At 61.3% G+C, this 57,671-nt stretch carries 49 protein-coding genes and 1 pseudogene (1 of these 50 cut by a window edge); 28 read left to right on the forward strand and 22 right to left on the reverse strand.

Features of this window, described 5'->3' with window-relative positions:
• The first annotated feature begins 21 nt into the window (after positions 1–21).
• Positions 22–1,551, forward strand: a complete 1,530-nt coding sequence (gene pdxR / locus AC57B1_RS30280) for a MocR-like pyridoxine biosynthesis transcription factor PdxR (RefSeq protein WP_496419538.1) — start codon at positions 22–24, stop codon at positions 1,549–1,551.
• A gap of 194 nt (positions 1,552–1,745) precedes the next feature.
• Here the strand turns inward: pdxR and AC57B1_RS30285 are convergent, their stop codons facing one another.
• Complete coding sequence (locus AC57B1_RS30285; protein WP_408350504.1) at positions 1,746–2,315, reverse strand: GNAT family N-acetyltransferase; 570 nt, start codon at positions 2,313–2,315, stop codon at positions 1,746–1,748.
• Positions 2,316–2,507: 192 nt separating this feature from the next.
• Positions 2,508–3,146 carry a dihydrofolate reductase family protein gene (locus AC57B1_RS30290; protein WP_496419539.1) on the reverse strand — a complete coding sequence of 213 codons (639 nt, stop codon included), beginning with the start codon at positions 3,144–3,146 and terminating at the stop codon, positions 2,508–2,510.
• A gap of 358 nt (positions 3,147–3,504) precedes the next feature.
• Between AC57B1_RS30290 and AC57B1_RS30295 the strand changes: the two genes are divergently transcribed.
• The 9 genes from AC57B1_RS30295 to dhaK all read left to right on the forward strand — a co-directional run bounded on the left by AC57B1_RS30295 (position 3,505) and on the right by dhaK (position 11,923).
• Positions 3,505–4,524: a LacI family DNA-binding transcriptional regulator gene (locus AC57B1_RS30295; protein ID WP_408295092.1), complete on the forward strand. Its 1,020-nt coding sequence runs from the start codon at positions 3,505–3,507 to the stop codon at positions 4,522–4,524.
• Positions 4,525–4,637: 113 nt separating this feature from the next.
• A complete protein-coding gene (locus AC57B1_RS30300; protein WP_091805878.1) occupies positions 4,638–5,966 on the forward strand; it encodes an ABC transporter substrate-binding protein in 1,329 nt (442 codons plus the stop codon).
• Between the two features lie 74 nt (positions 5,967–6,040).
• Positions 6,041–6,997, forward strand: a complete 957-nt coding sequence (locus AC57B1_RS30305; RefSeq protein ID WP_091805880.1) for a carbohydrate ABC transporter permease — start codon at positions 6,041–6,043, stop codon at positions 6,995–6,997.
• Positions 6,994–7,947, forward strand: coding sequence for a carbohydrate ABC transporter permease (locus AC57B1_RS30310; RefSeq protein WP_408350495.1), 954 nt, complete (start codon positions 6,994–6,996; stop codon positions 7,945–7,947). The genes AC57B1_RS30305 and AC57B1_RS30310 overlap by 4 nt, the downstream gene beginning before the upstream one ends.
• Positions 7,944–8,138: a hypothetical protein gene (locus tag AC57B1_RS30315; RefSeq protein WP_408350492.1), complete on the forward strand. Its 195-nt coding sequence runs from the start codon at positions 7,944–7,946 to the stop codon at positions 8,136–8,138. The genes AC57B1_RS30310 and AC57B1_RS30315 overlap by 4 nt, the downstream gene beginning before the upstream one ends.
• A 3-nt stretch (positions 8,139–8,141) precedes the next feature.
• The gene (locus AC57B1_RS30320) at positions 8,142–9,245 is read left to right on the forward strand and encodes an ABC transporter ATP-binding protein (RefSeq protein WP_496419540.1); all 1,104 of its coding nucleotides are present in this window, start codon (positions 8,142–8,144) and stop codon (positions 9,243–9,245) included.
• Positions 9,238–10,284, forward strand: coding sequence for an ABC transporter ATP-binding protein (locus AC57B1_RS30325; protein WP_496419541.1), 1,047 nt, complete (start codon positions 9,238–9,240; stop codon positions 10,282–10,284). The genes AC57B1_RS30320 and AC57B1_RS30325 overlap by 8 nt, the downstream gene beginning before the upstream one ends.
• On the forward strand, positions 10,281–10,919 hold the full coding sequence (gene dhaL / locus AC57B1_RS30330; RefSeq protein WP_408350483.1) for a dihydroxyacetone kinase subunit DhaL: 639 nt from the start codon (positions 10,281–10,283) through the stop codon (positions 10,917–10,919). Before AC57B1_RS30325 ends, dhaL begins: the two co-directional genes overlap by 4 nt.
• A gap of 14 nt (positions 10,920–10,933) precedes the next feature.
• Complete coding sequence (gene dhaK, locus AC57B1_RS30335) at positions 10,934–11,923, forward strand: dihydroxyacetone kinase subunit DhaK (RefSeq protein ID WP_091805898.1); 990 nt, start codon at positions 10,934–10,936, stop codon at positions 11,921–11,923.
• Positions 11,924–11,960: 37 nt separating this feature from the next.
• Here the strand turns inward: dhaK and AC57B1_RS30340 are convergent, their stop codons facing one another.
• Positions 11,961–13,295, reverse strand: coding sequence for an MFS transporter (locus tag AC57B1_RS30340; RefSeq protein WP_496419542.1), 1,335 nt, complete (start codon positions 13,293–13,295; stop codon positions 11,961–11,963).
• Between the two features lie 220 nt (positions 13,296–13,515).
• Positions 13,516–14,136: an isochorismatase family protein gene (locus AC57B1_RS30345; RefSeq protein ID WP_496419543.1), complete on the reverse strand. Its 621-nt coding sequence runs from the start codon at positions 14,134–14,136 to the stop codon at positions 13,516–13,518.
• A 198-nt stretch (positions 14,137–14,334) separates the two neighbouring features.
• Between AC57B1_RS30345 and AC57B1_RS30350 the strand changes: the two genes are divergently transcribed.
• Complete coding sequence (locus AC57B1_RS30350; RefSeq protein ID WP_496419780.1) at positions 14,335–14,868, forward strand: PAS domain-containing protein; 534 nt, start codon at positions 14,335–14,337, stop codon at positions 14,866–14,868.
• Positions 14,869–14,930: 62 nt separating this feature from the next.
• Here AC57B1_RS30350 and AC57B1_RS30355 read toward each other — a convergent pair.
• The 3 genes and pseudogenes from AC57B1_RS30355 to AC57B1_RS30365 form a co-directional block, all read right to left on the reverse strand.
• Positions 14,931–15,134: pseudogene (locus AC57B1_RS30355) on the reverse strand (SRPBCC family protein); the annotation flags it as partial.
• 1 nt (position 15,135) lies between these two features.
• Positions 15,136–15,924, reverse strand: coding sequence for an aldolase (locus AC57B1_RS30360; protein ID WP_408350473.1), 789 nt, complete (start codon positions 15,922–15,924; stop codon positions 15,136–15,138).
• Between the two features lie 18 nt (positions 15,925–15,942).
• A complete protein-coding gene (locus AC57B1_RS30365) occupies positions 15,943–16,647 on the reverse strand; it encodes a haloacid dehalogenase type II (protein WP_408350470.1) in 705 nt (234 codons plus the stop codon).
• A gap of 126 nt (positions 16,648–16,773) precedes the next feature.
• Here AC57B1_RS30365 and AC57B1_RS30370 point away from each other — a divergent pair, with 126 nt between their 5' ends.
• The 3 genes from AC57B1_RS30370 (at position 16,774) to AC57B1_RS30380 (ending at position 19,208) form a co-directional block, all read left to right on the forward strand.
• Positions 16,774–17,625 carry a LysR substrate-binding domain-containing protein gene (locus AC57B1_RS30370; protein WP_408350467.1) on the forward strand — a complete coding sequence of 284 codons (852 nt, stop codon included), beginning with the start codon at positions 16,774–16,776 and terminating at the stop codon, positions 17,623–17,625.
• 301 nt (positions 17,626–17,926) lie between these two features.
• Entirely contained in the window at positions 17,927–18,373 is a 447-nt protein-coding gene (locus AC57B1_RS30375) for a hypothetical protein (protein ID WP_496419544.1), read from the forward strand.
• 184 nt (positions 18,374–18,557) lie between these two features.
• Positions 18,558–19,208 carry a BON domain-containing protein gene (locus tag AC57B1_RS30380; RefSeq protein WP_408350461.1) on the forward strand — a complete coding sequence of 217 codons (651 nt, stop codon included), beginning with the start codon at positions 18,558–18,560 and terminating at the stop codon, positions 19,206–19,208.
• 100 nt (positions 19,209–19,308) lie between these two features.
• Here the strand turns inward: AC57B1_RS30380 and phbB are convergent, their stop codons facing one another.
• The 8 genes from phbB to AC57B1_RS30420 all read right to left on the reverse strand — a co-directional run bounded on the left by phbB (position 19,309) and on the right by AC57B1_RS30420 (position 30,771).
• Positions 19,309–20,031 (reverse strand): acetoacetyl-CoA reductase, encoded by a 723-nt coding sequence (gene phbB, locus AC57B1_RS30385; protein WP_408350458.1) that lies wholly within the window; start codon positions 20,029–20,031, stop codon positions 19,309–19,311.
• Positions 20,032–20,118: 87 nt separating this feature from the next.
• Complete coding sequence (gene fabI / locus AC57B1_RS30390; protein ID WP_408350894.1) at positions 20,119–20,880, reverse strand: enoyl-ACP reductase FabI; 762 nt, start codon at positions 20,878–20,880, stop codon at positions 20,119–20,121.
• An 8-nt stretch (positions 20,881–20,888) separates the two neighbouring features.
• Positions 20,889–22,082, reverse strand: a complete 1,194-nt coding sequence (locus AC57B1_RS30395; protein WP_496419545.1) for an acetate/propionate family kinase — start codon at positions 22,080–22,082, stop codon at positions 20,889–20,891.
• Positions 22,079–23,524 (reverse strand): bifunctional enoyl-CoA hydratase/phosphate acetyltransferase, encoded by a 1,446-nt coding sequence (locus AC57B1_RS30400; protein ID WP_496419546.1) that lies wholly within the window; start codon positions 23,522–23,524, stop codon positions 22,079–22,081. Before AC57B1_RS30400 ends, AC57B1_RS30395 begins: the two co-directional genes overlap by 4 nt.
• Entirely contained in the window at positions 23,493–25,283 is a 1,791-nt protein-coding gene (locus AC57B1_RS30405) for a PHA/PHB synthase family protein (RefSeq protein ID WP_496419547.1), read from the reverse strand. The genes AC57B1_RS30400 and AC57B1_RS30405 overlap by 32 nt, the downstream gene beginning before the upstream one ends.
• Before the next feature lie 479 nt (positions 25,284–25,762).
• Positions 25,763–26,176: an acyl-CoA thioesterase gene (locus AC57B1_RS30410; RefSeq protein WP_496419548.1), complete on the reverse strand. Its 414-nt coding sequence runs from the start codon at positions 26,174–26,176 to the stop codon at positions 25,763–25,765.
• A gap of 66 nt (positions 26,177–26,242) precedes the next feature.
• On the reverse strand, positions 26,243–27,175 hold the full coding sequence (locus AC57B1_RS30415; protein ID WP_496419549.1) for a branched-chain amino acid transaminase: 933 nt from the start codon (positions 27,173–27,175) through the stop codon (positions 26,243–26,245).
• Entirely contained in the window at positions 27,172–30,771 is a 3,600-nt protein-coding gene (locus AC57B1_RS30420) for an indolepyruvate ferredoxin oxidoreductase family protein (RefSeq protein WP_496419550.1), read from the reverse strand. The genes AC57B1_RS30415 and AC57B1_RS30420 overlap by 4 nt, the downstream gene beginning before the upstream one ends.
• A gap of 95 nt (positions 30,772–30,866) precedes the next feature.
• Here AC57B1_RS30420 and AC57B1_RS30425 point away from each other — a divergent pair, with 95 nt between their 5' ends.
• From AC57B1_RS30425 to alr, 12 genes are all read left to right on the forward strand, one after another.
• On the forward strand, positions 30,867–31,772 hold the full coding sequence (locus AC57B1_RS30425; protein ID WP_408187188.1) for a LysR family transcriptional regulator: 906 nt from the start codon (positions 30,867–30,869) through the stop codon (positions 31,770–31,772).
• Between the two features lie 231 nt (positions 31,773–32,003).
• The gene (locus tag AC57B1_RS30430; RefSeq protein ID WP_408187189.1) at positions 32,004–33,086 is read left to right on the forward strand and encodes a LacI family DNA-binding transcriptional regulator; all 1,083 of its coding nucleotides are present in this window, start codon (positions 32,004–32,006) and stop codon (positions 33,084–33,086) included.
• A gap of 193 nt (positions 33,087–33,279) precedes the next feature.
• The gene (locus AC57B1_RS30435) at positions 33,280–33,951 is read left to right on the forward strand and encodes a cysteine hydrolase family protein (RefSeq protein ID WP_408350888.1); all 672 of its coding nucleotides are present in this window, start codon (positions 33,280–33,282) and stop codon (positions 33,949–33,951) included.
• 145 nt (positions 33,952–34,096) lie between these two features.
• Positions 34,097–35,662, forward strand: coding sequence for an ABC transporter substrate-binding protein (locus AC57B1_RS30440; protein WP_496419551.1), 1,566 nt, complete (start codon positions 34,097–34,099; stop codon positions 35,660–35,662).
• Positions 35,663–35,669: 7 nt separating this feature from the next.
• Positions 35,670–36,605 carry an ABC transporter permease gene (locus AC57B1_RS30445; protein ID WP_408295157.1) on the forward strand — a complete coding sequence of 312 codons (936 nt, stop codon included), beginning with the start codon at positions 35,670–35,672 and terminating at the stop codon, positions 36,603–36,605.
• Complete coding sequence (locus tag AC57B1_RS30450) at positions 36,602–37,573, forward strand: ABC transporter permease (RefSeq protein WP_408187192.1); 972 nt, start codon at positions 36,602–36,604, stop codon at positions 37,571–37,573. Before AC57B1_RS30445 ends, AC57B1_RS30450 begins: the two co-directional genes overlap by 4 nt.
• Positions 37,570–38,412, forward strand: coding sequence for an ATP-binding cassette domain-containing protein (locus AC57B1_RS30455; protein WP_496419552.1), 843 nt, complete (start codon positions 37,570–37,572; stop codon positions 38,410–38,412). The genes AC57B1_RS30450 and AC57B1_RS30455 overlap by 4 nt, the downstream gene beginning before the upstream one ends.
• Positions 38,402–39,244 carry an ABC transporter ATP-binding protein gene (locus tag AC57B1_RS30460; RefSeq protein ID WP_496419553.1) on the forward strand — a complete coding sequence of 281 codons (843 nt, stop codon included), beginning with the start codon at positions 38,402–38,404 and terminating at the stop codon, positions 39,242–39,244. The genes AC57B1_RS30455 and AC57B1_RS30460 overlap by 11 nt, the downstream gene beginning before the upstream one ends.
• A gap of 189 nt (positions 39,245–39,433) precedes the next feature.
• Complete coding sequence (locus AC57B1_RS30465) at positions 39,434–40,603, forward strand: porin (protein ID WP_496419554.1); 1,170 nt, start codon at positions 39,434–39,436, stop codon at positions 40,601–40,603.
• Positions 40,604–40,672: 69 nt separating this feature from the next.
• Positions 40,673–42,796 (forward strand): hydantoinase/oxoprolinase family protein, encoded by a 2,124-nt coding sequence (locus AC57B1_RS30470; protein ID WP_496419555.1) that lies wholly within the window; start codon positions 40,673–40,675, stop codon positions 42,794–42,796.
• Positions 42,793–44,643 carry a hydantoinase B/oxoprolinase family protein gene (locus AC57B1_RS30475; RefSeq protein WP_496419556.1) on the forward strand — a complete coding sequence of 617 codons (1,851 nt, stop codon included), beginning with the start codon at positions 42,793–42,795 and terminating at the stop codon, positions 44,641–44,643. Before AC57B1_RS30470 ends, AC57B1_RS30475 begins: the two co-directional genes overlap by 4 nt.
• A gap of 20 nt (positions 44,644–44,663) precedes the next feature.
• Positions 44,664–45,836 carry an alanine racemase gene (gene alr / locus AC57B1_RS30480; protein WP_496419557.1) on the forward strand — a complete coding sequence of 391 codons (1,173 nt, stop codon included), beginning with the start codon at positions 44,664–44,666 and terminating at the stop codon, positions 45,834–45,836.
• A gap of 30 nt (positions 45,837–45,866) precedes the next feature.
• Here alr and AC57B1_RS30485 read toward each other — a convergent pair whose 3' ends face one another.
• The 5 genes from AC57B1_RS30485 to AC57B1_RS30505 form a co-directional block, all read right to left on the reverse strand.
• Positions 45,867–47,015: a porin gene (locus AC57B1_RS30485; protein ID WP_496419558.1), complete on the reverse strand. Its 1,149-nt coding sequence runs from the start codon at positions 47,013–47,015 to the stop codon at positions 45,867–45,869.
• A gap of 426 nt (positions 47,016–47,441) precedes the next feature.
• Positions 47,442–48,293 (reverse strand): 3-hydroxybutyryl-CoA dehydrogenase, encoded by an 852-nt coding sequence (locus AC57B1_RS30490; protein WP_408350410.1) that lies wholly within the window; start codon positions 48,291–48,293, stop codon positions 47,442–47,444.
• A 33-nt stretch (positions 48,294–48,326) separates the two neighbouring features.
• Complete coding sequence (bktB, locus tag AC57B1_RS30495) at positions 48,327–49,514, reverse strand: beta-ketothiolase BktB (protein WP_408295184.1); 1,188 nt, start codon at positions 49,512–49,514, stop codon at positions 48,327–48,329.
• A 60-nt stretch (positions 49,515–49,574) separates the two neighbouring features.
• Complete coding sequence (locus AC57B1_RS30500) at positions 49,575–51,266, reverse strand: electron transfer flavoprotein-ubiquinone oxidoreductase (RefSeq protein ID WP_496419559.1); 1,692 nt, start codon at positions 51,264–51,266, stop codon at positions 49,575–49,577.
• Positions 51,266–53,053, reverse strand: coding sequence for an acyl-CoA dehydrogenase (locus AC57B1_RS30505; RefSeq protein WP_496419560.1), 1,788 nt, complete (start codon positions 53,051–53,053; stop codon positions 51,266–51,268). The genes AC57B1_RS30500 and AC57B1_RS30505 overlap by 1 nt, the downstream gene beginning before the upstream one ends.
• A 387-nt stretch (positions 53,054–53,440) precedes the next feature.
• On the opposite strand from AC57B1_RS30505, the gene AC57B1_RS30510 reads away from it, so the two are divergent.
• Positions 53,441–55,078 carry a 3-(methylthio)propionyl-CoA ligase gene (locus AC57B1_RS30510; protein WP_496419561.1) on the forward strand — a complete coding sequence of 546 codons (1,638 nt, stop codon included), beginning with the start codon at positions 53,441–53,443 and terminating at the stop codon, positions 55,076–55,078.
• Positions 55,079–55,095: 17 nt separating this feature from the next.
• Here AC57B1_RS30510 and AC57B1_RS30515 read toward each other — a convergent pair whose 3' ends face one another.
• Complete coding sequence (locus tag AC57B1_RS30515) at positions 55,096–56,067, reverse strand: AraC family transcriptional regulator (protein ID WP_408355454.1); 972 nt, start codon at positions 56,065–56,067, stop codon at positions 55,096–55,098.
• 193 nt (positions 56,068–56,260) lie between these two features.
• On the reverse strand, positions 56,261–56,716 hold the full coding sequence (locus AC57B1_RS30520) for a BON domain-containing protein (RefSeq protein ID WP_408294404.1): 456 nt from the start codon (positions 56,714–56,716) through the stop codon (positions 56,261–56,263).
• Positions 56,717–57,240: 524 nt separating this feature from the next.
• On the opposite strand from AC57B1_RS30520, the gene hpnI reads away from it, so the two are divergent.
• Positions 57,241–57,671: the 5' portion of a bacteriohopanetetrol glucosamine biosynthesis glycosyltransferase HpnI gene (gene hpnI, locus AC57B1_RS30525; protein ID WP_496419562.1), read on the forward strand. It continues 775 nt past the right edge of the window; the window shows 431 of its 1,206 coding nt (coding positions 1–431); it begins with the start codon at positions 57,241–57,243; its stop codon lies beyond the right edge, outside the window.

Below are 57,671 nucleotides of genomic sequence, written 5' to 3' on the forward strand. Positions count from 1 at the left end.
CCCCTTGCCCGACAAACCGTCATGACCGCGCCGACTCCCGGCTTGACCATAGAAATCGATCGGAAGCAGCAGTTGCCGATCTATCTGCAGATTTGCGAGCGTTTCAGGACTGCGATTGCCGCGGGGCATCTGCGTCCCGGCGATCGCGTGCCGGCGCTGCGCGGCCTCGCCACGCAGTTGAACACGGCGCGCGGCACGGTCGAGCTGGCCTACACCATCCTTGTCGATGAAGGCTACCTGCAGATGCGTGGCGCGGCGGGCACCTTCGTATCGCCGTCGCTGCCGGCGTCGGTGACGCGCCCGCCTCAGGCGCAAGGTGTTCCGGATGCGTACGGCAAGCGGAGTGCCGAAGCAACGGGCGCGCCGCAAACTCCCCTCGAAGCGCTTGATGGTCGGCCGGCGCCTCGTCAGTCGGCGATTGCCGCTGCGATGAGCGGAGAGCCAAGACCGTTGCAACCCGGACTGCCCGCGCTCGACGCGTTTCCGGGCAAGGTATGGAACCGGCTCCTTTCGCGTCGCGCGCGTAGCGGCGAACGGGCGATGTTCGCGTACCCGGATCCGGCTGGTTACCGGCCGCTGCGCGAACATATCGCCACCTATCTCGGGCTGTCGCGCGGCGTGACCTGCCTGCCGGAACAGGTGTTCGTGACCGGCGGTTATCGTGCGACGCTCGAACTCGTGTTGCGCAGTCTCGCCCGCCCAACCGATCGCATGTGGTTCGAGAACCCCGGCTATCTGCTCGCACGCGGTTTTCTGGCCGAGACGGGCGTGCAACTCGTGCCGGTGCCGGTGGACCGCGAAGGGATCGATGTCGAACGCGGCATAGGTCTGGATGCGCACGCGCGCTTCGCACTGGTTACGCCGTCGCATCAGAACCCGCTTGGTCACACGCTGTCACTCACGAGACGCATCGCGCTGCTCGACTGGGCGGAAAAAATGTCGAGCTGGATCATCGAGGACGACTACGACAGCGAGTTCCGCTATCTGGGCCGCCCATTACCAGCTTTGAAAAGCCTCGACCGGCGTGATCGCGTGGTTTATTGCGGCACGTTCAGCAAGGTCATGTTTCCCGGTTTGCGGCTCGCGTATGCGGTCGTGCCGGAGCGGGCCGTCGAGCGGGTCGGGCGGGTGGCACGCAGCATGAATGCCGGGTCGCCGCCGCTATTTCAGGCGACGGCGGCGGACTTCATGGAGCAGGGGCATTTTGCGCGGCATCTGAAGCGGATGCGTGCGCTGTACAGCGAGCGGCGCATGCTGATCATGCATGCGCTGGAGCAGGCCTTTGGAGAGCGACTGATCGTCGACTTGCCACCAGGCGGAATCCAGTTCACGGCGCAATTCGCCCACGGTCCCGACGGCCCGGTCGACGATGTTGCCGTGGCCTCGCGCGCCCGCGATGCGGGGCTCGCGGTGCTGCCGCTGTCGATCTGGTACGCGAACGCCCGCGCGCAACGTACGCCGCGCGGCCTCGTGATGGGCTTCGCAAACATTGTCGATGCGCGTGAAGCGGATCGTCTCGCGCGAATGTTGCGAGCGTGTCTGGTCGAATGAGCCATGCCGCGCACGGGCCGCTGAGCGAGGTCGCTTCGCGGCGGCGGCCGACCTTCGCCGCCGCCGGGACCTGAATCGAAACGACTTCCGTGTATGCCGTGACCGAATCTTTTTCCGGTCTATGTCCCGGCTCCGGACGCCAATCAAGTCTGCCGCGGCTTGTGCAAGCGCTCCTGTCTGCGACGATTCGCAGGTTAGATACCCGGTCCTTCATTGATAATGGACGTAAGGACATGGTCCGTCCAAACTCCGTTGATCTTCAAATACGATCGAGCCAGGCCTTCTCGCTCAAAACCCAGGCGTTGGAGTAAGCGGCCGCTGCGCACATTCTCCGGACGGTAATTCGCCATTACGCGATGTAACCCGAGATTAGCGAATACGTGCGGAATCGCTGCTGCTAAGGCTTCGTGCATCAACCCTTTTCCTTCAAATCGCCTGCCGAGAGAGAAGCCGAGGTGACACGCCTGGAATGGGCCTCGCGCGATGTTTGTAAAGTTGCATTCGCCGACCAATTCGCTGGTTTCGTCCAGGAATAGAAACAGGTGCAACGCATTTCCTGAAGCCGAGTTCGCCTCCATCGACTGAAGCCTCCGATGAATCTCGCTCAAATCGAAAAAGCTATCGGATCTGAAGGGCTCCCAAGGTTGAAGATGCGAACGATTGTCGAGATAGAAGTCGCGCAAGATGCCACCGAACTCATCTCTCGCGGGCACCAATGTTAGCCGTGGCGTCGCGATGCCACGGTCTGAAGTATCGAAGGTCATGGCTGAATTATAAATTTCCGTAGGATACGGAGCAGCGGTCTCGGATGAAGCTTCGTATATCACGGGTACGGTACTGCCTGTCGGTGGCGGCCTCTAGGGCTAATGCGAAGGCTCGACCCAGCGCGTCGCTGCGATATATCCTGAAACATTGCAGCAGCGCGCTGTCCGCTGCAACCAGCTATTTGCCCGTCCTCACTGACGCACATAGCGCAAGTGTGTGGCAGCTGGACCATCCAGAACCCTGTCAATGCGAAACTGCGGCACGGGCTCGCGCAGGTTCTCGAAGAGACGCCGCCCACTGCCGAACAACACGGGCGACAAGGCGATCTCGAGCTCTTCAATGACACCCATGGCCAGATACTGCTGGATCACATCGGCTCCGCCCGCAATACGAATATCCCGACTGCCTGCGGATTCCCGAGCGAGCTCAAGAGCACGCTCCGGCCCGTCATTGATGAAGTAGAAGGTCGTCCCACCCGGGCGCACCCAGGCTTCGCGTTCTTCATGGGTCAGAACGTAAACCGGTGTGTGAAACGGAGCTTCTTCCGGCCACGCGCGCTCGCCCTGGTCGAACATTCGCTTGCCCATAATGTTGGCGCCGATGCGCTCCGTAGTGCTGCGAAGCAGGTCGTTGACCGGGCCGGTCTCTCCCCCCGGTCCGAGCTTGAGGTTCTCGCGGAAGTACTGTTGATTGAGGATCCAGGCCATCAGCGCGCCCCACTTGGCGCCCCAGTTCTTGTACTCAGGATTGTCCCAATTCTCCATGGTCATTCCTTCCGGTGCCATGTAGCCGTCGAGGCTAAGTCCAATGTTGACGAACACTTTACTCATGATTCTCCTCTCGCAGGTTCGGATGTCATCCTAACTTTAATATGGGGTGAAAGTTGTGCACCCCAACTTCCCCCTCAATCTCCTCGCAGTCACCGCTTGCGACGCAGTAAGCGATGACTTCAAACTTCTCTGTCATACCCACCGTTCAGCGGTCACATAGGCGGACAGACGTCCGCTACCGGATTCTATCCTCGGGCTCGCCGCCCACGCCGCTGCACATTGCGAACCCCAATGCGAAGCGTCACTACGCACAGCAAAACAATGACGCGTTTTTCCTGGAGAAAAAGCTTGCATTTTTTCGAGGAAAAACTACCTTCGGTAAACAAAACCGTTCTACGCTCGGCACCGGAGGAGACCCATGCCGGCTACTCGTACGATGATTGCGCGTCGTGCCGGCGTAAGCGTCGCCACGGTCGATCGCGTCTTGCGCGACGATCATGCCGTGCGACCGGAAACCGCCGAGCGTGTCCATCTGGCGCTCGCCAATCTGCGCGACGAGCGGGCAAGCCGTGGCCGTCCAGCAAAGGTCGGTTCATTCCGCGTTGCGTTCGCACTGCCACAAGTCAACTCGCGCTTTCTGGATCACGTCGAACGCAACATTGCGCTGTCCGCCAGTTTCTTTCGCGAACATCGAATCACCCCTTCGTTCTATCGCTGTGACTTCTCCACGCAGCGCGACACCGCTGCGTTCGCCGCCCAAGTGGTCGACTACGACGCACTGGTTCTCGCACCGCTCGACTATCCGTGGGTGGAGCGTTTTATTGAAGAGATGAGCGAGGCCGACGTGCCGGTCGTCACGGTGTTCTCCGATTTACCTGCAAGCCGCCGCGCCGCGTATGTCGGTGTCGACAACCGGATTGCCGGTCGCACCGCAGGATTGCTGATGGGCCGCTTCCTGGGCATGCGGCTCGGCACGGTCGCCGTACTGTCGGGATCGTCCCGCCTGCATGATCAGGTAGAGCGGCGCACCGGATTCTCGCAGGTGCTGGAAGAGGATTTCCGCAACCTGCGCTGGGTTGCCGAGCCGGATTTCGCGGAAGACGACGACGGTGCCGGTCTTGCCGTGCAGGGTTTGCGCGCGCGCCATGCGGATCTCGTCGGCGTCTACGTGACCGGCGGCGGCATCTCCGGCATCGCGGCGGCATTGCAGGAGTCCGGCGACAAGGCCCGTCTGGTCCTGATCGGCCACGAATGCACCGCGGAAACTCGCACTCAATTATCCGAACGCGCGATCGACGTGATCCTGGATCAGGACGTCCGCGGCATCGTTCATTGGGCGGGGCTCGCCGCCATCAACTTTCTAAACGACGTTCGGGGAGCGCTTGCCATCCCCACGCCGGAAACCCGGATTTATCTTCGTGAGAATGCGCATGCCTGACGCTCGCGACACGCGGACCGACTTCTGATCCGCCAGAGCCGAAATACGGCGCCCGGCGCATGGGCGCTGAATGTCATCAGGTTGGAGACCCGAGAAAGACAAGGAGAAGAGACATGTTACGTCTAACGTCAGCGAGGGTAGTGGCGGCAACCCTCATATCGCTGGGGCTCGGCATTGCAACGGGCGCGCACGCACAGGGCAAGCAATTGACACTCTGCTGGGCGGCCTGGGATCCCGCCAATGCACTGGTCGAACTGTCGAAAGATTTCACGGCCAAGACCGGCATCAAGATGAAGTTCGAGTTCGTGCCGTGGACCAGCTATGCCGACCGCTTCATCAATGAACTCAATTCGCACGGCAAGCTGTGCGATCTGATCATTGGGGACAGTCAGTGGATTGGCGGCGCGGCGGTCAATGGGCATTACGTGAAGCTCAACGACTTCTTCACCAAGAACAAGATTTCGATGGACGACTTCGTGCCGGCCACGGTGGTGGGATATTCCGAGTGGCCAAAGAATACGCCGAACTACTGGGCCTTACCTGCGATGGCTGACGCGGTCGGATGGACCTACCGTAAAGACTGGTTTGCCCGCCCGGAGCTGCGCGCGGAATTCAAGCAGAAATACAACCGTGAACTCGCGCCGCCCACGACGCTTGATGAACTCAAACAGACCGCGGAGTTCTTTCAGGGGCGCAAGATCGACGGCAAGACGGTCTACGGCGTGTATATCTTCACCGAGCGTGGATCCGAGGGGATCACGATGGGCGTGACCAACGCCTTGTACAACTTCGGCTTTGAGTATCAGGATCCCAAGAAGCCCTATCACCTCGATGGTTTCGTGAACTCCCCAGGCGCGGTGAAAGGGCTCGAATACTACAAGGCGCTCTATAAGTGTTGCACGGCTCCGGGCATGACCAACGCCTACATGCAGGAAGGACTCGACGCTTTCAAATCAGGCCAGGTGGCGATGCAGATGAACTGGTTCGCGTTCTTTCCAGGGCTTTACAAAGACCCCAACGTCGGCGGCGACAAGATCGGCTTTTTCGTGAATCCACGTGAGGTGAAGCAATACACGCAACTGGGCGGGCAGGGCATCTCAGTCGTCTCGTACTCGGACCATAAGGAAGACGCGCTGGAATATATCAAGTGGTTTGCGCAACCCGACGTGCAAAAGAAATGGTGGCAACTCGGCGGCTATTCGGCGGCTAAATCAGTGGTCGATGCGCCGGACTTTCCGAAGAGCGCGCCGTTCGCACCCGCGTTCCTGAAGTCGATGGCAATCGTCAAAGACTTCTGGGCGGAGCCCGCTTATGCCGAACTGTTGCTCGACATGCAAAAACGCGTGCATGACTACGTCGTAGCCGACAAGGGCACGGCTAAAGAGGCGTTGGATCTGCTGGTGAAAGACTGGAACAAGGTCTTTAAGGAAGAGGGAAAGTAATAGCGTTTAGCTGGACTTGACTGGACCGGTGAGGGCTGAGCAGCCTGTCTCCGGTCCGCTTAAAGGAGTCAGGCATGTTCGCAGACAAGCCTTTTTCTTCCACGCGTCTCGAAGCGGGTGCGCCAATGCGCATTTCGAAACGGCTAAGCGGGCTGTCGGATCGGGCGATCGCGTGGATCTTCATTCTTCCGACCGTTCTGCTGCTGCTTGCGATCAATATCTTCCCTTTGCTCTGGGCGCTTCGACTGTCGTTCACCAACTTCAAGTCGAACATGCCGAGCGTACCGGCGCGTTTTGTCGGTATCGGAAATTACATCGACATTCTGAACGACGAAGATATCTGGTACGCGATGCAGGTGACCGCGCGTTTCGTTTTCTGGTCGGTCGGGCTGGAGGTATTGCTGGGTTTCGGTCTTGCCCTGCTGATCAACCGGCAGTTCCGCGGACATAGCTTCTGGACCACGCTAATCCTGCTGCCGATGATGCTATCGCCCGCAGTTGTGGGCAACTTCTGGACGTTCCTGCTGCAACCGCAGACAGGGCTTTTCAACGATATCGTCAGCTTCTTCACCGGCATCGCGCCGGGATCGTTCCAGATGATCGGTGACGTATCGCTCGCACCGTGGACCATTGTGATGGTCGATACGTGGATGTGGACACCTTACGTCATGCTCATCTGCCTGGCGGGCCTGCGCTCAATTCCCGACTATATCTACGAAGCGGCGGAAGTGGATCGCGCAACGCCGTGGCGACAGTTCTGGTCGATCACGTTGCCCATGACCATGCCGTTCCTGATGCTGGCGGTGCTGTTTCGCGGCATTGAAAACTTCAAGATGTTCGATATGGTGAACCTGCTGACATCCGGCGGTCCAGGTTCTGTGACTGAAACGGTATCGATCACGCTCAAGCGTGCCGCGTTCGAAAAGTGGCAGACGGGTTATTCGTCGGCGCTCGCAATCATCCTGTTCGTGACGGTATTCGGTGCGGCGAATATCTACGTGAAGGCACTTAACAGGATCAAACAGCGATGAGACCGACTACGACTCAACATTCCGTGGTGGCGTCATCTCCGCGAGCCAAGCGCTTCGCGGCGGCGGTCGTTATCACGTACGCGCTGGCGGCTTCGTTGCCGATGATCTGGATTTTCCTGACGAGCTTCAAGACGCAGGAAGATGCGATAGCGTATCCGCCCGTCGTGCTGTTTCAGCCTTCCATGGAAGGCTATGTGAACCTGTTCACGATCCGCTCGCGGCAGACGCCGGAGTTCATTGCAAGCCTGCCGCCTGCGCAGACCTGGTATGAGCGTGAGGTGCGCAAGCGCAACATGGTGATCGCCGGACCTTCGAAGGTTTTGCCGCGCTTCGTGAATTCGCTTGTGATTGGATTCGGCTCGACGTTTCTTGCGGTATTTCTCGGCACGCTGGCGGCATACGCGTTTTCGCGCTTCAAGGTGCCGCTTTCCGACGATTTGCTGTTCTTCATTCTTTCTACACGCATGATGCCGCCCATTGCAGTCGCCATTCCGATCTACCTGATGTATCGCGCGCTGGGCTTGAGCGACAGCTATGTCGGCATGATTGTGCTGTACACGGCGGTGAATGTCTCGCTCGCGGTATGGCTGCTCAAAGGTTTCATGGATGAGATTCCGCGCGAGTATGAGGAGGCCGCGCTGGTAGACGGCTACACACGTTTGCAGGCCTTCGTGAAGGTGGTGCTACCGCAAGCGATGACGGGCATTGCCGCCACGGCGATCTTCTGCCTGATCTTTGCATGGAACGAATACGCATTTGCTTCGCTGCTGACAAGCGGCGATGCGCAGACCATGCCGCCGTTCATTCCATTCATTATCGGGGAGGGCGGTCAGGACTGGCCGGCCGTTGCCGCAGCAACCACATTGTTTGTGCTGCCGATTCTCTTCTTCACCGTTCTGCTGCGCAAGCATCTGTTGCGGGGCATCACCTTCGGAGCCGTGCGCAAATGAAACGCGAATTCATTCCACCGCACCGTTGGCTGTTACGTCGCAGGTACAGCGAGGGTGCGTCGACAGTACTGATTGGCTTAGGTATCGCAATGCTCGTGCAGCCGTTTTCGTTGGCTCTTTTCACCTGGTCGTTTCCGGTCATCCTGGTGGGTGCGCTCGCGTTCGTCGTTACCAGCCATTTCCCTGACTGAATCATGTCCACGATCGTTCTCGCTCATCTCCACAAGCGCTTCGACGATTTTGTCGCGGTGCGCGACACCAGCTTGATCATCGGCGCGGGACGCTTCGTCGTGCTGCTCGGACCATCGGGCTGCGGAAAAACCACAACCCTGCGGATGATAGCGGGTCTCGAGCTGCCGACTTCCGGGCAGATCCTGATCGATGGGGAGGACGTGACGGCGTTGCGCGCGCGTCAACGCGATATTGCCTTCGTGTTCCAGATGTTCGCGTTGTATCCGCATATGACCGTGCGCAACAACATCGCGTTTCCGCTAAAGAACGAACACGTGTCGCGCAGCGAGATTGCAGCCCGCGTCGATGCAGCGGCGCATATGCTGCGCATCGAGAGCATTCTCGATCGCAAGACGGGCGGCCTGTCCGGTGGCGACCGGCAACGCGTGGCGCTCGGCCGCGCGATCGTGCGGCAACCGAAAGCATTCCTGATGGACGAACCGCTCGGCACGCTCGATGCGGACTTTCGTGAACTGATGTGCCTGGAGTTGCGCAAACTGCACAACGCGCTCACCGCCACCACGGTGTACGTCACACATGATCAGAGTGAGGCGATGGCCATGGCGGACGATATTGTGGTGATGAATCAGGGCGAGGTGTTGCAGGCGGGCTCGCCTCACGAGATCTATCATTTTCCCGCCACTGTGTTCGTCGGCAACTTCATCGGCAGTCCACCCATGAATTTCTTGCCGGTCGACGGAGCGGTTATCGCGGGCCAGGAGCAGGTGAGTCTGCATGGCGCAGCGGTCTCCGTACCACGTTGCGATGCGGCTGCCGCGCGCGTGTTGCTGGGAATCAGACCGGAGCACATCATGATTGACGAGCGCGGTCCGCTGCGCGGTCAGGTGATCGCCGACGAGTATCTCGGTTCGCACCAGATATTGGTGGTTGAAACTGCGTTGGGCGTCGTGCGTGTGCGGGCAAGCAAAGACGATGGTGTTGCCGCGGGCACGACCATCGGTCTGTCATTTCGGAAAGAACGCGCGCTGCTGTATGACGCCGCTACTCAGCGCCTGCTGCCGGGCGCTGCTGCCACGCTTTCTGTCAGCGGAGAGGGTCATGGCTGAAATCCAGCTACGCAATGTATCGAAGCGCTTCGGCAACATCGTAGCGGTGGACGACCTGTCGATCGACGTGAAAGACGGCGAATTCGTCGTGCTGCTCGGACCGAGCGGCGCGGGCAAAACCACAACGCTGCGCCTGATCGCGGGACTGGAACGTCCCGATGCCGGCGACGTGCTGATCGACGGCGCGGTCGCCACCGGCGTACATCCATCCGATCGCGATGTTGCGTTTATCTTTCAGCAATACTCGTTGTATCCGCATCTGACCGTGTTCGGCAATCTGGCGTTTCCACTGCGTTCGCCACGTCGTCGCAGCAGCGAGGAACAGGTCCGCTCGCGCGTGCAAGCGGTTGCGAAGATGCTGCATATGGAAGCGAAGCTCGACAACATGGCGACGCATTTGTCGGGCGGCGAGATGCAGCGCGTTGCGATCGGGCGTGCGCTCGTGCGCGAGCCGAAAGTGTTTCTGATGGACGAACCGCTGTCATCGCTCGATGCAAAACTGCGCGAGGAATTGCGCATCGAGCTGAAGCGGCTCCATCGTACGATTGGCGCGACCATTCTCTACGTCACGCATGACCAGGTGGAGGCCACCACACTAGCCGACCGCATCGGCATTCTTGAACACGGCCGATTGGTACAACTCGGCACACCGCGCGACGTCTACGGTAATCCGGCCTCATTGAGCGCGGCGCAGCGCCTCGGCTCGCCGCCGATCAACCTGCTGCCGCCCACCCTGTTCGAATCAGCTGGCGTACCGGCCGGCACCGCGACCGTGGCGATTCGTCCTGAAGACGTGGTGCTGCACGACGGCGACGCGCGTGATGCACCCGGCACAAATCAGGCGCGCGGCGCATTGGACCTGAAGGTGCTCGAATACTCACCGTTGCGTCATCTGCTGATTCTGGATCGCGCCGGAACTTCGGTAGTGGCGACCACCATGGCCGAACGCAACTTCAGCCCCGGGCAGTCGGTGCGGGTGTCGCTGCCCGCTCGCAGCCTCTTATATTTCCGTGCAGACGGCAGGAGGATCCCGACATGAACGGCAAAACGGTCATGGAGTGTATCGACGCCGCATACGCAGCGCTGAAAGAACACTCGGACGAAATCGCCTTACTCGACCAGCAGATCGGCGATGGCGATCACATCTTCAACCTGCTGCGCGGCATGGAGGCATTGCTTGCAATGCGCGCGGACATCGAAGCGGAAACCTTCGGCGTCGCGCTGGAACGGGCGGCGAGCAAGGTGCTGTCGACGGTCGGCGGGTCATCCGGGCCGCTGTTCTTTTCCTTGCTGAGCGGGATGTCGAAAGCCGCCGCGAACAATCCTCTGGACGTTGCGGGTTTTGCGCGTATCTATTCCGCCGGCGTCGATGCGGTCGGGCAGCGGGGCAAGACGGGGGTCGGCAGTAAGACGATGATGGACGTGCTGATTCCGGTCGCAGCGCGCTTTAGCGAGCTGGCCGCCACCGGGGCGCCCAATTTGCGGCAGACGGTGCTCGATACGTTGCCACGGGTGGCTGAAGAGAACATGCTCGCCACCCGCGACATGCTCGCGACCAAAGGGCGTGCATCGTTTCTGGGCGAACGCTCGCGTGGTCATATTGATCCCGGCGCGCGTTCCAGTCAGATCATGATTGCGGCGGTGTGCGCGCACCTCGCGCGAAATCAACCGTGAATGGAGGCCAGACCATGAAAAAATTCATCAACCATGTGGACGATTTCCTTGCCGAAAGCCTGGCGGGATTTGCCGCCGCGCATAGCGACCTGGTCGTGCTCAACAACGAACCCGTGTTCGTGAGGCGCAAGACACTGAAGCCTGGCAAAGTGGGCCTGATATCGGGAGGCGGCTCGGGACATGAACCGCTGCATTCGGGCTTTGTCGGCTACGGGATGCTCGACGCCGCCTGTCCGGGCCAGATATTCACGTCGCCCACACCGGACCAGATGATGGCTGCTGCCGCCGCCGTCGATACCGGGGCCGGGGTACTGTTCATCGTGAAAAATTATTCCGGTGATCTGATGAATTTCGAAATGGCGTCCGAGATGACGGAGGTCCCGAACGCGATGGTGCTGATCAACGACGATGTGGCCGTAGAGAACTCGAGTTATACCACTGGGCGGCGCGGGGTCGCGGGTGCGGTGATAGTGGAGAAGCTGGTTGGCAGTATGGCGGAAAGCGGCGCAGACCTTGAACAGTGCAAGGCATTTGGCGACCGGATCAACAAGCGCACGGCGTCCATGGGCGTCGCTTTCACCAGTTGCACCGTGCCGGCGGCCGGCACCCTGACGTTCAAGATCGGCGACGACGAGATCGAAGTCGGCGTCGGCATTCATGGCGAGCCGGGCCGGCGCCGGGCGCGGTTCGCGGGGGCCGATGCGATTGCGGGAGAGCTGCTCAAGGCGATCGTCGATGACCTCAAGCCCCAGGCCGGAGCTGAATTGCTGGTACTCGTCAACGGCCTGGGTGGAACACCGCTTGGCGAACTTTACCTGCTATTCAATTCAACACGAGCATGGCTCCAGCAACGCGACCTGAAGATCGGCCGGGCCCAGGTGGGCGCACTGACGACTTCGCTGGAGATGGCGGGCGCGTCGATCACATTATGTGTGCTGGACGACGAAATGACGCGCCACTGGGATAGCCCGGTGCATACACCGTCGTTGCGTTGGGGCATGTAGGGCGCGTTGGCTGTGAGAAACGCGCCGACGTGGTGGATCAGAAGCTGAGCGAGGTGGCCGTACGCGCATCCCTCCTCCGCGTTTCCGCAATCAGCAGCAGCGCGGCAACCGAAATGACCGCCGACCCGACCATGAACCAGGCAACCGACGAACCTTTTCCGGTTGCCGACAGCAGTGCTGTCGTGACGATCGGCGTCGCGGCGCTGCCCAACAGTCCGGACAGCATGTAGCTGACTGACAGGCCGGAATACCGGATCTGAGCGCCGAACAGTTCCGCGAGAAACGTGGCGATCGGCCCATAGTTGGCCGCGAAAGCGGTCATCATTAGCAGATATCCGAGCAACGCGAAGGAAAACTCGCGCGTGTCGAGCAGCCAGAAGAGCGGAAATGCGAGCAATGCCTCGGCGACGATTCCACCGACGATCACAGGCTTGCGCCCAATCACATCGGAAAGCCGTCCAAACGCGGGCAACAGCACAATGCAAAGCGCGCAGGCGATGAGCGCAATGGATAGCATCGCATTGCGTGAAAAACCAAGTGTTTGCGTGCCATAGGTCAGTCCAAACGCAACGATCAGGTTGAACGACGTGCCGGTCGACATGGTGGCGATGCCACCCAGCAGCACCTGTTTCCAGTGTTTGCCCAGCAACTCGGCCAACGGCACCTTGAGCTGGGCGTCAGTGTCTCTGATCTTACGAAACGACGGCGTTTCCGACGTGTTCAAGCGAACGTAAAGGCCGACGGCGACCAGCAATACGCTGACGAGAAAAGGAAGACGCCATCCCCATTCAAGCAGCGCGGCGTTGGGCAGCAGTGAACTGCTCAGCAGAAACACGAGGTTGGCGATCAACGTACCTGCCGGCACGCCGATTTGTACCCACGAACCGTAAAGCCCGCGCTTGTTTTCGGGCGCATGTTCGACTGCCATCAACACCGCGCCGCCCCATTCGCCGCCCAGCGCGAGGCCTTGCACGATGCGCAGCGTGAGCAGGAGGAACGGCGCCCAGATGCCGATCGACGCGTAAGAGGGCAGGAGCCCGATACAAAACGTGGCCATGCCCATGATCACCAGCGACACGAGCAGCATCGACTTGCGTCCCAACCGGTCGCCGAAATGGCCAAACAGCGCCGCGCCGACAATACGCGCCAGATACGCCGAGGCAAACGTGCCGAACGCAAGCAAGGTGCCGATCAACGGCACAAAACCCGGGAAAAACACCTTGTTGAACACGAGGGCCGAAGCAGTCGCGAAGACGAACAGGTCGTACCATTCGACGGTCGTGCCAATGACACTTGCGACGGCAATTCTTCTCATGCTGTGCTCGACTTCATCCGGTACGAGAGTGCCGTCGAGAGTGCGTGCGTGAATCATGGGAAACTCCGTGGGAAATTGAGCGCGCGCCGGCCATCCGAGCTGGACACTATTCGGGTCAGGGGCGGAGCGGGAAGTACGGGTTCATTCAGGTCCGCAGAGCCGACCGTCGAGTTGAACGCGCTGAGTCGAGTGGTGCGCCGGTCCGGTGTGCTGACGGACGCCTCGGATAAGCGTGCCGTCCTTGCACAAGCCGATACCGGCTATTGATTGCCGTGCGTTATCTCGTCGACTGTTTGATATACGCAATCACTTCGTCGGCGCTCGACACGTCCGCATATCGTCGGCCGACGTCGCGCAGATTGTCGCGGTGCGGGCCCTCTTCGATATCGCCCACACAGTCTTCCGGAACGATGGTGCGGAAGCCCCATTGGAAGCTGTCTATCGTGGATGCGCGAATACATCCGCTCGTATTGCAGCCCGTGATGATAACTGTCTCAACGCCTTCCCTGATGAAATACGGCACCACCGGCGTCTGGAAGAAAATCGACGGTCCGAACTTGCAAACCACTACGTCGTATTCCTTATCGTAGATGCGCGGGTCCAATTTGGAACTCGGATGGTCAAGCCTGAATTGATCGCGGACAGCGGCGATTTTCCAGTGCGGCATATCACGCTCGGTCTTGTAAGCGGTGAAACATGTCGCAATGGGCACGTCGTGCGCGCGAGCCACCTTCAGAAGACGCGCCGTATTTTCCAGTCCGCGCATGACGAGTGGCGCGCCGCCAAGCGGGTATTTCGACTCGGTAAAAGCCAGTTGATAGTCCACCACGACGATCCCGACCTTACCCTTCATACCAATCTCGACCGCTCCGTACGAGCGATTTTTGTAGTCGTCCATTTTTTCCTCCAATTCAACGGGTTAATTGTCATTGCACGTAGAAGTCTAGGAGTGCAAGATACGTACAACAATACGTATCGGTTACGTATGGAGTCACCCTTACTGTGAGGAGGTCGTATGAAAGGCATGCCGGCTGCCGCGCCCGCGTCTGGTCCGATCGACTATGAACAGGTTTTCAGGCACGTACCGGTCGCGCTGATGGTCACGCGTCAGCGTGTGATATTCGCTTGCAACCTGCAGTTCATGGACATGTTTCGCGCCACGAGCGAGACCCTGATAGGGCAGTCAGTCCGAATGCTTTACCCCAATCAGGTGGCGTTCGAACGGTTCGGGGCACGCGTGATTCCGGCGCTGAAGAAGTTCGGCCGCATCGCGGAACCGCGCGCCATGCAGCGTGCCGACGGCGAACTTTTCTGGGTCAACGTGACGGGTGTCAGTGAACACCGGGACGACCCGTATCGCGAGGCGCTGTGGTTCTTCTCGGAGATGGGTGTCGCAACGAGCCTGTCGGGCGGTGCAAGTTCCGCCAACAAGCTGATTGCGGACGCCAAGAATTCAATGACCAGGCGCGAGCGCGATGTGGCGGCACTGCTGATCCAGAACCAGACCGCGAAGGAGATCGGAATCGCGTTGGGAATCAGTCCTCGCACCGTGGAGGTCTTTCGGGGGAAGCTGTTGAAGAAGTTCGACGCGCCCTCGACAAACGCGCTGGTTAAAACACTGCTTGCCTAACGTATCCGCCGATCGCCGCCGGCCGCGAAACCGCAAGTCGCCACACCAGCCGAGCGAGTCGGCTAATGCTGCGCTGCTTCCAGAAGGCGCTTTAGCTGCGAAACCGCCGTGTCGGATTCCAGTTGAATCCGCGCGCGCAGCACGAGCCAGTTAAGAATCGCGAACCACAACGTAGGCGCGCGATACGTGAATTCACGTTGGAAGCGGGTTCCGCTTCCGCTCGATGTCAGCGAATAGGTGACAGTGCCTGCCGGTCTGCCGTCGATCTTACTTGTCGAACGCAATTCCGTACCTGCGTAGTTCCCGCATACCGCTGTCGAGGTGCGCGCGAGCGCTTTCTTTATCGCCAAGACGCATTTGCTCGTAAGCGCGCTGCGCGACATCATGCGGCACGGGCTTGAGTGCCTGATTGGAGCTCATCGCTTTGAGCTGCACCTCTGCGGCGCGCTCCAGGTAGTACAGGTCGTCCCATGCTTCCGCGATGCTTGCCCCCGCCACCATCACACCGTGATTCTTGAGGAACAGGATGTCGGCCTCGCCCATCGCGGCGGCGATCCGGTCGCCTTCCGAGTCGTCCAGTGCCAGGCCGTTGTACTGCTCATCGACGGCCGTGCGGCCGTAAAACTTCAACGCCGTCTGCCCGAGCCACCGCAGCGGCGGACCCTCCAGCAGACACAGCGCAGTGGCATTCGGCATATGCGTGTGAAACGCAGCCTTCACGCGTGGCATCAATCGGTGTACCCGCGCATGAATATAGAACGCAGTGGCTTCAGGCTTGCCCTCACCGTCGACAACATGCCCGTCGAAATCGCAAACCAGAAGTCGCGACGCGGTGATTTCGGCGAACGCGTAGCCATACGGATTCACGAAAAACAGATCGTCGTGGCCCGGCACAACGGCCGAGAAGTGATTGCAAATCCCTTCCTCCAGGCCATGCCGCGCGGCGAGTTGAAAACAGGCGGCCAGTTCGATACGGGCCTGCATCACCGCGTCTGCATCGAGTCGCACGTTGCGTGACGCCGCCGTGGAGCCGGTGGATAAGAGTGTATGCGCCATGATCGTTGCCCCTGAAATTTACCAACCGAGAGTAGTGAACAGTGTCGGCACCTGATCGAGTGTCGCGAGCGTTGCGTCTGGCGTGTAGTCGGGCAGCAATGAACGCCCCGTTCCGCGATCGATCCACACGCAGCGAAAACCGATATCGCGCGCGGCCGCGTGGTCCAGATGCGGGCTCGCACAAATATGCACGACATCGTCTTTCGTTACACCGAGTTGCTCGTGAGCATAGTCGAACAGTCTTCGCGCCGGCTTGTACGCGCCCGCCTGCTGCGCGGTGATTATTCGGTCGATGTAGCCGCCAAGCTGCGCTACGTTGCCCGAGATGATGTCATCGTCAGTATTCGACACGATGCACAGGCGATAGCCTTCTTCCTTCAGCCGCCGCAGTGTGGCAACCACCTCGTGAAACGGCGGCATCGCGGAAATGCTATCGGTCAGCACGCCGGCGTCGTCCGGCTCGCTGTGCAAACCGAGTTCTTCGAGCGCGAGCCGCAAGCCTTCGCCGGCTACCGTGCGGAACGAGCGATGCGGAGGCGTCTGCTCCAGTGCATGTTCGTGCCGGTCGTAGACTGCGATCAGTCTTGCCGGGTCGACTTCGCTGCCATGCTTGCGCCGGAGAATTTCGCCGACGGCGGCCCGCAGGCCTTCATCCCATTGAATCAATGTACCGTAGCAGTCGAAAGTGAGCCACTGTGGGCGGCTGGTGTTCTGAAGTGACATGATGCGCTCGCAAAAAAACGGGTTCAGGTGTGCATAGGTGCCCAGCTTAGGCATATTGGACGATATTTGAAAATTAAATTAAGCTCTTAGTTTCAGTTGAGTTTCAAATAACAAAGCGAGCCGATCATGCTTGATCTCGATCTGTTGAACACCCTGATTTGCGTCGTGGACGAAGGTAGTTTCACGCGCGCGGGCGAGCGGGTGCACCGAACGCAATCCACGGTCAGCCAGCAGGTGCGCAAACTGGAAGAACTGGTCGGGCGGACTCTGCTGCTGCGCGACCGCACGGGCAATCAGGTGACGGCGACCGAGCACGGCGAGTTGCTCGCGCAATACGCGCGCCGGCTGCTGGCGCTGGCGCAGGAAGCGCAGGACGCGCTAGTCAGTGACGTGGAACTGACGCCGGTTCGCATCGGCGTGCCGGAGGACTTCGACGCACGGCGCATGTCGGCAATGCTGTCGGGCTTCGTCAAGGCGAAGCCCGGCGTGCGGCTGGAGACAGTCGCCGGCATGAGCGTGGACCTGCAACGCAAGCTGGCGAGTGGCGAGATCGAAATCGCGCTGGTCAAGCGCGAGCCGGGCAGTGGCGAGTGCCTCGCGTCCTGGCCGGAAGCGCTGGTTTGGGTTCAAGGCGGCAATGTCGAATTACCGGCGGAGTCGGCGGACGAACCTATCCCGCTGGCGCTATTTCCTCACGGCTGCGTATACCGGCAACGTGCGATTCGCAGCCTCGACCGGGCGCATCGGCGCTGGCGCGTCGCGTTTGGAAGTCAGAGTCTTACCGGCATTCAGGCCGCTGTTTCATCGGGGCTGGGGATTTCAGTGCTGCCGACGTCGGCGGTGCTGCCTGAGCATCGCGTGTGTAACGGGTTGCCGGCGTTGCCTCCGACGGAACTCGCACTCGTGACGTCTGGCTCGGTGCTCAATACGCTTCAATTGGCATTAGTCGAATTTCTCAAGGCGGAAATAAAGGCTTAGGGCCAGTGTGGACGTAGTTGTTCGTAGCAACTCAGGTTGAGCCCTTCGCACGAGCAGTCCTTCGGGGGAGTGGTGCAAACGCCTCCGCTTGCCAATAGTGCGCTCCCCGCGACGCCATGCAGAAGTCGCGCATACAACCGTTCGCTCACCGCTCGGCTCGTTGTTTCGATAATAGGCCGCAGAACGTTCATCCGAACGCCGACGCGCTCTAGTCAGGGATTGATGTACCTCAACTGGAGCAGCGGCTTCGAAAGCTACCCTAAGTTGAGTAGCGCTTCGCGACGAAGCGCCGGAGGGTCCGATGAACTACGCGCTTGAACCTGAACGCCCCCGGCATCGACGGTTGATCCGGTCGTTTCAGTTCGTCGCCTTGAGCGCACTGCTCGCGGTCGCCGTAACGTGGACGGGTTCCGTCTATGACCATCCGCTGGACCCGGCGGTCATGGCCGGCATGGCGGCGCCCGAGTGTGCCGGCGTGCGCAGCGTTGCGGCCGGTTCACTGTTGCCGGCAAGACAGCCGGACGACGATATCTGTCGATCCTTCTTCCTGTATCGAACGACATCGGCCGATGCGACGGATAACACGCGCGCGTACATCACATCGATCGAGCAGGATCGTACCGACGAATTCACGCAGCTGATCGGCTACGTATCCCTTTTGTCGCTGATGGCGGTAGGTGCAGCGCTTGCGTTGACGTTGGGGTTTCGCGCCATGCATGCCCGCTATCGGCATGCTCAACGGCGCTAGAGAAGTGTCATGGTAATGCGCGCGGCTGGATCTCCAGGACGCGGGCCGTATGTCCATTCAAAGGTGGCGTGAGGAGCCTGCTATCCCACCCTTTGAAGGCGACGAACCATGGAAACGAACTATTGCGAGCGGCATCATGAATTGCAAATGGCAGATGAGCACATGGAACTGACAGGAGAGCGCAATGAAAACGGACAGGCAGTTGGAGGCAGAAGTTGCAGACGAGTTGGCGTGGGATCCTGCGGTGTCGCTGGCGGACATCGACGTCGAGGTGAAAGACCGGGTTGTCACGCTGTCCGGCCATCCCACGAGCTATGCGGAAAAGCTGGCTGCCGAGAAGGCGGCAAAACGCGTGGCGGGCGTGAAAGCGGTGACGGTCAGAATGGATATCCGCCTGCCGCACGGCGATGAAAGAACGGACGAGGACATTGCGAACGCTGTCCGGTCGATCCTGAAGTGGACCGTGGGCGTATCGGACGTCCACGTGCAGGTTCAGGTCGACAATGGATGGGTAACATTGCGAGGCAAGCTCGAGCGGGCCTATCAGCGTCATCTCGCCACGCGCATGATCAACCCTATGCGCGGTGTGACAGGGGTTTCGAATCTCATCGATGTGCACGAGAATCCGGCGGGTGACGATATTGCTGACAGCATCCGCAAAGCGCTCGTGCGGCATGTCGAGCGCGAGGCGAATCGCATCGGCGTCAGCGTGAGTGACGGCACGGTCACGCTGACCGGAAAGGTCGGCTCCTATGCCGAGCGATCGATCGCGCGCGGAGCGGCGTGGGCGGCACCCGGCGTGCACGCGGTCAACGACGAATTGACGATCGGATAGCCACGCCGTTTGCAACGAAGGCGAGCGCATCGCGGCGAAGGAGATCCGGCGATGCGCCCGCAGCGGCAGTTATCTTGTCAACGCGACGGCATTGCGACTCTCACGCCATATATTTGCCACCGTTGATCGACAGCGTGGCGCCGTTGATGAACGCAGCGTCATCGGCAACAAGGAAGAGGACGCCGCGCGCGATTTCATCCGGCGTTGCCAGTCGTCCCGCTGGCACGCCGCTGACAATCGTTTTGAGAATGTCATCTGGCACACCGTGCACCATGCCCGTATCGGTATAGCCTGGGGCAATCACGTTAGCGGTGATGCCGCGCGATGCGCCTTCGAGCGCGAGCGACTTGGTGAAACCGATAAGCCCTGCTTTGGCGGCGGCATAGTTCGTCTGGCCGAATTGCCCGGAAAGCGCATTAACAGAACTGATATTCACGATCCGTCCAAAGCGGCGCTCACGCATGCTTTCTATGACGGCCCGGCATGTGTTGAAACAGCCGCCCAGATCCACGTCGATCACACTACGCCATTGCTCCAGCGTCATTTTGTGCAGCGTGCTGTCACGGGTGATGCCGGCATTGTTCACGAGCACGTCGATCGGCCCCGATTGCGCGACGACCTTGGCAATCGCTTGCTGAGTGTCATCGAAGTCGGCCACGTTCCAGCCGAACACGGGAATGCCCGTTTCCTTATAAAACGCATCGGCTTCGGCATCGTTTCCGAAGTAGTTGGCAATCACCGAATAGCCGGCGCTCTTCAACTGTCGCGCGGTTGCCGCGCCGATTCCACTTACTCCGCCGGTAATCAGGGCCGTTCTTGTCATCGCATGCTCCTTTTGGAAAGCTTGTATCTGGTGAGAGGCGTGTGAGGCCCATGATCTGGATGAGCACCGTTTACGGGCTCGATCGGCTCACGCGGTGACATGAAAGCCCGCGTCGGCGTAAATAGTGGATCCGGTCAGCGTCATGCCCGCCTCGCTCGCGAGCACGGCCGCAATCCGGCCGATCTCGTCGATCGTGACGAGATGCTGCGCGGGCGTATGCGTGCGGACGTCGTCGAGCAACGCATCGAAATGGTCGATGCCGGACGCGGCGCGCGTTTTGACCGCGCCGGCTGAAATGGCATGGACGTGGACACGACGCTCCGCCAGTTCGACCGCAAGATAGCGCACGCTCGATTCGAGCGCGGCCTTGACGGGCCCCATCACGTTGTAATGATCGACCGCGCGCTCGGCGCCTAAAAAGCTCACGGTCATCAGGCTGCCGCCATCGGGCATTAATGGGAGCGCGAGCCTCGTCATGCGGATAAACGAATGGCACGACACGTCCATCGCGAGTGCGAAACCCTCCGCCGAACAGTCGACGAGGCTCGCGTGCAGGTCGTCGGCGGGGGCGAAGGCGATTGAATGGAGCACGAAGTCGAGCCGTCCCCACTCTTTCGTGATCCGTTCGAAGACGGCTTCCAATTGGCCCGCAATGCGTACGTCGCATGGCATGACGAGAGAAGAATGAAGCGCCTCGGCAACCGGGCGGACGAACGGTTCGGCCTTGTCGTTCAGATAAGTGACGGCCAGTTCCGCGCCGGCTGCTCGAAACAGCTTCGCGCAGCCGGTGGCGATGCTGTGCTCGTTCGCGATGCCGACAACCAGCCCCCGCTTGCCGGAAAGATCGATGATGGAATTCATGATTTCATTGCCTCGCGATGCAGCACCGCAATAGCCTCGTTGGCGATGATCTGCTCTTCATCGGTCGGCAGCACGAGGACCGTGATCTGGCTGCGGGCGCTGCTGATCACACGCGCATTGCTGTCGTTCGCATCGCGATCGAGTTCGACGCCGAGCCAGGCGAGGCGCTCGCATACGGCAAGCCGAACTGCGGGTTGATGCTCGCCGATCCCGGCTGTGAAGACCAGACTCTCCAGGCCGCCGAGTGTGGTGGCAAGCCGCGCGACCTCGCCCGCAATACGAAAAGCGAACAGATCGAGCGCTTCGCGGGCTTCCGGGCGGTGGCTTGCCTGCAGTTCGCGGCTGTCCGCACTGATGCCGGAAACACCGAGCAGGCCGGACTGCTCATACAGCATATGCTCGACCTCGCTGACGCTGAGACCCTGTTGTTCGAGCAGGTGAAGCACGACGCCGGCGTCGAGCGCACCGCATCGCGTGGCCATGGGAATGCCGTCGAGTGTCGAGAAACCCATGCTCGAATCGCGACTTGCGCCGGCCTCGAATGCGCACAGGCTTGCGCCGCTGCCCAGGTGCGCGGCGATGACCTTGCCGCGTGCGAGTGGCGGGAACTGAAGTTCGAGCTGACCGCGAATGAATTGATATGACAGCCCGTGAAAGCCGTAGCGCTTGATGCCCTTGTCGAAGAGTCCGCGTGGAATCGCGAAACGTTGGACGAGAGCCGTCTGCGTGCGATGAAATGCCGTGTCGAACGACGCGGCCTGCAGCAGATGAGGCCGCAGGTGCCGAATCGCTTTGATCAACCGGACGCTCTGCGGCTGATGCAACGGCGCAAGCGGGACTAGCGCGGTAATGGCCTCCAGCGTTTCGTCTGTAATGGCGACGGGACCGGCGAAGCGATCGCCGCCATGCACGACGCGATGACCGACTGAAACGAGATCGTCGAGCGAAAAGTGCGTGGCGAACCAACCGAGCGTTTCGTCGAGCACGTCGTGCAGATCGTCGGTGACGGCGGATTGCAGTGCGATGTCCGTCGTCTTGCCGTCGTTCACGAGATGCAACTGCAACGGTTGGTGCCGGAAGTCGATCATGCCCTGGCCGATTCTCACGGCTTCACCGGCGACCACGCGGAACAACCCGATCTTGACCGTCGAAGAGCCGGGATTGAATGTGAGGAGCAGTGGGCCGTTCATGATTCGAGCAGATCGCCAAGGCTGCTTTCGGCGACGAGCCTCGCCAGCGCGACCGATGCGAGGCGCACCCGCAGGCTATCGGCGCGGCTCGTCAGGATGATCGGCAGTCGCGCGCCGACAATGAGCCCTGCGGCGTCGGCACCCGCGAAATAGACTAGCTGTTTCGCCAGCATATTGCCCGCCTCGAGATCCGGAACCAGCAGGATGTCCGACTGACCGGCCACCGGCGAGTGAACCCCTTTCGTCTGCGCCGCGGCAAGGCTGATCGCGTTGTCAAAGGCGAGCGGGCCGTCTACAAGCGCACCGGTTATCTGGCCGCGTGCGGCCATCACGGTGAGGGCTGCCGCGTCGAGCGTGGTCGGCATCGCCGGATTGACCGTTTCAACTGCGGCGAGCACGGCGACCCGCGGCTGCTCGACGCCCAGAACATGCAGCAGGTCGATCGCGTTCTGACAGATATCGCGCTTTTGCGCGAGGGTCGGTGAGATGTTGACCGCCGCGTCGGTAACGATCAGCGGCTTGGAGTAAGCGGGGATGTCCATGGCATAGACATGGCTGATCCGTCGGCCGGTCCGCAGGCCCGATCCGGCGGCGACGACCGCGGAGAGCAGTTCATCGGTATGCAGGCTGCCTTTCATCAATGCGGCAACCTTGCCGGCTGCGCCCAACTCGACGGCGCGAGCGGCGGCTGCGTGACTATGCGCCACCGCTTCGATCGTGATGCCGTCGAGACTCACGTTGGCGGCCTCGGCGGCGGCGCGGATCTTCGCTTCGGGTCCGATGAGCAGGGGATCGAGCAAGCCTGCGTCACGCGCCTCAAGGACTGCCTGAATGACGTCCGGTGAACACGGGTGCACGACGGCCGTGCGCAGTGCGGTATGGGCGCGCGCTTCGCGAATGAACGCCTCGTAACGGTCGTGCCGGCGCACGGACACTTCAGGCTGCGGGGAGGGATGCCAGACAATCGGGGCAGACGGCGCAATCACCGTGGCCGTGCCGAGCAGGACAATGTCGCCCTTCTGGTTCGTGCAGCGCGTGTCGAGCAGCACGATCCGCTTGTCGGGGCGCTTTTCCTTTACCGTCACCGTGGCGGTGATCGTGTCGCCCGGCGTGACCGGATGGCGAAACTGCAGGTCCTGATCCAGATAGATGGTGCCAGGGCCCGGCAGCCGGGTGCCGAGCAGCGCGGAGATCAGTGCGCCGGTCCACATGCCGTGCACGACGATATGGCCGAACATGTCGCTCGACGCGAAGGTCGCGTCGGTGTGCGCGGGATTGACGTCGCCCGACACGGCGGCGAACAGATCGATGTCGAGCTGCCCCGCTGTCCGCACGAGCGAGGCGGATTCACCAATCGCCAGTTCGTCGAAGGTCCGGTTATGCAACTGAAGATCGTTCACGAGTGCCTCCTCAGTGCTGGAAGACGTAAGTGCCTGGCGCATCCGCAAGCGCGTGCGCGCCCGGCTCGATGCGGATGGCCGGCGGCGCGACCCGCTCGGGACTCGATCGGGCCTTGAGCCAGTCGGACCAGACGGGCCACCACGAGCCTTCCTGTTGGGTGGCGGCGGCCATCCATTCGTCGGGGCTCACGAGCAGGTCGTCGGCGGCGGTCTCCTTGATCCTGAATTGCCGGTGCGGGTGGCCCGGTTCGCTGACAATCCCAGCGTTATGACCGCCGCTCGTCAGCACGAAGGTGATTGCCGTGTCGGCAAGATCGTGAATCTTGTAGACCGATCGCCACGGCGCGATGTGATCGCGTTCGGTGCCCACCACGAACATCGGCGCCCGGATGTTGCGTATCGAGATCGGGCGCGCGTCGACCTGATACCGGCCGGAGGCGAGGTCGTTGTCGAGGAAAAGTTGACGCAGATATTCCGAGTGCATCCGGTACGGCATGCGGGTGGCGTCCGCGTTCCAGGCCATCAGATCGATCATCGGGGCGCGCTCGCCCAGCAGGTAGTCGTGCACGATGCGCGACCAGATCAGATCGTTCGATTGCAGGAGCTGGAACGCACCGGCCATTTGCCTGGCATCGAGATAGCCTTGCGACCACATCATGCTTTCGAGGAAATAGACTTCGCTGTCGTCGATGAAGAGCTGCAACTCGCCAGGCTCGGTGAAATCCGTTTGCGCCGCGAACAGCGTGACCGATGCCAGCCGATGATCGCCCGAGCCTGCCATTGCTGCCGCAGCAATCGACAACAGCGTGCCGCCGAGGCAATAGCCGGTTGCGTGGATCTTGTGATCCGGGACGATCTTCGAGACGGTGTCGAGCGCGGCCATGACACCGAGTTGCCGGTAATCCTCGAGACTGAGGTCACGGTCGTCGGCGTCGACGTTGCGCCACGAGATGCAGAACACGGTGTGTCCCTGTCCGACCAGATAACGAATCAGCGAGTTTTGCGGTGACAGGTCCAGGATGTAGTACTTCATGATCCAGGCGGGGACGATCAGCACAGGCTCGGCGATCACCTCGTCAGTCGTGGGGCTGTATTGAATCAGTTCGATCAGGTGATTGCGAAACACGACCTTGCCCGGCGTGACGGCCAGATTGACGCCCACCTTGAACTGCTCCAGTCCGGCAGGCGGCATGCCGCTCGCCTGGCGTGTGGCGTCTTCGAGTGCGTTGCCCGCACCTTGAACCAGGCTCAGACCCGCTGTCGACATAGCGCGCTGGAATACCTCCGGGTTGGTGAGCGGAAAGTTGGTAGGCGCCAGCATATCGAGCAACTGTCGCGCGACGAACGACACGACGTCTTCATGGTGACGCGTGGTACCGGGCACTTCGCGCGTTGCGGTATTCCACCATTGCTCGGCGAGCAGGAATGTCTGTTGCCACAGCCTGTAGGGTTCGGTCTGCCACACGTCGGCACGAAAGCGGTCGTCTTTCGGCGACGGCTCCGCCGGCAAGGGAGCGTATGCGCCGGAAGAGACATGGGCGCAATAGTCGGCGAGACGCCGTGTGTTCAATACCCAAAGCGACGCGAGTTCCAGTTGCTTGCCGGGTGCCGCCGCGAGATGGATAAGCCAGTCGGAGAATGCCGCGCCCAACGCGGCCGGCGATAGGCCCGCCGTCAATCGCGCGATCATCGCCTCTTTGGCGTGATCCAGTTCCCGGAACGGCGCGGCGGAAGCGGAGGCGGCGGATCTGTCGGGCAGTGTGTGATTGCCTGCGGGAGCCAACCTGGAGCGAGTGTCCATCTGAATTCCTTTTGATTGCCCTGTGCGCACGGCGACATGGCCGAACGCACTGACGACAGCGGGATAGCTATGACGGATGAGCCGCGCCGGGTGGACTTGTGTCGGTGACAGCAGCAATTGCTGGCACGACGAAATCGCGGGCGGACGGAGCGTTTTATGCTCCATGATTGTGCGGCGCAACAAGTGTCGTGAATGTGACTTTAGCGGCGCTCTAAGCGTCGCTCTTGATCTGAGTCAAGAGACACCCGGTCGGCGGTTCGCCGCGCAAAGCGCAGCTGAGCGGTCGTTTTTAGATGTGACCTGCTGCCTTGATTTCAGTCACGTTGGCACGATGCCAAACGCGTCGCGCGTGACAATTCAATGTTGTCGGCGAGCTGGGGGGCCGTAAGGAGCGGCCCTCTACAGTTAGCCGATGGGAACCGGCAAGGCCAAGTATAGGGGCGGCGTGGCAGAAGGTGCGGAAACGGCCTCAAACAGCGTCAAACGGCTTCAATGGGCGGCAAGGGGCGTGGCTTTCGCGCCGAGTCGGTAGCGACAAAGGTCAGCGTGGCCTCCGTCACCTTGACGACGTCCGCGGCCATGCCCATGCGCTGCGCGAACACTTCCACGTTGACGGTGATCGACGTACGTCCCTCGCGGACGATATTCGCGTAGAAGCTCAGCAGGTCGCCGATAAAAACGGGCTGCCTGAACGTGAACGAATTGACGGCGATGGTGACGACGCGTCCGTTCGCGCGCCGGCTGGCGGGAATCGATCCGGCGATATCGACGTGTGACATGATCCAGCCGCCGAACACATCGCCGTGTACATTGGCACTCGACGGTTGGGGCACGACGCGCAGCACGGGCATTGCGTCAGTTGGAAGGCGTTCTGATGACGAAGAGTGGGGCATGATGGTCCGGTGTCGTAAGTAGGCCGGGAGCGGCACACCGGCGCCCGGCCCGTGCAAATATCGAGTTTAGCGGGCCACGTGCGTGAGCCAGTGCGCGTAGCGCTCCGACTTGCCGGCCACCGCGGCGAAGAACGTTGCCTGCAGCGACGCGGTGATTGGTCCGCGCTCGCCGTTGCCGATCACGCGATCGTCGAGTTCACGAATGGGCGTGACCTCCGCTGCCGTGCCCGTGAAGAAGGCTTCGTCGGCGCAGTACATTTCGTCGCGGGTAATGCGTTTTTCAACGACCTGAAGGCCCTGATCCCGTGCGATTTCCATGACCGACGCACGCGTGATGCCGTCGAGGCACGAGGCAAGGTCCGGCGTATACAACACGCCATTGCGCACAATGAAGACGTTTTCGCCCGCTCCCTCGGACACATAGCCTTCCGTATCGAGCAGCAGCGCTTCGTCGTAACCATTGCGGGTGACTTCGCGATTGGCCAGGATCGAATTGATGTAATAGCCGCTCGCCTTGGCGCGCACCAGCGACACATTCACGTGGTGGCGCGACAGCGACGAAGTCTTGACACGAATGCCGCGCGTGAGGCCCTCCTCGCCGAGATAGCTGCCCCAAGGCCATGCGGCGATGCCCACATGAACCGTATTGCCGCGCGCACCGAGGCCCATCTGTTCGCTGCCGAGCCAGACAAGCGGGCGCAGATAGCACGACGTCAGCCGATTGCGGCGCACCACCTCCAGCTGCGCCTCGCGAATCGTTTCGAAGCTGAAGGGCACGGCCATTTCGAAGATCTTCGCGGAATTGAAGAGTCGTTTCGTATGGTCGTCGAGCCGGAAGATCGCCGGTCCCGCAGCGGCTTCGTACGCTCTGACGCCTTCGAATACCGCCATGCCGTAGTGGAGCGAATGAGTCAGAAAGTGAAGTTGCGCGTCGCGCCACTGCACCAGTTCGCCATCGAGCCAGATTACGCCGTCACGGTCGTGCATGTTCGTGTTCATATCGCTTTTTCGAAAAGTGAGGAAGATGAAACGGGTGACATGTTGGCCGCATCGGTCCGGTATTCGGCAAGCCAGCGTTCGCGCTTACTCGCCGCGGCGAGCACGTTGCGCTCCTTGACGTGACCGAAACCGCGAATTTCGTCGGGCAGATTGGCGAGCTTCATCGCTGCATCGAATCGGGCGGTGTCGAGCGTTGTGCAGAATTCGTCGATCAGCGTGAAGTACTGCTCGATCAACTCACGTTCATTGCGCCGTTCCTCCGTCTTGCCGAAGACGTCGAACGCCGTGCCGCGCAGGAATTTGAATTTTTCGAGCACGCGGAACATGGTGAGCGTCCATTGCCCGAATCGCTGTTTCTTCAGGTGGCCGTGTTCGTCGCGTTTGGCGAGCAATGGCGGCGCGAGATGGAACGCGAGCTTGTAATCGCGACCCGGTTCGCCTTCGAACTGTGCGCGCAGCTTGTCCATGTAAGCCGGATCTGCATAGAGACGGGCGACTTCGTACTCGTCCTTATAGGTCATCAGTTTCGCCAGGTTGCGCGCGACGACCGGTGTGAGGCGCGGTTTCGCCCCACCCATGACAGCCGTTTCCTTCGCGCGCAGACGTTCGACGGCTTCAACATAGCGCGCCGCATAGCGCGGGTTCTGATAGCGACTCAGCTGCTCGACGTGGCGCTCGATCAGCCGGTCCAGCGATTCCGGCATCTGCACGACAATGGCCTGCTGCGTGCCGCTCGATGGCGCGAAAGCGTCCACTCCTGCTTCACCGTGCTGTGCGACATAGCGTCCCCATGCAAACGCCAGACGATTTTTTTCGACGGCCACGCCATTCAGTTCGATCGCGCGATCGAGACTTTCGTAACTAAGCGGCAGCCAGCCGCGTTGCCATGCAAAGCCGAGCAACAGAGGATTGGCATAGAGCGTGTCGCCTAGCAGTGCGAGCGCGAGACGATTGGCGTCGATAAAGTCGCAGTCTTCGCCGATGCTCGCGCGCAGATCCAGTTGCGTCTGATCGGCCGGAAAGCGCCAGTGCGGATCCCGCACGAATTGCGCGGTCGGCGTGGCGCCGCTGTTGATCGCTGCTTTCGTCACGCTGCGTTGCGTGCGTGCCAGCACTTCAGCGGAAGCGGAGACGATCGCGTCGCAGCCCAGAATCAGGCGTGCTTCACCGGCTGCGATCCGCGTGGCGTGCAATTGTTCGGGTGTCGCGGCGATCTGCACATGACTGAGCACGGCGCCGCCTTTCTGCGCGAGCCCAGCCATATCGAGCACGGTGACGCCCTTGTTTTCGAGGTGAGCCGCCATGCCGAGCAAGCCGCCGATCGTCACGACGCCGGTTCCGCCGACACCTGTCACCAGCACGCCATACGGCTTCGACAGTGACGCAATCGCGGGCCGGGGCAGTGCCGTGAAATCGGGCAACGCGGCTGCGGATGCATGCTTGGCGGGCTTCTTCACCTGCGCGCCTTCCGCGGTGACGAAGCTCGGGCAGAAGCCTTTCACGCACGAAAAATCTTTATTGCAAGACGATTGGTTGATCTTGCGCTTGGTGCCGAGCGCCGTTTGCAGCGGCTCCACCGACAAGCAGTTCGATTGCACCGAGCAATCGCCACAGCCTTCGCATACCGCGTCGTTGATAAAGGCGCGCTTCGCCGGATCGGGATAGGTGCCGCGTTTGCGACGCCGACGCTTTTCGGTCGCACACGTCTGGTCGTAGATCAGAATCGACGTACCCGGCACCTCGCGCAACTCGCGCTGCAACCGGTCGAGTTCGTCGCGGTGATACACCTTGACGCCTTCGGGGAGGCGCACGTTCGCGTCATATTTCTCAGGCTCGTCGGTGACGATCAGCACTTGCTTCGCGCCCTCGGCCACGACCTGAAACGCGATCTGCGGAACCGTGAGCACGCCGTCCACCGGTTGGCCGCCGGTCATCGCGACCGCGTCGTTGTAGAGCACTTTATAGGTGACGTTCGCGCTCGCAGCAATGGACGCGCGAATCGCCAGCAGGCCGGAATGGAAATAGGTGCCGTCTCCCAGATTGACGAATACGTGCCGCTCGTTCGTGAAATGCATCTGGCCGGTCCACGCAACACCTTCGCCACCCATCTGGCTGAAGGTCTCCGTCTTGCGATCCATCCACATCGACATGTAGTGGCAGCCAATGCCGGCGAGTGCGCGCGAGCCTTCCGGCACGCGGGTCGACGTGTTGTGCGGGCAGCCCGAACAGAACCACGGTTGCCGTTCCGTCACGGAACGCGGCGTGGCCGCCTCACGTTCCTTGGCCTCGATCACGGCAATGCGCGCCTCGATCCGCGCGCGCAGATCCGCTGGCAGATCGGCTTTGGCGAGGCGCCGGGCGATCGCTTTCGCGATCAAGGCCGGCGACAGCTCGTAGTGCGCGGGCAAGAGCGTCTGTCCGCGCGGCACGGACCATTCGCCGCCTTCGTCGTCGCGCTGGTCGAACTTACCGAATACTTTCGGGCGCACGTCGTCGCGCCAGTTATAAAGTTCCTCTTTGAGCGCGTATTCGAGAATCTGGCGTTTTTCTTCGACCACCAGAATCTCGTCGAGGCCAGTGGCGAAATCGCGTGCGTTCTGCGCATCGAGCGGCCATACGCAGCCTACCTTCAGCACGCGTATGCCGATACGCGCGCAGGTTTCGTCGTCGAGCGAAAGATCGGCGAGCGCTTGCCGTACGTCGAGATACGCTTTGCCGGCGGTCATGATGCCAAGGCGTGGGTTGGGGCTGTCGATCACCACGCGGTTCAGCCTGTTCGCGCGAATGTAGGCGAGCGCCGCATACCACTTGTAGTTGAGCAGACGCGCTTCCTGCGTGAGCGGCGGGTCGGGCCAGCGGATATTGAGGCCGCCTTCGGGCATCTCGAAGTCGTCCGGCAGGACGATCTGCAAACGGTCCGGGTCGACGTCGATCGACGCGCTCGATTCGACCACGTCCGTAACGCATTTCATCGCGACCCACAGACCCGCGTAGCGACTCATGGCCCAGCCGTGCAGACCGTAGTCCAGATACTCCTGCACGCTTGCCGGATACAGCACCGGAATGCCGCTGGCCACGAACATATGCTCCGACTGATGCGCGACCGACGACGACTTCGCCGCATGGTCGTCACCCGCCAGCACGAGCACGCCGCCGTTCGGATCGGTGCCGGCCGAATTCGCGTGCTTGAAGACGTCGCCGGTGCGATCGACACCCGGCCCCTTGCCGTACCACATGCCGAATACGCCGTCGACCTTGGCGCCCGGCCAGAGATTGAGTTGCTGCGTGCCCCACACGGCGGTCGCCGCGAGATCTTCGTTCACCCCCGGCTGAAACACGACATCGTGTTCCTTCAGATGCTGCTTCGCTTTCCATAGACCCTGATCGAGCGCGCCGAGCGGCGAGCCGCGATAGCCGGACACATAGCCCGCGGTGTTCAGGCCGGCGCGGCGGTCGCGCGCCTTTTGCAACATTGGCAACCGCACCAGCGCCTGAGTGCCGCTCATATAGACGCGGCCCTTTTCGAGTGTGTATTTATCGTCGAGCGATACGTCGGCAAGCGCGTCACGTAGCGGGGGCGTTAGCGGGGCGTTCATGGTGAAGTCTCCGGCGGCTTTATTGGGGCGGAGTATAGGAAGCGGAATGTCCAACGTAAAATCACGAATACCGAATCCTGCTATTCGAAAAACACATGTCAAAAGACGTTACCCTGCGGCAGATGCGTTACTTCGTGGCGGCAGCCCAGAGCGGGCAGTTTTCGATGGCGGCGACGGCCGAACATGTGTCGCAGTCGGCGATCACCAATGCGGTGCTCGCATTGGAGGAAACCCTGGGTACGCGGCTCTTCGAGCGCCTGCCTCAGGGCGTTACGTTGACGCCGGACGGGCACGATTTCCTGAACCACGCGCGGCACATACTCGATTCGGTGCGCGACGCGGTCTACAAGGCGCCGTTCCGCTCGCACGATCTGAAGGGAACGGTGCGCATTGCTGCGTCGTATACGGTGCTGGGGTACTTTTTGCCCGAGTTGATGGGGCGTTTTCGCGCGACGTACCCGGACATCGAAATCGATCTGCATGACCTCGACCGCGAGTCGATCGAACAGGCGGTGCTCGATGGAGTCGTCGATCTCGGTATCGTCCTGCTGTCCAACGTCGAAAATATCAGGCAATTCCGGCACCACGTGCTGATCCGTTCGCGCCGGCAGTTGTGGACTTCTCCGACCCATCCGCTTACGCAACTGAACGCGCCTTCGCTCGCGGATATCGCAAGTTATCCGTACATCCTGATTACCGTGGACGAAGGCGAGCAATCGACGCTGCGGTACTGGAAGCAGAACAATGTCGAACCCAACATCGCGTTTCGCACCAGTTCAATGGAAGCGCTGCGCGGTCTGGTGGCGCATGGCTTTGGCGTGACGATTCTTTCGGATATGGTGTTTCGTCCGTGGTCGCTGGAAGGCAAGCGGATCGACGCGCGGCCGATTCTCAACGCGATTCCGCAGATGGACGCGGGCATGTTGTGGCGCAAAGGCGCAACGCTGGATACGCCGGCCGTTGCGTTTCAGCAGTTCCTCATTCATGCATGCGGGAGTTGAAAGCGAGGAGTGGGTGGCGTGACGAAAGAGGCGGTGCATCGCCGGAATCCACGTTGCAGCTTCCCGTGTATCTGTTTTTCGCATACCCCGTCGGCTGTTTTTCCTCTGTAGGTGGGTCCGCTCATTTCCGCCGCGAAGCCGCGCCGGCATTGGCCGGAGCCGGGACGCACTATAATCGGCTCGATGCATCGATTCATTAAGAGTCGATCGACGACCTTTTCGCCTTCCGTCATGCCCAAAGAGAAAGCCAGCAAACCCGTTCAGCCCGCGTTGCGCAGCCGCAAATCCCCCCAGGGTTCGCCCACCGTGCAGGACGTCGCGCGTCTCGCGAAGGTGTCGGTCGGCTCGGTGTCGCGTGTGCTGAACGGCCGCGAGAATGTGGCGCCAGCCATTCAGGAGGCGGTGCGCGCCGCGGTGGCCGAGTTGAATTTCGTGCCGAACGTGGTGGCGCGCAGCATGCGCAAAGGCAGTTCCAGCGCAATCGGCTGTCTGATTTCGGACATCACGCAGCACACCGCCGCACAGATGGTCAGCGCCGCCGAAGAGCGTCTGCGGGCGAGGGGTTTCGAAATTCTGATCGCCAATTCCCACTACGATCTCGAACGCGAGCGCGCCATTCTGTCGAGCCTGAAGCAGCGCCGTATCGACGGATTCATCGGCGCGATTTCCGACGACGAGACGCCTTCCTATTTCAACTTCCTGCATACGCTGAATATGCCGGTCGTGCTGTGGGAGCGCGATGCACAGGGCGAATTCAATTCGGTCCTGACCGATCACGCCGACGGCTGCCGCCAGGCCGTGCGCTATCTCGCGTCGCTCGGACATCGCGCCATTGCGCTCGTCGCCGGTCACGAAAACACGTGGGTGGGCCGCGAGATGGTGCGCGGCTATCAGGCCGCGTGCGAGGCCGCCGGCATCGCGCTCGACCCCGCGCTCGTGCTGCGTACCAGCGCCTTTAACAAGGACGTCTGCCGCGCCTTGCTCAGCGGTCCCGACCGGCCCTCTGCCATCATCGCCACGCTGAACGACGTGGCCATCGTGCTCGAAGTCGTGCGGGAAGCCGGGCTGTCGATTCCGGCCGACCTGTCGGTGATATCGATCGGCGAGCACGAGTATTCGGGCATCGCGTCGCCGGCGTTGACCGTGGTGACGCAAAACCCGCGTGATGTCGGCCGCGAAGCAGCGGACATGATGTTGCAACTGATCGACGGCACCGCGCCGTCCGGCATCCGCCGCTCGAAACATCCCATGCGGATGATCGTGCGCGAGTCGTGCGGCGCGCCCCCCAGCGCTGCACGCCGCAAAAAGCGCTAGCCGGATTCGATCCCAGGGTTTATCCGATCGCAAAGTTTCTTGACAGCGGATTTTTCGCCGCCGACAGTGCGTACCTACCTGTAGTGAATCGATTCACCACAACGCGAGGCGCGATATGAGCGACAGGAAAAACGGGGTACAGTCGGGGCAGGACAACAGCAAGGGCGGCGGCCGCGCAGGCCGCCGACGGTTTATGAAAACGGCGGGCGTGTTTGCCGGCGCAGTGGCGACCGGACTGGGTCTCGATGGCTGCGGGGAGGGCGGAATCAGCGCCGCGTCCGCGCAGAGCGTGGGTGCGCGGATTCCCGCGATCGTGCCGGCGCAAACAGCGCTGGTGGTCATGCATTATCAGACCGACATCCTGGCGCTCTTTCCGGCCGTCGCGCCTACTCTGCTCGCCAATACACGCAAGCTATGCGATGCCGCGCGGGCTAAAGGCGTCAGCGTCTACTTCGCCAAGATCCAGTTCAGTCCGGGCTATCCGGAAGTCAGTCCGTTGAACAAGAACGGGCAGGGGCTCAAGCAACTCGGCCTTTTCATCAATGACAAGATCGCGCCGGAACTCGGCCAGCAGGCCAACGAGCCGCTCATCATCGGGCATCGGGCCAGTGTATTTTTCGGCACTGATCTGCAGGCGCGGCTTTCCGCGCAGGGTATCGATTCGCTGATCATGGCCGGCATTGCGTCGACAGGCGTGGTGCTGTCGTCGGTCGCCTATGCGAGCGATTCGGACTTCCGCTTATACACCGTGAAGGATTGCTGTTTCGACCCGGATCAGGTCGTCCATGATCATCTCTTTTCCACCGCATTCGATTCGCGCACCACGGTGCTGTCGCTCGCCGACGCCTCGTTGCTGCTCGCCTAGGCCCGTCGCAACGCGCGCTGAACCCGCCAACCAGGGTTTCCGATATTTTTGAAAAGTTGACTCGCTGCACTAAGCTCACTATTGTCTGTGAATCGATTCACCAAAACGCGGTGAGTTACGCGGCATTGAAAACGCAGAGGATTTCATGACTTTCAGCAACAGGCGACGCCAACTGCTCCGCGCGGGCGCCGCAAGCATTGCGGGGCTTTCCCTGCCGTTCGCGCTCGAAGGCCGGGTATTCGCGGCCGAAGCAGGGGTACTGTCGGTTGCCATTCCGAGCAATCCGCAAACGCTCGATCCGCTCAACCAGCCGAATCACGATGTCATGGCGATCAACCAGTTGATCTTCGAGAATCTGGTCGGCATCGACGCACGCGGCCAGCGGGTGCCGCAACTGGCGCGCGCGTGGACGATTTCGCCTGACGAACTGACGTACACGTTCGATTTGCAGCGCGGCGTGAACTTTCAGAACGGGCAGCCTTTTACGTCGGCTGACGTGAAGTACAGCTTCGACTACGTGCTGAACCCCGCGAACAAGGCATTCCGCCGGCCGTTCTGGACTGTGATCGACTCAGTCAGCGCACCGGACGCGCATACCGCCGTGATCCGCCTCAAGCGTCCCTACCGGCCATTGCTCGACTACATGTCGAAGTACATGGGCATTTTCCCAGTGGGCAGCCGCGAGCAACACCCGGCGGAATACTTCAAGCAGACGCCGATCGGAGTCGGCACGGGCCCGGCGATCTTCGTGCAGTCGAAGGCGAACGACTTCGTCGAACTGAAGCGCAATCCGGCTTACTGGGGTAAAGGCGAGCCGCATTGGGACAAGATCGTGTTTCGCATCATTCCGGAAGAGTCGTCACGGCTCGCGTCGCTGATGTCGAACCAGACGCAGATCATCAGTGCGCCGCCGGCCCAGACGTTTGCACAGATCCGCACGTCGGCGGGCCTCGCGGGCGATAGCCGTCCCTCGCCGACCAGCCCGCTGATGATGTGCCTGAACAACCGCAAGGCGCCTTTCGACGATCTGGCGTTTCGCCGTGCCGTTTCGCTCGTGCTCGACCGCGCGAAGATCTGCCGTGATCTGTGCTACGGCGCAGTGAAGGCGAGCAGCATGCCGTTTGCGCCGGAGTCGTCGTGGTACGACTCCGGCTCGGCGGGAAGCCTCGCGTTCAATCTGGACCACGCGCGAGCGGCGTTGAAAAGCTCGAAATACGCGAGCGGCGCTTCGTTCGATTTGCTGTACGTGCAGCCTGCGTATCTGATCGACACGTCGTCGACGGCGCTTTTCATTCAGGCGCAACTCGCGTCGCTGGGTGTCCGTGTCAATCTGCGTCCGCTCGATTTTGGGCAGATGATCTCGCAGGTGCTGGTCGGCAACCACGCAGCGGCGTTGACCGGATTCATCGCACCGCCAGAGCCGACTTACCTGCTCAACGCGCTGTTCCGCCCAACCGAGAGTCTGTGGAAAGCGAGCGGCTACGAAAGCGCAGAACTGCTGAAGCTGATCGACGACAGCTATCTGGTCGACGATCCTGCTGCGCTCAAGCCGATCCTGGCGAGCCTTCAGCAAGTGCTGGCGCGTGACTGTCCGGCGGTCTGGATCGGTGCGCTGGAAGTGCAGAATTTGTGGCGCAGCAACGTGAAGGATTTTCAGGTGAACACCGGCTTCTCGCTGAAGCTCGACAACGTTTATCTGGCGAAGGTATGAGGTCGATATGAAAGCCGTTTCGAGGCTGTTTTCGTCGGTGCTCGTGCTACTGGTGGTCAGCGCGTTGCTGTTCGCCATGTGCCGCGCGACACCCGTATCGCCCGCGCGTTTGACATTGGGTAGCGACGCGAGCGTCGAACAGGTCGCCGCGTTCAATCATCAGTATGGGCTCGACCGGCCGGTCGCCGCGCAGTACGGCACGTGGCTGAACGGTGCGCTCGCGCTCGATTTCGGCAAGTCCTACGTGACCGGCAATCCGATCGGCCCGCAGATCGCCGATACGCTGCCGAATACCGTCGAGCTCGTCACGCTGTCGTTCATCTTCACGATTGTGGTGTCGATCGTGCTCGGCACCGTGGCGGCATTGAAAGAGAACAGCGGCACGGACCATCTGCTGCGTGCGGTGGCAATCGTGGGTCTATCCGTGCCGTCGTTCTGGCTGGGGCTGCTGCTGATCCGCTATGTCGCGCTGAAAACAGGGTGGTTTCCGGTAGGTGGTCTCACGCCCTGGTCGGACGGCGCGGCGACGCATCTGCTCGCGCTGGTGCTGCCCGTACTCACGATGTCGGTGTACTACATCTCCGTGCTGAGCCGTCTGGTGCGGGCGAACATGGTCGACGCGCTCTCGCAGGATTACGTGCGAACCGCCAGAGCGCTCGGTTTGTCGCCGTCGCGTATTCGCCTCTATGCATTGAAGAACGCATTGCCGTCGCTCGTGAGCACGGCCGCGATGAGCTACGGGTACATGTTCGGCTGGGCATTGATCGTCGAACAGATCTTCAATTTGCCCGGCGTCTCGCGCGCGTTGCTCACGGCGATCTTCCAGCGTGACTATCCGACCGTGCAGGCCATCGTGCTCGTCATCACCACGATCTTCATCGCGTCGAACACGTGCGCCGACGTCCTGCATGGTTATCTCGATCCGAAGGCGAATAGAACATGATGGCTGATTCATCTCTACCCAACGTGCAACGCAAGCCGCATGTTATCGGCGCCTGGCTCGCATCGGCTGGCCGGCTGCTGCGCGCGCTGATGCATGAACCGGCCGGTGCGATCGGCCTCGTGACGATCGTGCTGCTGGGCGTGATTGCCGTGTGCGCGCCGTGGCTGCCCTTGAAGGATCCGCTGCAGCTCTATATCGAGCATCGTCTGGAAGCGCCGAGTGCGGCGTTCTGGCTCGGCACTGACCAGGTGGGCCGTGACATTCTGAGCCGCACCATCTGGGGCGCTCGCGCGTCGCTGTCGATCGGACTCTGCGCGGTTGCGATCGGCCTCGTGCTGGGTACGGGCATTGGGTTAGTGGCCGGTTACAAGGCCGGCTCCTGGCTCGACGAAACGCTGATGAAAGTAATGGAAGTGCTCGCGTCAATTCCGCTGTTGATCTGGGCGATCGCGCTCGTCGGCATTACCGGCACTGATACGCTGCATATCGGCTTTTTCGCTATTTCGAACGAGACCAAGCTCGTGTTGCTGATCGGCGTGCTGTACGCGCCGGGTCTTGCGCGGCTGACCCATAGTCTCGCCAAGGCCGAGTCGCAAGCGGAGTATGTCGCGGCACGGGTTCTGCAAGGCGCGAGCGGCGCGCGCATCATGTTGTCCGATGTGCTGCCCAACATCATCTCGCCCGTGCTAATCCAGGCGTCGCTGCTGCTCGGCGTGACGATCATCGTGGAGGCGTCGCTCAGTTTCATCGGACTCGGTGTGCAACCGCCTACGCCGAGCTGGGGCGCGATGCTTTCCGATGCACGCGCACTGATTTTCACCGACAACTGGTGGGTGTCGGTGTTCCCGGGCGCAGCGGTGTTCGTCAGCGTGCTTGCCTTCAATCTGTTCGGCGACTCGATGCGCACTATTCTCGATCCGCGGCGGCGCAATGCGCGTGCGGCGAACCTGACGGGAGCGTCGCTATGAGCGAAGCGCTGCTGTCGATTGAAAACCTGCACGTCACGTTCGGTTCGGGCAAGACGCAGACCGAAGTGTTGCATGGGCTCGATTTGCAAGTGGGACGTGGCGAGGCAGTCGGGCTCGTCGGCGAATCGGGTTCGGGCAAGAGCGTTGCTTCGCTGGCGGTGCTCGGCCTGCTTGGCAACGCGGGCCGTATCAGCGGCGGGCGTATCGTGCTCGACGGCGAAGATCTGGGCCGTGCATCGGAGGCGCGCATGCGCGCATTGCGCGGACGGCGCATGTCCATGATCTTTCAGGATCCGGCCACGGCGCTCAATCCCGCCTTCACGATCGGCGCGCAACTTGCCGACGTGATCCGCGCCCACCGTCCACTGCGCGGCCGTGCGATCCGCGACGAAGTGCATGCCGTGCTTGCACGCGTCGGCTTCAAAGATCCAAGTACCACGGCGCGTGCGTATCCGCACGAACTGAGCGGCGGCATGAAGCAACGCGCGATGATCGCCGCCGCGATTGTCTGCGAACCGGCGCTGCTGCTCGCGGACGAACCCACCACCGCGCTCGACGTGACCGTGCAGGCGCAGATCGTCAAATTGTTGAGAACGCTGGTGGACGAAATGGATCTCGGCCTCGTGTTCATCACGCACAACCTCGACCTGATGGCCGAATTGTGTTCACGCGCCGTCGTGTTGAAACAAGGGTACGTGGTCGAAGCCGGCCCGGTGGAAGACATCTTTCTGCGGCCTTCGCACGAATACACGCGGCATCTGATCGCGAGCATTCCGCGTTTGCCGGCTACGCGTGCTGCCGGCCGTCATCAACCTGAGGAGACGCGTAATGTCCGCTAACGTGCCGAACGGCGTTCAGGCCGCTCAGGTCGCGCAGCCGATCTTTGCGCTGCAGGAGGTCGGCAAGTCCTATGCGCTGGCGCGCTCGCCGCTGGAGCGCATGTTCAACCGGCGCCGCTTCCATGCCGTGTCGGGCGTGAGTCTGGAGGTGGCGAAGGGCGATGCGCTCGCAATTGTCGGCGAAAGCGGCAGCGGCAAATCGACTGTCGCGCGCATGATGGTCGGCCTCACCGCGCCGACCGTCGGCTCGATCCGTTTCAGGGGCGATGCATTGAACACGATGACGCGCTCGCAGAACGCCACGTTTCGCCAGCGCGTGCAGATGGTGTTCCAGAGCACGACGAACTCGCTGAACCCGCGCAAGACGATCGCCACGACGCTCGCGGAAGCGATCGGCAACGACGGCGTGCCGGTGCGCCAGTTGCTCGACATGGTGCGGCTGCCTGCATTCGTGCTGGCGCGCTATCCGCATCAACTGTCGGGCGGTCAGCGCCAGCGCGTGGGTATTGCACGGGCGCTCGCGCGCCGTCCGGAACTGGTCGTTGCCGATGAACCGACTTCCGCGCTCGACGTATCGATCCAGGCGGAGATCATTCGCCTGTTGCGCGATCTTCATCAAAGCGCCGGTGTCTCGCTGGTCGTGATCAGCCACGATCTGGCGCTGGTTGGCGAGCTGTGTCAGCGGGTGGTGGTGATGCGGGAAGGGCGCGTGGTGGAAGCGGGAGCCGTGGATCAGGTGCTGTTCGAACCACGCGAGCGCTACACGACGGAGTTGCTGGCGGCGATCCCGAAAGGCATCGGCCGGCACATCATAGGGGTGGGACCACAGTAAGTGCTAACGCACTAACGCTGGTCGACACAGGAGAGGCGGTCCGAGCAGTAGAAAAGAAGATCCGGGTCAAGCAGTGAGTCGGCCCACCTTGGGATATTTTTTTGAACCTATGGTGAATCGATTCACTTGCTATTATCAATCGATCGCTAGCCGACCGGGGTGTCGCGATTCCTTGTTTGGAGAAGAGCGGTGAAGGAAAAGTTATTCATCATGGCGGCTTTGATGGGCGGGAGCGGTCTCGTTCATGCGCAGAGTTCGGTCACGCTGTACGGGATCATCAACGAGGCAATCACCTACTCGTCGAATCAGGGTGGCCACAGCGCGGTGCAACTCACCGGCAACGGCGAGTACGGCAGCCGCTGGGGACTGCGGGGCGCCGAAGACCTCGGCGGCGGTACCAAGGCGATCTTCACGCTCGAGAGCGGCTTCAATCCGGTCAACGGCGCGCTCGGTCAGAACAACCGCATGTTCGGCCGCCAGGCTTTCGTGGGTTTTTCGAATACGAACTACGGCACGCTGACGTTCGGCCGCCAGTACGACGCGATCGTCGGCACCTTGCAGACCATGACGTCCAACGGCGCATGGGGTGGCGTGATGTTTTCGCACCCGTACGACAACGACAATACCGACGACTTTCTGCGCGTCAATAACTCGATCAAATACGTCTCGCCGAATCTGAAGGGCTTCACCGGTACGGCGATGTACGCATTCAGCAACGCGCCCGGCGCCTTTGCGAACAACCGCATGTGGTCGGTGGGCGGCATCTATTCGCAGGGTGCATTCTCTATCGCGGCGGCCTATTCGCTCTATAACGAACCGGGCGTGAACACCACCGCGAATGTGAACACCAACGGCGCGATCACTTGTTGCGATGCGCCGATCACGTCCAAACGCGAGCAGATTGCGGGCATCGGCGCGTCGTATGTCATCGGACCGGCCAAGCTGAGCCTGATGTACAGCAACGCGATCTACAACAACGTGGGCACGACGCTGACGAGCGGCATCAACTATCGCTTCAACAACTATGAAGCGAATGCGCGCTTCACGATCGATCCAACGCTGTTCTTCGGCATGGCCTACACGTACACGAGCAACAACATCACCGGCGGACCGGGCGGTCCTACGCAGGTGCACTGGCATCAGGTCAATCTGCTGGTCGACAAGTTCCTCTCCAAGCGGACCTCCATCTACACCGAGGTGATTTATCTGCGCGCGGCCGGCGGCGGTTTTCCGCGACCTACGGGCGGACCATTGCCCGCGACCTCGAACGGTCTGCTCGCCTCGCAGATTCAGACCATGTTGCCTTCTTCGGGACAAAACCAGGCCGTGTTCAGCCTGGGACTCGTTCACAAGTTCTAGCAGCACTGCATTGACCGGCGCAAACCGGCCACGCGTTTGCGCCGCATCGACTAACAAGCAAGGTGTGTAATGACTGAAAGACTTTACCGGGCCGGTGTCGATATCGGCGGGACCTTCACCGATATCGTCGTGATCGGCGATGACGGCGTGATTCATACCAGGAAGGTTTCGTCCACGCCGCAGGACTACGGCATTGCAATCGTCGCGGGTGTGCAGGCGCTGCTCGCCTCGCTCGATGCGCAACCGCACCAGATAACCGAACTGGTTCATGCAACCACCGTCGCCACCAATACGGTGCTCGAAGGCAAAGGCGCGCGCACGGCGCTGATCACGACGCGCGGTTTTCGCGACGTGGTCGAGATCGGCCGCCTGCGGGTGCCGATGCTTTACAACCTCGCGTATCAGAAACCGGAGCCGCTCGCGAAACGCCGGCACCGTTACGAGGTGGACGAACGCCTGCTCGCCGATGGTTCGGTCGACACGCCGCTCGACGATGCCCAAGTGCTGGAAATCGCGCAACGTATCGCCGACGAGAAAATCGAAGCGGTCGCGATCAGCCTGATTCATGCGTATGCGAATCCGGAACACGAGATCCGCATTCGCGATCTGTTGCGCAGTGTGCTGGGCGACTCCGTCTATCTGACCTGCTCGCATGAAATCCTGCCGGAAATCCGCGAATACGAACGCACCAGCACGACCGTCGTCAACGCGTATCTCGGGCCGGTGGTGGTGAGCTATCTGCATTCGCTGATCGACAAGCTGCGCGGCATCGGCATGACCGGCCCGGTGCAGATCATGCATTCGAACGGCGGCGTGATGAGCGCGGCCATGGTCATGCAGAAGCCGGCCACGATCATCGAGTCCGGGCCTGCGGCCGGTGTGATCGCGGGCGCTTCGGTCGCCGCCGCGTCGGGTTACGTCGATTGCATCACGGTGGACATGGGCGGCACCACGGCGAAGGCGGCCATCATCGAGAAGGGTGAGCCGGCGCGCACCACCGAGTACGAGGTCGGTGCGGGCATCAACGTCAGCAGCAAGCTCGTGAAGGGCGGCGGCCACGCAGTGAAGCTGCCGTTCATCGACGTCTCGGAGATCGGCGCGGGCGGCGGCAGTCTGGTGCGTATCGACGCGGGCGGGCTCGTCAAGGTCGGCCCCGATTCGGCGGGTTCGGTGCCCGGCCCCGTGTGCTATGACGCGGGCGGCACGATTCCGACGCTGACCGACGCCGTGCTGACGCTCGGCTATCTGAATCCGGGGTTTCTTGCCGGCGGCGAGTTGCGCATCAATCAGCAGAAATCGCTCGACGCAATGCGCACGCAGATCGCCGAGCCGACCCACACGGATCTGTACGAAGCCGCGTATGGCGTGTTCTCGATCGCGGCCTCCACGATGACGCGCGCGGTGAAAGCCGTATCGACGTATCGCGGCCGCGATCCGCGCGAATTCGCGCTCTTCGCGTTCGGCGGCAACGGGCCGGTCATCGTTCATGCGATCGCCGAACTGCTCGACATGAAGACGGTGATCGTGCCGCCGAGCCCCGGCGTGTTCAGCGCGCTCGGTCTGCTGTTCTCGTCGACCCAACACGAGTTCATGCAGACGATGTTCTGCCGCCTCGATCACTCCGCCGCGATGCAATTGGGCAACGCGCTCGAAGACCTCGTAGCGCGCGCCACGGCGGACATGACGGCCGAGGGCAATGCCTTCGCCGATATCGCCGTGACGTGCGCGCTGGATTTGCGCTACACGGGCCAGGCTTACGAGCTGACTGTGCCGATCAAATGGCGTGCCGGCGATCCGCTCGACATTGCGCCGATTGCCGTCGCGTTTCATTCGGAACACGAACGCACTTACGGCCACGCGTCCGCAGACGAGGTTATCGAACTTGTCAATCTGCGCGCGGTCGGTTCGCTGTGCTCGCAGAAAGACCGCGCCTACGACGCGCAACGCGCCGGCGGCAGTCGTGCGAATTCGCCGGCTGCGCGCGTGCCGGTGCGGCGCCGGGCGTATTTCGGCAAGACGCACGGCTTCATCGACACCCCGGTGATCTCGCGGGCCGATCTGCGCGCCGCGCCGATGACCGGCCCGTTGATCGTCGAAGAGTACGACTCGACTTGCGTCGTGCCGCCGAACGCCGGCGCGCGCGTCGATGCCCACGAAAACATCGTCATCACGTTTCTGGAGCAATCCGCATGACTACCCTGCAGGCCGCTTCGGCGGGCACCGATGCCATCACGCTTGAAATCGTCAAGAACGCGCTCGGCTCGATCGCCGACGAAATGGCGCTCGTCGTGTTGCGCACGGCCTATTCGCCGATCGTGCGCGATTCCATGGACTTCTCCACCGCGGTATTCGACCGTGCCGGCCGCGTGATCGCGCAGGGCCTGACGTTGCCGATTCACCTCGGCGCGTTTCCGGCCGCGATGGATAACGTGGTGCGCCGCTTCGGCACGGCCGGCAAGCCCGGCGACATCTACATCATGAACGACCCCTACACGTCGGGCGGCATGCATCTGCCGGACGTGTATCTGATTCAGCCGGTGTTTTACGACTCGCGTATCGAAGGCTATGTGGCGACCATCGTCCACCATGCCGATGTCGGCGGCATGGCGCCGGGCAGCATGGCGATCGGCGCAACGGAAATCTATCAGGAAGGTCTGCGGATTCCGTTGATGAAGCTGTGCGATGCCGGCGAGGTCAACGACGCGCTCGTCACGCTGCTGGAGACGAACTCGCGCATGCCGGGCCAGTTGCGCGGCGATCTGCGTGCCCAGGTGGCGTCTTGCAAGGCGGGGGAAAGGGGGCTCGTGCAATTGCTCGACAAGTACGGCGCGGATGGTTTCGGGAGGCTGGTCGAAGCGCTGCACGATTACGCCGAGCGTCTGACGCGCCAGGCCATCAGCACGATGCCGAATGGCGAATACCGTTACGAGGATTTCATCGACGGCCTGGGCGATACGCCGGTGCCGATCGCGTTTCGCGTCAAGGTCACGGTGGCGGACGACGTGGTGAAGATCGACTGGACGGGGACCGACGCGCAGGTGCAGGGCGCGATCAATGGTCCGTTCGCGACCACGCAATCGGTCGCGTATGCGGCGGTGCGTTGCGCGATCGGCGTCGATGTGCCGAACTGCGAAGGGTTTTCGCGGCCGGTGCAGGTGTACGCCGAAAGCGGCTCGATCGTGAATCCCGTTGAACCGGCGGCCTGCGCGGCGCGCGGGATCATCGCTTACCGTATGTTCGACGTGTTGCAAGGCGCGTTCGCGCAGATCGTGCCGGATACGATTCCGGCGCTGGGCGAAGGCGGTCCCTCGGTCGTGTCGATTTCCGGGCGCAATCCGGATGGCGAGGGCGGCACGCGTGGCGCCAACTGGCTGATTACCGACGGCGTGCTCGGCAGTTGGGGCGGTGGCCGCAACGACGGTTGCGAAGGCATTGCGAATCCGCTCGGCAACCTGTCGAACCAGCCGGTCGAATTGATCGAGGCACGTCTGCCGCTCAAGATCACCGAATACGGATTCGTCACCAACTCGGGCGGCGCGGGCCGGCATCGCGGCGGCCTCGCCATGCGCCGCGCTTATGAACTGCGCAGCGACCATGCGTTGCTCGGACTGCGCTCGGACCGGCGTGCGCATCGGCCGACTGGCTCGCACGGTGGGCTGAGCGGGTCGCCGTCACTCAATCTGCTGACACGCGACGGTCAAAGCACATTGCTGCCGACCATGCCGAGCACGGTGACCGCGCTTCGCAAGGGCGACCGCTTCTGCCATATCGCGGCGGGCGGCGCGGGTCATGGCGATCCGTTGACGCGTTCGCCGCAAGCCGTGCGCGAGGACGTGCTGGACGATCGCATCACGAAGCAGCTGGCGCGCGAAGTGTACGGCGTCGTGCTGGAAGGCGCGGCGCGCGACATAGACGGGCAGCGCACCGCCGAGCTGCGTGAGCGCCTCCAGACGCTGACCAGTCAGGAGCGCGTGGCGAAGCAGGAGGTGCTGTTCCTGCAATCCACCGGTGCCGATGCCGCGGCTTTCGGCAAACTCTGACTACGACAGGTGCTTTGACTATGACCGCTTCAATCCTCGCGCCAGACACCGATACTCAACGCATGCGCTTGCTGCGTCCCAGTTGGGCCGAGCTCGACTATGGCGCTATCGCGGCGAATCTGGCGCTCGCGCGCGAACAGGTGGGGCGAGCCACGAAAATCTACTTCGTTTGCAAGGGCGATGGTTTTGGCTTCGGTGCCGCGAAGGTTGCACGGCTGGCGGCGCAAGCGGGTGTGGACGGCTTTTGCGTCGGCAGCCCGGAAGAGGGCGTCGCGATTCGCCGCGCGGGCATCGATCGCGACATTCTGCTGTTTGCGTCGACCTTGCCCGAGGATGCGGCGCGGGTCGCAGCGTTGGGATTGACGGTGACGATCCAGAGTCAGGAAAGCCTGCGCGCATTCATCGAGGCCGGCGTGGCCGTCGATGCCTTCGTCGAAATCGATCCGGGCTTCGGGCGCTTCGGCTTTCTGCCGTCGCAATGGCAGGCCGCGTTCGAAGCACTGCGCGATCAGTCGACCGTTCGGCTCAAAGGCGTGTACACGCATCTGAGTTCGCCGGAGAGCGATGATGTGACGCGCAAGCAGGCCGGCGTATTCGATGCGGCGCTGGCGGATGCGCGCGCGGCGGGATTCGATAACGTGACGACGATGCTGGCGAGCTCGCGAGTCATGCTCGCGCATCCGCATCTGGCGTATCAGGCGGTTGATCCCGGGCGACTGCTATACGGCGCGCTCGACGCGGGCTGGATGGCCCGCGCACCGTTGCGACCGATGTTGCGGGCCGTGCGCGGGCGCATCATTCACGTTCAGGAGCATCCGGCCGGGTCCATGCTCGGCATCGGCTATGCGGAGCCGATCCGGCTCGAACGCGGTGTGCGCATTGGTGTGGTGCCGATCGGCTTCTGGGACGGTCTGAATCATGTGCCGCCGTTGGGTCGCGTGCTGGTGCACGGACAAGCGGCACGCATCGTCGGGCGCCGCTCCTTCCAGCATACCGTGATCGATATCACGGACGTTGCACAGGCGCGAACCGGAAGTGTCGTTACGTTGCTGGGTCAGGACGGCGACCAGTCGATCACGATCGACGAAATGGCGGAAACGCTGCGGCTGCCCGTCATGGAGTTGATCCCGCGACTGGCGAGGAGTCTGCCTCACGTCGATGTGACGGCGACGGATCTGCCGGGCGCCGATTGACGCGTGTCGGCAGATCCGTCCCCTACGGCGTTAGAACATTTTGCGGATGCCGACTGCCGCGCCGACGTTGTTGGTGCGGCCAACGGTGTCGACCACGCCGGTGGCCGGGTTGGTCGAGCCGGGGTAGTCGGCGGCGAATGCGCCATTGCCGCGCGCGAAGTCCACGGTGCCATACACTTCCGTGTGCTTCGACAGCGAGTATTCGGCGAGAACGGTGGCGGAGTAGTTGATACCCGAGCCGAGTGTGCCGTCGATTTTTTCGGCGTTGCGAGCGTGACCGTAGTAACCGGCCACGGTGATCAGAAGCGGCGCCGTTGCCTGCCAGTTGCCGCCAATGTAGAGCGTGTCGTCGATACGGTTCGGGCTGCTGCCCGGCAGTTTCGGCGCGCCCGCTTGCTGCATGTTGGCGTCAGTGGTGCCGCTGCGATCCTGCGCGCGCAACCAGCCGGCCAGCAGGCGCACGGTGGGCGTGATCTGGTACGCGCCGCTCACGTGCAGCATGTTGATCTTTGCGCCATTGACCAGGCTGCCGCTTGCGGACGTCACCGAGGTTTGCTGGAAGCCTGCGTCGAGCGATGCGGGACCGTGCGTGTACGTTACTTCCACGCCATACGTGCTGCCGAGGCCGACTGCGCCCGCCTGATTGCCGAAGCCATAGATTGCGTCGATGCTCAGGCCATTGAACGATGCCTTGTACTTCACCGAGTTGTTGATCGTGAGGTACGGGCCAATACCATTCCATGCCCAGCTGTCTTGCCAGTAATCGCCGACGGTCATCGGGTCGAACACATCGCCCATGGTGTCGTAGAGCGGCGCATATTGGTTACCGAAGGTCAGCGTGCCGTACTTGTCGCTCGACAGGCCGACAAACGCTTGTCGACTGAACAGCGTGTTTGCCTGATGCAGTTGCCCGGAGTTCAGTTCGAAGCCGTTTTCAAGGCGGAAAATCGCGGACAGGCCGCCACCCAGGTCTTCGGTGCCCTTCAGGCCCCAACGGCTGTGGGTTTCCGGACCGACCGTCATGCTGAACTGGTCTTTGCCATCCGGGGCGGCATTCGTCTGATAGCGGAGCGCCGTATCGACGAGACCATACAGCGTGACCGAGCTCTGTGCGAATGCGGGGAACGCGGCAAGGACGAAAAGAGATACGGCGGCACTGGAAATAACGGCTTTTTTCATCAGACGGTTGTCCTAACTATGATTGTTCACTTGACCGCCTCAATGCCCTTGAAGACTGGCTGGGTGAGGCTGAAACCGGGAGCATAGTCGGTGAGTTTTTTGCCTCATATCGCATAATATGGATTGGTTTCTTCCAGAATCAGGAACAATAAGGCGGTCACATGTCTGATGGAAATACCTGCAATGAGCAGTAGGCTTGCGAGCGGTTTGACGCGGCAGGCGCCGCCATTCGAGATCGAGCTATAGACCATCGGCTCGCATTTGCAAGCGCCAGCGTGTCGCTAAAAAGCCACGATTGCCGGGCCGTGCTCCCTGACCGGATGTCGCGTTCGGCCCACGTTGTTACCGATTGGCGCGCACCCGTTTGCGGGGTATGGCTCGCAATCGGCCACGGGTGACACCGTGGCCGATCGCCTTGCCGAACCTCTAGTCGTAGCGATAGACGCCCTGACCCACCTTGCGTCCAAGGTGGCCTGCCGCTACCAACTCGCGCAGTAACGGGCTTGCGCGATATTTCGAATCGCCGAAGTCCTTCAGGAACACATCGAGGACCGACAGGCAAACGTCGAGCCCGATCAGATCCGCGAGCGCCAGAGGGCCAATCGGGTGATTCGCGCCGAGGCGCATGCCGAGGTCGATCTCCTCCGCCGTGGCGATGCCTTCAGCGAGCACGAAAAACGCTTCGTTGATCATCGGCACCAGAATGCGGTTCACCACGAAGCCCGGTGCGTTCTTTACGCTGATCGGTGACTTGTCGAGCTTGACTGTCAGCTCCCGTACAGCCTCAATCGTGGCCGCGCTGGTCTGTATGCCACGAATGATTTCGACGAGCGGCAGGAGCGGCACCGGATTGAAGAAGTGCATGCCGATGAAGCGAGACGCATCGGTCAGCGCGGCCCCGAGTGCGGTGATCGAGATCGACGAGGTATTCGATGCAATGATCGTCTCCGGCCGCGCGACGGATTCGATCTGCCGCAAGATGCGGATCTTCAGATCGGTATTTTCCGTGGCGGCCTCGATCACGAGGTCGACGGAGGTGAGGCGCTGATAGTCGGTGGACGTCTCGATGCGCGAGAGGGCAGCCTCTTTCACCGCCGCGTCGAGCTTGCCCTTGGCGACCAGCCGTTCGAGGCTGCCTGTCAGCGTGGCCAGGCCCTTCGCAAGCGCCGCCTCGTTGACATCGATCATGATCGCCTTCAGTCCCGCGACTGCGACGACCTGAGCGATGCCGTTGCCCATCGTCCCTGCACCAATTATCCCAACGGTATTGATTGTCATGGCTATTCCTTGTCAGCAATGCGACACAGTGTTCTATTGTAGGCGCTCGAAAATAGCCGCAATACCCTGGCCGCCTCCGATACACATCGTAACCAGCGCAAACCGCCCGTTGATACGCTGCAATTCATACAGCGCCTTGACGGTAATCAGCGCACCCGTCGCGCCGATCGGATGACCGAGCGAAATGCCGGAGCCATTCGGGTTCACCTTGAGCGGGTCGAGTTCGAGCTGCTGCGTCACGGCGCAGGCCTGCGCTGCAAAGGCCTCGTTCGCCTCGATCACGTCGAGATCGCCGATGCCGAGGCCGGCGCGCTGGAGTGCAATGCGGGTGGCGGGCACCGGGCCGATGCCCATATAGAGAGGATCGACGCCGGCATGCGCGTATGACACGAGCCGGGCCAGCGGTTTCAGGCCGCGCGCGTCCGCCGCTTCGCGCGACATCAAAAGAACCGCGGCTGCCGCATCGTTGATACCGGATGCGTTGCCTGCGGTGACCGTGCCGTTTTCCTTCTGGAAAACGGGCCGCAATCCGCTCAGTTCAGCGGGATCGAGTTCCAGACGCACATGTTCGTCGGTGTCGAAAACGACCTGTTTGCCTTTTACGGTCCGCGTAATCGGCAGGATCTGATCCTTGAAGCGGCCTTCGGCGATGGCATGGGCGGCGCGCCGATGCGATTCGACTGCGAGTGCGTCCTGCTGTTCGCGCGTAATGCCGTACTTGCTGGCGACGTTCTCGGCAGTCACACCCATCGGTACCGTATGGAACGGATCGTTCAACGCCCCGAGCATCATGTCGATCAGGCGGGTGTCGCCCATTCGTGCGCCAAAGCGTGCGTCAGGCGTGATGTAGGGCGCACGGCTCATGTTTTCCGCGCCGCCGCCGATCGCGATGTCGGCATCGCCGAGCAGAATGGATTGCGCTGCGGAGACAATGGCCTGCAAGCCTGAGCCGCACAGACGATTGACGTTGAAAGCCGGTGTCGTTTCGCTAACGCCGCCGTTGATCGCAGCTACGCGCGACAGGTACAGGTCTTTGGGTTCGGTGGCTATCACGTTGCCGAATACGACCTGACCGACCTGATCGCCCTCCACGCCGGCCCGTGCCAGCACCTCACGTACGACAAGCGCTCCGAGTTCGGAGGGCGGAATGTCCTTCAGGCTTCCGCCAAACTTGCCGATCGCGGTGCGCACACCGCTGACAACAACCACTTCTCTTTGCACTTGAGACTCCTTGGAATCACTTGAACGCGCGCAGCTTGTCCCGCTGTGCGCGTGAGGAAGTTACATGTTCGGGTAGTTAGGACCGCCGCCGCCTTCAGGCGTCACCCAGACGATGTTCTGCGTCGGGTCCTTGATATCGCAGGTCTTGCAGTGCACGCAGTTCTGCGCGTTGATCACCAGGCGCTCGGTGTTGTCGTCGTTCTTCACGAACTCGTACACCGCTGCGGGGCAGTAACGTGACTCCGGGCCGGCGTAGGTCTGCCAGTTCACGTTCACTGGCACCGAAGGATCTTTCAGCGTCAGGTGAGCGGGCTGGTTCTCTTCGTGGTTCGTGTTCGAGATGAACACTGAAGAGAGCCGGTCAAACGTCAGCTTGCCATCGGGCTTCGGATAGACGATCGGCTTGCATTGCGAAGCCGGCTTCAGCATCTCGTGATCCGAATGCTGGTGATGCAGCGTCCACGGCACATTGCCGCCCAGCAGCTTCTGCTCGATGCCCACCATCAGCGTGCCGAGGTAGAGGCCCTTGCTCATCCACTGCTTGAAGTTGCGCGCACGATGCAGTTCGGTATGCAGCCACGAGGTCTTGAAGCTCTCCGGATAGGCGGTGAGTTCATCACTGGTGCGTCCAGCCTGCACAGCTTCAAAAGCGGCGTCGGCGGCCAGCATGCCGGTCTTGATCGCTGCATGCGAGCCCTTGATCCGCGATGCGTTCAGGAAGCCCGCGTCGTCGCCGACCAGTGCGCCGCCCGGGAACACGAGCTTCGGCAGTGACATGAGGCCACCGGCCGTGATCGCCCGTGCGCCGTACGACACCCGCTTGCCGCCTTCGAGCACAGCACGGATTGCCGGATGTGTCTTGTAGCGCTGGAATTCCTCGAACGGCGACAGGTACGGATTCGTGTAGCCAAGTCCGACCACAAAACCCACCACCACCTGGTTGTTATCCATGTGATAGAGGAACGAGCCACCGTACGTGTCGTTCTCCAGCGGCCAGCCGGCGGTATGCATCACGAGACCCGGCTTGTGCTTCGACGGATCGATCTCCCACAGTTCCTTGATGCCGATACCGTAGACCTGCGGATCGACGCCTTCGCGCAGCTTGAATTTATCGTTCAGCTGACGGCCCAGATGCCCACGCGCGCCCTCACAGAACAGCGTGTACTTCGCGTGCAGTTCCATGCCGAGCTGGAAGTTCTCGGTCGGTTCACCATCCTTGCCGATCCCGAGGTTGCCGGTGGCGACGCCTTTGACCGAACCGTCGTCGTTATAAAGGATTTCAGCCGCAGGAAAGCCCGGGAAAATCTCCACGCCCAGCGCCTCAGCCTGCTGACCCAGCCAGCGCGTCACATTCGCGAGACTGATCACATAATTACCGTGATTCTTGAAGTTATCCGGCAGCGCCCAGACCGGCACGCTCTTCGAACCGGTTTCGGTCAGGAACAGGAACTTGTCTTCGGTCACATCCACGGTCAGCGGTGCGCCTTTTTCTTTCCAGTCTGGAATCAGCTCGGTCATGGCGCGTGGATCCATGACCGCGCCCGAGAGAATATGCGCCCCGATCTCCGAGCCTTTTTCCAGTACGCACACGCCAATTTCAGCGCCTTGTTCCGCCGCCAGCTGCTTCAGGCGAATCGCCGCGGACAGCCCAGCCGGGCCGCCGCCGACGATCACGACGTCGTATTCCATCGACTCGCGCGGGCCGTACTGCTCAATGAGACTTGCGGGGGTCATTGTTTTGCCGGTGCCCATCAGAACTGATCTTCCGACAGCGCCAGCACACTCTCGCCACCCTTCGCACTGACAATCGACGCCTCCAGCGCCGATGCGAGCGTCAGCACATGCTCAGCGTAGAACTGCGCGGTCGCGATCTTCGCACCGTAAAACGAAGGATCTTCGTCACGCTTCCCGGCTGCCACGAGCAACGCACGCGCCATCTGCCAGCCGCCAAGCACGATGCCCGCGAGCTTCAGATACGGCACGCTGCCCGCGAACACCGCGTTCGGATCGCTCTTCGTATTGGTGACAACAAAGTCCACCACCGTGCTCAACGAGCGATGCCCCTGCGCAAGATATTTCTTCATCGACTCGAACGCCGGACCCTGCTGCGCACCGAGCGCTTCGACCGTTTCGGCCACGCCGGCGAGCAGCGACTTCGCCACCTTGCCGCCGTCGCGCACGGTCTTGCGGCCGATCAGATCGTTCGCCTGGATCGCGGTCGTGCCTTCATAGATCGGCAGAATCCGCGCGTCGCGGTAATACTGCGCGGCGCCGGTTTCCTCGATGAAACCCATGCCGCCGTGCACCTGTACGCCGAGGCTCGTCACATCGATCGACAGCTCCGTACTCCAGCCCTTCACGATCGGCACGAGGTATTCGTAGATCGCCTGATGTTCCACGCGCGTGGCTTCGTCAGCGTGACGATGCGCGATGTCGCAGTGAGCCGCGGCCACATACGCCAGCGCGCGTGAGGCTTCAGTCAGGCCGCGCATCGTGGCGAGCATCCGGCGCACGTCGGGGTGCTGAATGATCGCGACCGGTTGCTTCGCCGAGCCATCCACGGGACGGCTTTGCACACGGTCTTTCGCGTACGCCACCGCCTTCTGGTAAGCGCGATCCGACACGCCCACGCCCTGCATGCCGACCGCAAAGCGCGCCGCGTTCATCATGATGAACATGTATTCGAGGCCGCGATTCTCTTCGCCGATCAGATGACCGATCGCGCCGCCGTGGTCGCCGAACTGCAGCACCGCGGTCGGGCTCGCCTTGATGCCGAGCTTGTGTTCGATCGACACGCAATGCACGTCGTTGCGCTCGCCGAGCGAGCCGTCTTCGTTGACGAGAAACTTCGGCACGATGAAAAGCGAAATGCCCTTCACGCCTTCCGGTGCGTCAGGTGTGCGCGCGAGCACGAGATGTGCGATGTTCTTCGCCATGTCGTGCTCGCCCCACGTGATGAAAATCTTCGTGCCGAACAGTTTGAACGAACCGTCGCCCTGCGGCTCGGCGCGCGTGCGCACCAGCGCGAGGTCGGAGCCGGCCTGCGGCTCGGTCAGGTTCATCGTGCCGGTCCATTCGCCGGAAATGAGTTTGGGCACGTAGGTCTGTTTCTGCGCTTCGCTGCCCGCCGTCAGCAGCGCCTCGATCGCGCCATCCGTGAGCAGCGGGCACAGCGCGAACGACAGGTTCGACGCGTTCAGCATCTCGATACAGGCGGTGGCAATCAGCTTGGGCAGGCCCTGGCCTTCGTAGTCGACGGGATGTTGCACGCCCTGCCAGCCGCCAACGCCAAACTGGCGAAACGCTTCCTTGAAGCCGGGCGTCGCGGTGACCACGCCATCTTTCCAGCTGCTCGGATTGCGATCGCCTTCCACATTCAGCGGCGCCAGCACTTCGCCGCACAGTTTCGCCGACTCTTCGAGCACGGCCTGCGCGGTGTCGAGGTTCGCGTCTTCGAAGCCCGGCAGCGTCGCGATGTGTTCGAGACCGGCCAGTTCTTTCATCACGAACAGCATGTCCTTGATGGGTGCGCTATACATCTCCGTCTCCTTGATATGGGTATGCGAACGAGAGGCTTGCCATGCGAAACCCGCAATTCGGGCATGGACGGCAGCTCGGATGACCCATCCTACTGCCTCGCGTGCGTACGCCCGATGGCGAAATCTGCCGTTTCATTGACAAAAGCTGCCGTTTTTCCGTCGGCACAAAGCGCGGACTTGGCCGGGAGCGGATTGGCCGATTATGTCAATGAATCGGCCAAGCTTGCTAATGCTCAGGGAAGCGGGCGAATCTAGAATAGACTGAACATGCAGCCTGACGCTGCCCTCAGCGATGTTTGCGACTGGACTGACTGGCCATATTTGTCATGCCGGGCGTTCGACACCTTCCAAAGCATCGCGAGTGAAGACCCTACCGGAGACAAGCCCATGGACCTGTTTGGCCAGATGATGTACGCGCCGTTATTGTTGTCGTCGTTGCTCCAGCAGGCCGCGCGGCACTCCAGTAAGGTCGAGATCGTGTCGCGCCGCGTCGAGGGTGATATCCACCGCTACACCTATCGCGACTGCCATATCCGCTCGATGCAGCTCGCGAATGCGCTGACAGCGTACGGAATCCAACCTGGCGACCGGATCGGCACGCTCGCGTGGAACGGGTATCGCCACATGGAAATGTACTATGGCGTATCCGGCATTGGCGCCGTTTGTCATACCATCAATCCGCGGCTTTTCGCTGAGCAGATCGCCTATATCGTCAACCACGCGCAAGACCGGTTCATCTGTTTCGACATGTCGTTTGCACCGCTTGTCGAGCAGATTGCCCACCAATGTCCGCTTGTCGAGAAGTGGATCATGTTGTGCGACGAGTCGGCATTGCCGGAAACATTCGCCGTGCCATTGGAGAGCTATGAAACGTTGATTGCCGGTCAGCCTCAGGCGTTCGACTGGCCGCGCTTCGACGAGCAGCGCGCAGCGGTTTTGTGCTACACGTCCGGGACGACCGGCAATCCGAAAGGCGTGCTGTATTCGCATCGCTCGCTTAGCCTGATGGCCTATGGGTCGGCGTTGCCGGATACGCTGTGTCTGTCCGCGACGGATACGGTTGCGCCCGTCGTGCCGATGTTCCATGTCAATGCTTGGGGGTTGCCGTTTTCGGCGCCGCTCGTGGGCGCCAAGCTGGTGCTCCCCGGGCCGAAGCTCGACGGCGAGTCGCTGTGGACGCTATTCGAACAGGAAGGTGTCACCTTCTCGGCCGGCGTGCCGACCATTTGGCTTGGCCTCGTCGACTACATGCGGCGTGCGGGCAAGCACAGCACGCACTTCAAGCGCGCGATCGTCGGGGGATCGGCGTGCCCGCCGCAACTCGCTTCGTCATTGCGCGAGCTTGGCATCAAAGCCGTGCATGCGTGGGGTATGACGGAACTGTCGCCGCTTGGCACCGTATGCTCGCCGTCGCATGGCTACGAGGAGAAGTCCGCTGAGGAGCAGAAGTGCACCGATGCAAAACAGGGGCGCGCCGTGCCCGGCATCGATCTGAAGATCGTCGGTTCGGGCGGCGTGGAGTTGCCGTGGGACGGTAAATCGGCGGGCGATCTGATGGCGCGTGGCCACTGGGTGCTGGATCGTTACTACGGCGTCGAGCAAACGGCGCTGGAAGACGGGTGGTTCTCAACGGGCGACGTTGCAACGATCGATTCCGATGGCTATATGCAGATCACGGATCGAAGCAAGGATGTCATCAAATCCGGCGGCGAATGGATTTCATCGATCGAACTCGAACATGTCGCAATGTCTCATCCCGAGATCGAATCAGCGGCTTGCATTGGGTGCGAGCACCCGAAATGGGACGAGCGTCCGCTGTTGATTGCGGTAAGGCGTGCTGGCAGCACATTGAGCGCGCAGGAATTGTTGGCGTTTTACGATGGCAAGGTCGCCAAGTGGTGGATTCCAGATGATGTGGTTTTCGTTCCGGAGATGCCGCTGACCGCGACCGGAAAGCTCCAGAAACTGGTTCTGAAGCAGCGATTTGGCAAGTATCTCGTCGATGCAGCGAAGCCCTCGGCGTAGGCTCGAACGCAAATCACTCAAATCATCTTGCGGTAGGCCTGTGGCGTACTGCCCGTCCAGTGACGGAACGCGCGGTGAAAGGCGGTCGGATCGTCAAAACCCACTTCGTAGGCAATCACGCCGATGGCATCGGCCGAACGCGTGAGACGCTGGACAGCAATGTCACGGCGCAGTTCGTCTTTGATTGCCTGGAAGGTCGTACCTTCAATCGAGAGGCGGCGGCACAGCGTTCTCACTGAGTAGTGCAGACCCTGTGCGACGACTCCGATTGTGGGAATCTCGGGCAGGCAACCCGCAATGTATTGGCGAACCTGGTGACAAACCATCTGTTCGGCGAACGACACGAAGATCCAGTCTTCCGGCGCGCGCGCCAGAAACTTCTTCAGATCGGACTTGTGTTGCCGGATGGCCATGTCGAGATATCTGGCGTCGAACGACATGCAGGTCTGAGTGCAACCGAAATGCACCGGTCCGGGAAACAGGTAAAGGTAGTCGGTCTCCCGCGATGGCCGCGGGAAATCGAACTCCACCTTGACCAGAGGGATCTTCTGCCCGATTAGCCAGGACGCCACACCATGCACGAGCTTTAGCATCAGCTCCTGGCCCAGCGCATTCTGAGACCTGTTTGCCTCGTTCGCGATGAGGTCGATCCTGCAGAGCGACTCGTCGCGTTGCGACTTCACTGTGAAGTCGTCGAGAATCAGGTGGAAGAACTGCCCGAACCGATGCATCGCGACATCCAGCCGAGGCGCGTCGAGCAGGCTGAGGCACAGATACTTGAGCGTGCCATTGCGCAACGGCCGGCTGAAAATGCCAGGCATTTCATCGTCATATTCGGCTGCAAGCAACCGATAGAGTGTTGAGAACTGCTCCTGCGTAACGCGCGCTCCCGGTCTGTGCAGCAATGCATGCGGGATGCCGGATCGTTCAGCCAGTCTCTCAATCGCCATGGGGTCTGCGCCGGCTAGAAAGCCGTTGACCAGGGACATTGAGACGGTAGCCGAGAGCGAGTTCAAGGGAGCGGTACAGTTGTGCGCAACTGCTCGATGTTATGCGTGGCTTATTTTGTCATAGGTCGGGGCCGAATGCGAATGGGCGATAGGCGAGGCGCGCAAACGTACGCCTCGCGGGCGGAAACGGCTGAAGACAGCTGTCGCATGATCTGCCAGCCGCCGCGCTTGCTTAGTTACCGGGTTGGAATACCTTCAGTCGATTGTCGACGCGCTGCACACCGGCGACGCTCTGCGCAACGGTAACGGCGCGAGCGATCTGCTTGTCATCCGGCGCACTGCCGACCAGCGTCACCACACCGTCTTTCGCAAGAATCGAAATTCCCGACGAGTTAAGCCCCTTCGATGCAGTCAGCGCGTGCCGAACGTTTTTCTGCACCAGGTGATTCTGCGCGCGACGCGCTTTCGGGCCGGATTGGGGTGCAGCCTGCGGAGCAGCCACGGGCGCGGACGACGCTATATCGTCCGACGCTGCGGTCTGTGCCAGCGCCGAAACCGAGATGATGGATGCGACACACAATGTGATCGTCTGAACGACTGCTGATTTCATAAAAACTCCAAGAGAGCTTTGCTGGGTAAATATCGACCGCGCTTTTGAGGGGGGCGCGCTTTCGTAGAAATTTGCCATCACATCATCGATATGTAGGGCGGAGCGCCGCACCTGGCAATCGCCATTCTATGGGGATGACTACCCTGTATTCGTCGATGTTGCAGGAAGAGACTGTTGTCGAAACGGTGAGTAAATCGAGCGCCTTCGAAGCGCGTATAGAAGTGGCCAGTTTGTCTGGAAGCGTTCTGTTTCGAATCGGGCCTTGGCGCTCCGCGCAGCGCATTCGGTTCAGCGCAATAGCCCACGTGCGTAGTACAGGCTAATTCTGTAAAGGTGTTTTCGAGGTTGTCGCGTATATCGGGAGTGAGGACGCGTTTAATATGCCGTCGCGCCTAACCGGGAAGCACTATTTCCGGTCTGCTGCGAGAGCTTCGATAACGCAATTGCAAAAGCATTGCGCGAGATCAATAACACGGGCCTCGCCTACACCACCATCTCGAGATTCGATGAAAACTGCTGTTGCGTCCCGGTAGTCAACTGTATTGGATGCGCGTTGGCCGGCCGGGCCGGTCATCGAGAGAAGTAGCACGGGGTACTGTTCAATGATGCACGTCGTTCTGTCCGCTTTCCGGTGGCCACTGGTTGTGCTGTGTTTCATGGCCACGCTATACGCGGTCGTCGCAGCGCTCGCGACACCGTTTCTACGCGCGGGCCGGTCGGGCAGAAACCGATTTCAGCAATACGGGGCAATGGTCGACGGCGTCAGCGTATTGAAACCTTTGTGCGGGGCTGAGCCGAGGTTATACGAGAATCTCGCCACGTTCTGCGAGCAGACGCATTCCCACTTCCAGATCCTGTTCGGCGTGTCCTCGCCCGACGATGCCGCAATTCCGGTTGTGAGACGTTTGCAGGCTGCGTATCCGGACCGCGACATTGAACTCGCAATCGATTCCCGGGTGCACGGCTGCAATCTGAAGGTGAGTAATCTCATCAACATGGTTGAGCGGTCCACGTACGACATCATCGTGATCGC

The organism is Paraburkholderia sp. BGA-UO-ETr-F21 (assembly GCF_059567925.1).

What these genes read in the sequence shown, in the direction of transcription:
- AC57B1_RS30290 (WP_496419539.1), bottom strand. Translation starts at nt 3,146, where the DNA reads ATGAGTAAAGTGTTCGTCAACATTGGACTTAGCCTCGACGGCTACATG.
- AC57B1_RS30425 (WP_408187188.1), top strand. Translation starts at nt 30,867, where the DNA reads ATGTCAAAAGACGTTACCCTGCGGCAGATGCGTTACTTCGTGGCGGCA.
- AC57B1_RS30285 (WP_408350504.1), bottom strand. Translation starts at nt 2,315, where the DNA reads ATGACCTTCGATACTTCAGACCGTGGCATCGCGACGCCACGGCTAACA.
- AC57B1_RS30315 (WP_408350492.1), top strand. Translation starts at nt 7,944, where the DNA reads ATGAAACGCGAATTCATTCCACCGCACCGTTGGCTGTTACGTCGCAGG.
- AC57B1_RS30410 (WP_496419548.1), bottom strand. Translation starts at nt 26,176, where the DNA reads ATGCCCCACTCTTCGTCATCAGAACGCCTTCCAACTGACGCAATGCCC.
- AC57B1_RS30300 (WP_091805878.1), top strand. Translation starts at nt 4,638, where the DNA reads ATGTTACGTCTAACGTCAGCGAGGGTAGTGGCGGCAACCCTCATATCG.
- phbB (WP_408350458.1), bottom strand. Translation starts at nt 20,031, where the DNA reads ATGACAAGAACGGCCCTGATTACCGGCGGAGTAAGTGGAATCGGCGCG.
- AC57B1_RS30375 (WP_496419544.1), top strand. Translation starts at nt 17,927, where the DNA reads ATGAACTACGCGCTTGAACCTGAACGCCCCCGGCATCGACGGTTGATC.
- AC57B1_RS30360 (WP_408350473.1), bottom strand. Translation starts at nt 15,924, where the DNA reads ATGGCGCATACACTCTTATCCACCGGCTCCACGGCGGCGTCACGCAAC.
- alr (WP_496419557.1), top strand. Translation starts at nt 44,664, where the DNA reads ATGACCGCTTCAATCCTCGCGCCAGACACCGATACTCAACGCATGCGC.
- AC57B1_RS30445 (WP_408295157.1), top strand. Translation starts at nt 35,670, where the DNA reads ATGAAAGCCGTTTCGAGGCTGTTTTCGTCGGTGCTCGTGCTACTGGTG.
- AC57B1_RS30310 (WP_408350495.1), top strand. Translation starts at nt 6,994, where the DNA reads ATGAGACCGACTACGACTCAACATTCCGTGGTGGCGTCATCTCCGCGA.
- AC57B1_RS30340 (WP_496419542.1), bottom strand. Translation starts at nt 13,295, where the DNA reads ATGATTCACGCACGCACTCTCGACGGCACTCTCGTACCGGATGAAGTC.
- AC57B1_RS30455 (WP_496419552.1), top strand. Translation starts at nt 37,570, where the DNA reads ATGAGCGAAGCGCTGCTGTCGATTGAAAACCTGCACGTCACGTTCGGT.
- AC57B1_RS30505 (WP_496419560.1), bottom strand. Translation starts at nt 53,053, where the DNA reads ATGTATAGCGCACCCATCAAGGACATGCTGTTCGTGATGAAAGAACTG.
- AC57B1_RS30370 (WP_408350467.1), top strand. Translation starts at nt 16,774, where the DNA reads ATGCTTGATCTCGATCTGTTGAACACCCTGATTTGCGTCGTGGACGAA.
- dhaK (WP_091805898.1), top strand. Translation starts at nt 10,934, where the DNA reads ATGAAAAAATTCATCAACCATGTGGACGATTTCCTTGCCGAAAGCCTG.
- AC57B1_RS30320 (WP_496419540.1), top strand. Translation starts at nt 8,142, where the DNA reads ATGTCCACGATCGTTCTCGCTCATCTCCACAAGCGCTTCGACGATTTT.
- AC57B1_RS30380 (WP_408350461.1), top strand. Translation starts at nt 18,558, where the DNA reads ATGAAAACGGACAGGCAGTTGGAGGCAGAAGTTGCAGACGAGTTGGCG.
- AC57B1_RS30405 (WP_496419547.1), bottom strand. Translation starts at nt 25,283, where the DNA reads ATGGACACTCGCTCCAGGTTGGCTCCCGCAGGCAATCACACACTGCCC.
- AC57B1_RS30470 (WP_496419555.1), top strand. Translation starts at nt 40,673, where the DNA reads ATGACTGAAAGACTTTACCGGGCCGGTGTCGATATCGGCGGGACCTTC.
- AC57B1_RS30520 (WP_408294404.1), bottom strand. Translation starts at nt 56,716, where the DNA reads ATGGCAAATTTCTACGAAAGCGCGCCCCCCTCAAAAGCGCGGTCGATA.
- AC57B1_RS30430 (WP_408187189.1), top strand. Translation starts at nt 32,004, where the DNA reads ATGCCCAAAGAGAAAGCCAGCAAACCCGTTCAGCCCGCGTTGCGCAGC.
- AC57B1_RS30365 (WP_408350470.1), bottom strand. Translation starts at nt 16,647, where the DNA reads ATGTCACTTCAGAACACCAGCCGCCCACAGTGGCTCACTTTCGACTGC.
- AC57B1_RS30350 (WP_496419780.1), top strand. Translation starts at nt 14,335, where the DNA reads ATGGTCACGCGTCAGCGTGTGATATTCGCTTGCAACCTGCAGTTCATG.
- AC57B1_RS30295 (WP_408295092.1), top strand. Translation starts at nt 3,505, where the DNA reads ATGCCGGCTACTCGTACGATGATTGCGCGTCGTGCCGGCGTAAGCGTC.
- AC57B1_RS30345 (WP_496419543.1), bottom strand. Translation starts at nt 14,136, where the DNA reads ATGGACGACTACAAAAATCGCTCGTACGGAGCGGTCGAGATTGGTATG.
- AC57B1_RS30415 (WP_496419549.1), bottom strand. Translation starts at nt 27,175, where the DNA reads ATGAACACGAACATGCACGACCGTGACGGCGTAATCTGGCTCGATGGC.
- AC57B1_RS30305 (WP_091805880.1), top strand. Translation starts at nt 6,041, where the DNA reads ATGTTCGCAGACAAGCCTTTTTCTTCCACGCGTCTCGAAGCGGGTGCG.
- AC57B1_RS30490 (WP_408350410.1), bottom strand. Translation starts at nt 48,293, where the DNA reads ATGACAATCAATACCGTTGGGATAATTGGTGCAGGGACGATGGGCAAC.
- AC57B1_RS30500 (WP_496419559.1), bottom strand. Translation starts at nt 51,266, where the DNA reads ATGGGCACCGGCAAAACAATGACCCCCGCAAGTCTCATTGAGCAGTAC.
- AC57B1_RS30475 (WP_496419556.1), top strand. Translation starts at nt 42,793, where the DNA reads ATGACTACCCTGCAGGCCGCTTCGGCGGGCACCGATGCCATCACGCTT.
- AC57B1_RS30420 (WP_496419550.1), bottom strand. Translation starts at nt 30,771, where the DNA reads ATGAACGCCCCGCTAACGCCCCCGCTACGTGACGCGCTTGCCGACGTA.
- AC57B1_RS30450 (WP_408187192.1), top strand. Translation starts at nt 36,602, where the DNA reads ATGATGGCTGATTCATCTCTACCCAACGTGCAACGCAAGCCGCATGTT.
- AC57B1_RS30395 (WP_496419545.1), bottom strand. Translation starts at nt 22,082, where the DNA reads ATGAACGGCCCACTGCTCCTCACATTCAATCCCGGCTCTTCGACGGTC.
- AC57B1_RS30325 (WP_496419541.1), top strand. Translation starts at nt 9,238, where the DNA reads ATGGCTGAAATCCAGCTACGCAATGTATCGAAGCGCTTCGGCAACATC.
- AC57B1_RS30440 (WP_496419551.1), top strand. Translation starts at nt 34,097, where the DNA reads ATGACTTTCAGCAACAGGCGACGCCAACTGCTCCGCGCGGGCGCCGCA.
- AC57B1_RS30400 (WP_496419546.1), bottom strand. Translation starts at nt 23,524, where the DNA reads ATGCGCCAGGCACTTACGTCTTCCAGCACTGAGGAGGCACTCGTGAAC.
- dhaL (WP_408350483.1), top strand. Translation starts at nt 10,281, where the DNA reads ATGAACGGCAAAACGGTCATGGAGTGTATCGACGCCGCATACGCAGCG.
- AC57B1_RS30510 (WP_496419561.1), top strand. Translation starts at nt 53,441, where the DNA reads ATGGACCTGTTTGGCCAGATGATGTACGCGCCGTTATTGTTGTCGTCG.
- pdxR (WP_496419538.1), top strand. Translation starts at nt 22, where the DNA reads ATGACCGCGCCGACTCCCGGCTTGACCATAGAAATCGATCGGAAGCAG.
- AC57B1_RS30460 (WP_496419553.1), top strand. Translation starts at nt 38,402, where the DNA reads ATGTCCGCTAACGTGCCGAACGGCGTTCAGGCCGCTCAGGTCGCGCAG.
- AC57B1_RS30485 (WP_496419558.1), bottom strand. Translation starts at nt 47,015, where the DNA reads ATGAAAAAAGCCGTTATTTCCAGTGCCGCCGTATCTCTTTTCGTCCTT.
- AC57B1_RS30435 (WP_408350888.1), top strand. Translation starts at nt 33,280, where the DNA reads ATGAAAACGGCGGGCGTGTTTGCCGGCGCAGTGGCGACCGGACTGGGT.
- AC57B1_RS30515 (WP_408355454.1), bottom strand. Translation starts at nt 56,067, where the DNA reads ATGTCCCTGGTCAACGGCTTTCTAGCCGGCGCAGACCCCATGGCGATT.